The sequence below is a fragment of the Citrobacter sp. wls711 genome (genome assembly GCF_005281055.1).
In the GTDB taxonomy this organism is placed as follows: domain Bacteria; phylum Pseudomonadota; class Gammaproteobacteria; order Enterobacterales; family Enterobacteriaceae; genus Citrobacter; species Citrobacter gillenii.
On the sequence record NZ_SZXC01000079.1, the window covers coordinates 1 to 57,671 of the forward strand.

Annotated in this window: 54 protein-coding genes and 1 other annotated feature (1 of these 55 running past the window's edge); of the genes, 34 read left to right on the forward strand and 20 right to left on the reverse strand. The window is 52.6% G+C overall.

Annotated elements, in window-relative coordinates; genetic code table 11:
* The first annotated feature begins 132 nt into the window (after positions 1-132).
* On the forward strand, positions 133-837 hold the full coding sequence (locus FDW98_RS21575) for a FadR/GntR family transcriptional regulator (protein ID WP_096758963.1): 705 nt from the start codon (positions 133-135) through the stop codon (positions 835-837).
* 1 nt (position 838) lies between these two features.
* Positions 839-2,266, forward strand: a complete 1,428-nt coding sequence (mdtD, locus tag FDW98_RS21580) for a multidrug transporter subunit MdtD (protein ID WP_096758964.1) — start codon at positions 839-841, stop codon at positions 2,264-2,266.
* On the opposite strand, the gene rbsR is transcribed toward mdtD, so the two are convergent.
* The 7 genes from rbsR to kup form a co-directional block, all read right to left on the reverse strand.
* Positions 2,232-3,224, reverse strand: a complete 993-nt coding sequence (rbsR, locus tag FDW98_RS21585; protein ID WP_096758965.1) for a ribose operon transcriptional repressor RbsR — start codon at positions 3,222-3,224, stop codon at positions 2,232-2,234. The two genes, mdtD and rbsR, sit on opposite strands and share 35 nt — an antisense overlap.
* Positions 3,225-3,227: 3 nt before the next feature.
* Positions 3,228-4,157, reverse strand: coding sequence for a ribokinase (gene rbsK / locus FDW98_RS21590; protein ID WP_096758966.1), 930 nt, complete (start codon positions 4,155-4,157; stop codon positions 3,228-3,230).
* Between the two features lie 137 nt (positions 4,158-4,294).
* Positions 4,295-5,185 carry a ribose ABC transporter substrate-binding protein RbsB gene (gene rbsB, locus FDW98_RS21595; protein WP_096758967.1) on the reverse strand — a complete coding sequence of 297 codons (891 nt, stop codon included), beginning with the start codon at positions 5,183-5,185 and terminating at the stop codon, positions 4,295-4,297.
* A 24-nt stretch (positions 5,186-5,209) separates the two neighbouring features.
* A complete protein-coding gene (rbsC, locus tag FDW98_RS21600; protein WP_096758968.1) occupies positions 5,210-6,175 on the reverse strand; it encodes a ribose ABC transporter permease in 966 nt (321 codons plus the stop codon).
* A 5-nt stretch (positions 6,176-6,180) separates the two neighbouring features.
* Entirely contained in the window at positions 6,181-7,686 is a 1,506-nt protein-coding gene (rbsA, locus tag FDW98_RS21605; protein ID WP_096758969.1) for a ribose ABC transporter ATP-binding protein RbsA, read from the reverse strand.
* A 7-nt stretch (positions 7,687-7,693) separates the two neighbouring features.
* Positions 7,694-8,113: a D-ribose pyranase gene (rbsD, locus tag FDW98_RS21610; protein ID WP_061075803.1), complete on the reverse strand. Its 420-nt coding sequence runs from the start codon at positions 8,111-8,113 to the stop codon at positions 7,694-7,696.
* A gap of 191 nt (positions 8,114-8,304) precedes the next feature.
* Positions 8,305-10,173, reverse strand: a complete 1,869-nt coding sequence (gene kup, locus FDW98_RS21615) for a low affinity potassium transporter Kup (protein ID WP_096758970.1) — start codon at positions 10,171-10,173, stop codon at positions 8,305-8,307.
* A gap of 328 nt (positions 10,174-10,501) precedes the next feature.
* On the opposite strand from kup, the gene ravA reads away from it, so the two are divergent.
* Positions 10,502-11,998, forward strand: coding sequence for an ATPase RavA (gene ravA / locus FDW98_RS21620; protein ID WP_096758971.1), 1,497 nt, complete (start codon positions 10,502-10,504; stop codon positions 11,996-11,998).
* The gene (gene viaA / locus FDW98_RS21625; protein ID WP_096758972.1) at positions 11,992-13,443 is read left to right on the forward strand and encodes an ATPase RavA stimulator ViaA; all 1,452 of its coding nucleotides are present in this window, start codon (positions 11,992-11,994) and stop codon (positions 13,441-13,443) included. Before ravA ends, viaA begins: the two co-directional genes overlap by 7 nt.
* Before the next feature lie 3 nt (positions 13,444-13,446).
* Here the strand turns inward: viaA and asnA are convergent, their stop codons facing one another.
* Positions 13,447-14,439 carry an aspartate--ammonia ligase gene (asnA, locus tag FDW98_RS21630; RefSeq protein WP_096758973.1) on the reverse strand — a complete coding sequence of 331 codons (993 nt, stop codon included), beginning with the start codon at positions 14,437-14,439 and terminating at the stop codon, positions 13,447-13,449.
* 151 nt (positions 14,440-14,590) lie between these two features.
* On the opposite strand from asnA, the gene asnC reads away from it, so the two are divergent.
* The 20 genes from asnC to phoU all read left to right on the forward strand — a co-directional run bounded on the left by asnC (position 14,591) and on the right by phoU (position 35,291).
* The gene (gene asnC / locus FDW98_RS21635) at positions 14,591-15,049 is read left to right on the forward strand and encodes a transcriptional regulator AsnC (RefSeq protein ID WP_045449013.1); all 459 of its coding nucleotides are present in this window, start codon (positions 14,591-14,593) and stop codon (positions 15,047-15,049) included.
* An 88-nt stretch (positions 15,050-15,137) separates the two neighbouring features.
* Entirely contained in the window at positions 15,138-15,587 is a 450-nt protein-coding gene (mioC, locus tag FDW98_RS21640; RefSeq protein ID WP_096758974.1) for an FMN-binding protein MioC, read from the forward strand.
* A gap of 372 nt (positions 15,588-15,959) precedes the next feature.
* Complete coding sequence (gene mnmG, locus FDW98_RS21645; RefSeq protein WP_096758975.1) at positions 15,960-17,849, forward strand: tRNA uridine-5-carboxymethylaminomethyl(34) synthesis enzyme MnmG; 1,890 nt, start codon at positions 15,960-15,962, stop codon at positions 17,847-17,849.
* A gap of 105 nt (positions 17,850-17,954) precedes the next feature.
* Positions 17,955-18,578 carry a 16S rRNA (guanine(527)-N(7))-methyltransferase RsmG gene (rsmG, locus tag FDW98_RS21650; protein WP_096758976.1) on the forward strand — a complete coding sequence of 208 codons (624 nt, stop codon included), beginning with the start codon at positions 17,955-17,957 and terminating at the stop codon, positions 18,576-18,578.
* 616 nt (positions 18,579-19,194) lie between these two features.
* Complete coding sequence (gene atpI, locus FDW98_RS21655) at positions 19,195-19,575, forward strand: F0F1 ATP synthase subunit I (protein WP_096758977.1); 381 nt, start codon at positions 19,195-19,197, stop codon at positions 19,573-19,575.
* A gap of 7 nt (positions 19,576-19,582) precedes the next feature.
* Positions 19,583-20,398, forward strand: a complete 816-nt coding sequence (gene atpB, locus FDW98_RS21660; RefSeq protein ID WP_096758978.1) for a F0F1 ATP synthase subunit A — start codon at positions 19,583-19,585, stop codon at positions 20,396-20,398.
* A 46-nt stretch (positions 20,399-20,444) separates the two neighbouring features.
* Positions 20,445-20,684 carry a F0F1 ATP synthase subunit C gene (gene atpE / locus FDW98_RS21665; protein ID WP_000429386.1) on the forward strand — a complete coding sequence of 80 codons (240 nt, stop codon included), beginning with the start codon at positions 20,445-20,447 and terminating at the stop codon, positions 20,682-20,684.
* A gap of 59 nt (positions 20,685-20,743) precedes the next feature.
* The gene (atpF, locus tag FDW98_RS21670; RefSeq protein WP_003827022.1) at positions 20,744-21,214 is read left to right on the forward strand and encodes a F0F1 ATP synthase subunit B; all 471 of its coding nucleotides are present in this window, start codon (positions 20,744-20,746) and stop codon (positions 21,212-21,214) included.
* 14 nt (positions 21,215-21,228) lie between these two features.
* The gene (atpH, locus tag FDW98_RS21675) at positions 21,229-21,762 is read left to right on the forward strand and encodes a F0F1 ATP synthase subunit delta (protein ID WP_096758979.1); all 534 of its coding nucleotides are present in this window, start codon (positions 21,229-21,231) and stop codon (positions 21,760-21,762) included.
* Positions 21,763-21,774: 12 nt separating this feature from the next.
* Positions 21,775-23,316, forward strand: a complete 1,542-nt coding sequence (atpA, locus tag FDW98_RS21680) for a F0F1 ATP synthase subunit alpha (protein WP_003827026.1) — start codon at positions 21,775-21,777, stop codon at positions 23,314-23,316.
* Between the two features lie 50 nt (positions 23,317-23,366).
* Complete coding sequence (atpG, locus tag FDW98_RS21685) at positions 23,367-24,230, forward strand: F0F1 ATP synthase subunit gamma (RefSeq protein ID WP_096758980.1); 864 nt, start codon at positions 23,367-23,369, stop codon at positions 24,228-24,230.
* A gap of 26 nt (positions 24,231-24,256) precedes the next feature.
* Positions 24,257-25,639, forward strand: coding sequence for a F0F1 ATP synthase subunit beta (gene atpD, locus FDW98_RS21690; RefSeq protein WP_096758981.1), 1,383 nt, complete (start codon positions 24,257-24,259; stop codon positions 25,637-25,639).
* Between the two features lie 20 nt (positions 25,640-25,659).
* Positions 25,660-26,079 carry a F0F1 ATP synthase subunit epsilon gene (locus FDW98_RS21695; protein ID WP_005121460.1) on the forward strand — a complete coding sequence of 140 codons (420 nt, stop codon included), beginning with the start codon at positions 25,660-25,662 and terminating at the stop codon, positions 26,077-26,079.
* A 655-nt stretch (positions 26,080-26,734) separates the two neighbouring features.
* Complete coding sequence (gene glmU, locus FDW98_RS21700; RefSeq protein WP_096758982.1) at positions 26,735-28,105, forward strand: bifunctional UDP-N-acetylglucosamine diphosphorylase/glucosamine-1-phosphate N-acetyltransferase GlmU; 1,371 nt, start codon at positions 26,735-26,737, stop codon at positions 28,103-28,105.
* A 367-nt stretch (positions 28,106-28,472) separates the two neighbouring features.
* Entirely contained in the window at positions 28,473-30,302 is a 1,830-nt protein-coding gene (gene glmS / locus FDW98_RS21705; RefSeq protein ID WP_096758983.1) for a glutamine--fructose-6-phosphate transaminase (isomerizing), read from the forward strand.
* 333 nt (positions 30,303-30,635) lie between these two features.
* Entirely contained in the window at positions 30,636-31,676 is a 1,041-nt protein-coding gene (gene pstS / locus FDW98_RS21710; protein WP_096758984.1) for a phosphate ABC transporter substrate-binding protein PstS, read from the forward strand.
* A 144-nt stretch (positions 31,677-31,820) separates the two neighbouring features.
* Positions 31,821-32,780: a phosphate ABC transporter permease PstC gene (gene pstC, locus FDW98_RS21715; protein ID WP_096758985.1), complete on the forward strand. Its 960-nt coding sequence runs from the start codon at positions 31,821-31,823 to the stop codon at positions 32,778-32,780.
* A complete protein-coding gene (pstA, locus tag FDW98_RS21720) occupies positions 32,780-33,670 on the forward strand; it encodes a phosphate ABC transporter permease PstA (RefSeq protein WP_096758986.1) in 891 nt (296 codons plus the stop codon). Before pstC ends, pstA begins: the two co-directional genes overlap by 1 nt.
* Positions 33,671-33,777: 107 nt before the next feature.
* Entirely contained in the window at positions 33,778-34,551 is a 774-nt protein-coding gene (pstB, locus tag FDW98_RS21725; RefSeq protein WP_003023821.1) for a phosphate ABC transporter ATP-binding protein PstB, read from the forward strand.
* 14 nt (positions 34,552-34,565) lie between these two features.
* A complete protein-coding gene (gene phoU, locus FDW98_RS21730) occupies positions 34,566-35,291 on the forward strand; it encodes a phosphate signaling complex protein PhoU (protein WP_096758987.1) in 726 nt (241 codons plus the stop codon).
* 120 nt (positions 35,292-35,411) lie between these two features.
* On the opposite strand, the gene yieH is transcribed toward phoU, so the two are convergent.
* Positions 35,412-36,077 carry a 6-phosphogluconate phosphatase gene (gene yieH, locus FDW98_RS21735; protein WP_096758988.1) on the reverse strand — a complete coding sequence of 222 codons (666 nt, stop codon included), beginning with the start codon at positions 36,075-36,077 and terminating at the stop codon, positions 35,412-35,414.
* Positions 36,078-36,244: 167 nt separating this feature from the next.
* Between yieH and adeP the strand changes: the two genes are divergently transcribed.
* Complete coding sequence (gene adeP, locus FDW98_RS21740) at positions 36,245-37,582, forward strand: adenine permease AdeP (RefSeq protein WP_138140552.1); 1,338 nt, start codon at positions 36,245-36,247, stop codon at positions 37,580-37,582.
* Between the two features lie 54 nt (positions 37,583-37,636).
* On the opposite strand, the gene FDW98_RS21745 is transcribed toward adeP, so the two are convergent.
* The 9 genes from FDW98_RS21745 to rpmH all read right to left on the reverse strand — a co-directional run bounded on the left by FDW98_RS21745 (position 37,637) and on the right by rpmH (position 45,300).
* Entirely contained in the window at positions 37,637-38,203 is a 567-nt protein-coding gene (locus tag FDW98_RS21745; protein ID WP_096758989.1) for an NADPH-dependent FMN reductase, read from the reverse strand.
* Positions 38,204-38,233: 30 nt separating this feature from the next.
* The gene (locus FDW98_RS21750; protein ID WP_096758990.1) at positions 38,234-38,983 is read right to left on the reverse strand and encodes a 4'-phosphopantetheinyl transferase superfamily protein; all 750 of its coding nucleotides are present in this window, start codon (positions 38,981-38,983) and stop codon (positions 38,234-38,236) included.
* Positions 38,984-39,149: 166 nt separating this feature from the next.
* Entirely contained in the window at positions 39,150-40,109 is a 960-nt protein-coding gene (gene yidZ, locus FDW98_RS21755; protein ID WP_096758991.1) for an HTH-type transcriptional regulator YidZ, read from the reverse strand.
* The gene (locus FDW98_RS21760; protein ID WP_096758992.1) at positions 40,078-41,259 is read right to left on the reverse strand and encodes an MFS transporter; all 1,182 of its coding nucleotides are present in this window, start codon (positions 41,257-41,259) and stop codon (positions 40,078-40,080) included. The genes yidZ and FDW98_RS21760 overlap by 32 nt, the downstream gene beginning before the upstream one ends.
* A 180-nt stretch (positions 41,260-41,439) precedes the next feature.
* Entirely contained in the window at positions 41,440-42,804 is a 1,365-nt protein-coding gene (gene mnmE / locus FDW98_RS21765; protein ID WP_096758993.1) for a tRNA uridine-5-carboxymethylaminomethyl(34) synthesis GTPase MnmE, read from the reverse strand.
* A 108-nt stretch (positions 42,805-42,912) separates the two neighbouring features.
* On the reverse strand, positions 42,913-44,559 hold the full coding sequence (gene yidC, locus FDW98_RS21770; protein ID WP_096758994.1) for a membrane protein insertase YidC: 1,647 nt from the start codon (positions 44,557-44,559) through the stop codon (positions 42,913-42,915).
* Positions 44,560-44,561: 2 nt separating this feature from the next.
* The gene (gene yidD / locus FDW98_RS21775) at positions 44,562-44,819 is read right to left on the reverse strand and encodes a membrane protein insertion efficiency factor YidD (protein ID WP_003023846.1); all 258 of its coding nucleotides are present in this window, start codon (positions 44,817-44,819) and stop codon (positions 44,562-44,564) included.
* Positions 44,783-45,142, reverse strand: coding sequence for a ribonuclease P protein component (gene rnpA / locus FDW98_RS21780; protein WP_096758995.1), 360 nt, complete (start codon positions 45,140-45,142; stop codon positions 44,783-44,785). Before rnpA ends, yidD begins: the two co-directional genes overlap by 37 nt.
* Before the next feature lie 17 nt (positions 45,143-45,159).
* A complete protein-coding gene (gene rpmH / locus FDW98_RS21785; protein WP_003023858.1) occupies positions 45,160-45,300 on the reverse strand; it encodes a 50S ribosomal protein L34 in 141 nt (46 codons plus the stop codon).
* Positions 45,301-45,906: 606 nt separating this feature from the next.
* On the opposite strand from rpmH, the gene dnaA reads away from it, so the two are divergent.
* The 5 genes from dnaA to yidA all read left to right on the forward strand — a co-directional run bounded on the left by dnaA (position 45,907) and on the right by yidA (position 53,102).
* On the forward strand, positions 45,907-47,310 hold the full coding sequence (dnaA, locus tag FDW98_RS21790; protein WP_096758996.1) for a chromosomal replication initiator protein DnaA: 1,404 nt from the start codon (positions 45,907-45,909) through the stop codon (positions 47,308-47,310).
* 4 nt (positions 47,311-47,314) lie between these two features.
* Entirely contained in the window at positions 47,315-48,415 is a 1,101-nt protein-coding gene (gene dnaN / locus FDW98_RS21795; protein ID WP_096758997.1) for a DNA polymerase III subunit beta, read from the forward strand.
* 148 nt (positions 48,416-48,563) lie between these two features.
* Positions 48,564-49,637 carry a DNA replication/repair protein RecF gene (gene recF, locus FDW98_RS21800; RefSeq protein ID WP_096758998.1) on the forward strand — a complete coding sequence of 358 codons (1,074 nt, stop codon included), beginning with the start codon at positions 48,564-48,566 and terminating at the stop codon, positions 49,635-49,637.
* Between the two features lie 28 nt (positions 49,638-49,665).
* Positions 49,666-52,080, forward strand: coding sequence for a DNA topoisomerase (ATP-hydrolyzing) subunit B (gene gyrB / locus FDW98_RS21805; RefSeq protein WP_096758999.1), 2,415 nt, complete (start codon positions 49,666-49,668; stop codon positions 52,078-52,080).
* A gap of 209 nt (positions 52,081-52,289) precedes the next feature.
* On the forward strand, positions 52,290-53,102 hold the full coding sequence (gene yidA, locus FDW98_RS21810; protein ID WP_096759000.1) for a sugar-phosphatase: 813 nt from the start codon (positions 52,290-52,292) through the stop codon (positions 53,100-53,102).
* 5 nt (positions 53,103-53,107) lie between these two features.
* On the opposite strand, the gene cbrA is transcribed toward yidA, so the two are convergent.
* Positions 53,108-54,235 carry a colicin M resistance lipid reductase CbrA gene (cbrA, locus tag FDW98_RS21815; RefSeq protein WP_096759001.1) on the reverse strand — a complete coding sequence of 376 codons (1,128 nt, stop codon included), beginning with the start codon at positions 54,233-54,235 and terminating at the stop codon, positions 53,108-53,110.
* Positions 54,236-54,334: 99 nt separating this feature from the next.
* On the opposite strand from cbrA, the gene FDW98_RS21820 reads away from it, so the two are divergent.
* A complete protein-coding gene (locus tag FDW98_RS21820) occupies positions 54,335-55,561 on the forward strand; it encodes a DUF3748 domain-containing protein (protein WP_096759002.1) in 1,227 nt (408 codons plus the stop codon).
* A gap of 1 nt (position 55,562) precedes the next feature.
* On the opposite strand, the gene FDW98_RS21825 is transcribed toward FDW98_RS21820, so the two are convergent.
* A complete protein-coding gene (locus FDW98_RS21825; RefSeq protein ID WP_096759493.1) occupies positions 55,563-55,895 on the reverse strand; it encodes a YceK/YidQ family lipoprotein in 333 nt (110 codons plus the stop codon).
* Between the two features lie 240 nt (positions 55,896-56,135).
* Positions 56,136-56,208, forward strand: a sequence feature (ROSE (Repression Of Heat Shock gene Expression) occurs in the 5'-region of heat shock genes and acts as an RNA thermometer to modulate expression.).
* Here FDW98_RS21825 and ibpA point away from each other — a divergent pair.
* The 3 genes from ibpA to FDW98_RS21840 all read left to right on the forward strand — a co-directional run.
* Entirely contained in the window at positions 56,202-56,615 is a 414-nt protein-coding gene (ibpA, locus tag FDW98_RS21830; protein ID WP_045448945.1) for a small heat shock chaperone IbpA, read from the forward strand. (Overlaps the previous feature by 7 nt.)
* Positions 56,616-56,709: 94 nt before the next feature.
* Positions 56,710-57,138 carry a small heat shock chaperone IbpB gene (ibpB, locus tag FDW98_RS21835; RefSeq protein ID WP_096759003.1) on the forward strand — a complete coding sequence of 143 codons (429 nt, stop codon included), beginning with the start codon at positions 56,710-56,712 and terminating at the stop codon, positions 57,136-57,138.
* Positions 57,139-57,262: 124 nt separating this feature from the next.
* On the forward strand, positions 57,263-57,671 hold the beginning of the coding sequence (locus FDW98_RS21840) for a putative transporter (protein ID WP_096759004.1). 1,253 nt of this gene lie beyond the right edge of the window; the window shows 409 of its 1,662 coding nt (coding positions 1-409); the start codon lies at positions 57,263-57,265; its stop codon lies beyond the right edge, outside the window.

Here is a 57,671-nt window from a genome sequence, read left to right on the forward strand (position 1 = left end):
TCCGAGTGCGTATTATTTCACCAAAACTGTCTTTAACATGCCATAAAATAAGCAATCTGCCGTTTTTGCAACCGCAATCACACTTCCTGATGGCATACTAATGAATAAGAGAAAGAGTAAGGAAGAACATTCATGCCTTTAAATGCCCAACAGCTAGCCGCACAGAAAAACCTTTCCTATGTTCTGGCCGAAAAGCTGGCTCAGCGAATATTAAAAGGTGAGTACGCGCCAGGCGCCATCCTACCAGGTGAAATAGAACTGGGCAGCCAGTTCGGTGTGAGCCGTACAGCGGTAAGGGAAGCGGTAAAGACATTAACGGCAAAAGGTATGGTATTACCGCGCCCGCGTATTGGTACTCGCGTTATGCCACAAGCAAACTGGAACTTTCTCGATCAGGAACTGCTCACCTGGTGGATGACGGAAGATAATTTCCCTCAGGTCATCAAACATTTTCTGGTGATGCGCATTAGCCTGGAGCCTCAAGCCTGTTTACTGGCGGCGACTATCGGCACAGCAGAACAAAAAGCACATCTGACTACGTTAATGGAAGAGATGGTCGAGCTGAAAAGGAACTTTAAGCGCGAGCGCTGGATTGAGGTTGATATCGCCTGGCATGAGCACATCTATGAAATGAGCGCGAATCCATTTCTGATCTCCTTTGCCTCGTTATTCCATTCCGTTTATCAGACCTATTTTACCTCTATTACCTATAACGACGTGGTAAAGCTGGATTTGCATCAGGCTATTGTCGATGCCATAGAGGAGAGCGATGGCGATCGCGCCTTCACCGCCTGTCAGGCATTGCTGATAGCTCCTAACGATCTCCCGGATAAATAACATGCCTGAAAAAAAATCGCGCAGTATGGCCGGACTGCCATGGATCGCAGCCATGGCCTTTTTTATGCAGGCATTAGACGCCACCATCCTTAATACTGCGTTACCCGCCATCGCGCACAGCCTCAACCGCTCCCCACTCGCCATGCAGTCTGCCATTATCAGCTACACCCTGACGGTAGCGATGTTGATCCCGGTAAGTGGCTGGCTGGCTGACCGCTTCGGCACCCGACGTATCTTTATGATTGCCGTGAGTCTGTTTACCCTGGGTTCACTTGCCTGCGCACTCTCCGGCTCTTTAACCCAACTGGTTATTTTCCGCGTGATACAAGGCATTGGTGGCGCAATGATGATGCCGGTTGCCCGCCTGGCGCTATTACGCGCCTACCCGCGCAGTGAGCTGCTCCCGGTCCTTAACTTCGTGACTATGCCGGGACTGGTGGGACCCATTTTAGGTCCGGTCCTGGGCGGAGTACTGGTCACGTGGGCCAGCTGGCATTGGATCTTCTTGATTAATATTCCGATTGGCATCGCCGGCATCTTCTACGCCCGCAAATATATGCCTAACTTCACGACTCCGCGCCGCCGTTTTGATATGACTGGCTTCTTTCTCTTTGGTCTGAGTCTGGTACTGTTCTCCAGCGGCGTGGAGTTGTTCGGTGAAAAGCTTGTCGCCAGTTGGGTCGCCCTCAGCATTATTCTTGGTAGCATTTTGCTACTGCTCGCTTACATCCGCCACGCGCGCCGCCATCCCACACCGTTAATTTCTCTGCCAATCTTTAAGACCCGCACCTTCTCGGTCGGTATCGCAGGAAACCTTGCCACACGTCTGGGAACGGGGTGTGTCCCTTTCTTAATGCCGCTGATGTTGCAGGTAGGCTTTGGCTACCCGGCGCTAATAGCCGGTTGCATGATGGCGCCGACGGCGCTGGGATCTATTCTGGCGAAATCGATGGTGACGCAGGTTCTGCGTCGTCTTGGCTACCGCACCACGCTGGTCGGCGTCACGGTATTTATCGGCCTGATGATTGCGCAGTTCTCTTTGCAATCTCCCGCGATGCCAGTCTGGATGCTGATCCTGCCGCTGTTCATTTTAGGTATGGGAATGTCCACCCAGTTTACTTCAATGAATACCATTACCCTTGCGGATCTAACCGATGATAATGCCAGTAGCGGCAACAGCGTGTTAGCCGTCACGCAGCAGCTGTCGATCAGCTTAGGGGTGGCGATTAGCGCCGCCGTACTGCGTGTCTATGAAGGCATGGAAGGAACCAATACGGTAGAACAGTTCCACTATACCTTTATTACGATGGGCGCGATTACGGTGATATCAGCGCTGATGTTCATGCTGCTAAAAGCCAAAGATGGCCGCAACCTGATCAATGATCGGCATAAGTCTAAACCGACCCCCGCACCATCAGAACAGGAGTAAGCTGCAGGCGCTGTTGCTGTAAAGCGGGCTGCGCCATGCGGTGGATTAATACGTCGATGGCCAGCTCACCCAGTTCATCTTTCGGTTGGTGGATAGTGGTGAGCGGTGGCGTCATGTAGCGCGCCAGTTCGATATCATCATAGCCCACGACCGCCATATCCTGCGGAATGCGCAATCCTGACTGATACAGAGCCTGATACGCCCCCACAGCCATTGCATCATTGCCCGCAAAAACGGCCTGTGGTCGCTGGTTATGTGACAACAGCGTTTGCATGGCTTCAAACCCACCGCCGAACTCAAAATCACCGGTGATCTCATAGCCCTGAGGAATATCCAGCCCTGCACGCTTCATCGCTTCCCGGTATCCCTCCAGCCGCAAACGTGCCGGCGTTTTATCCAGTGGACCGGTAATACAAGCTATGCGCGTAAAGCCCTTATCAATGAGATGCTGAGTTGCCAGATCGCCACCCAGCAGGGAATTGTCCTGAATCAGGTCACTTTCCCCTTCAAAGGGTGACCAGTCCATCATCACGGTGGGAATAGAAGGGTAGCGCTGCATGATCTCCATGGAAGGCTGATGGGTTTCGGTGCAGAGCAGCAGTAAGCCGTCCACCCGCTTTTGCATCAGCGTCTCCAGATTACGATTCATGCGCTGTTCATCGCCTTCGGTGTTGCACAACACCAGACTGTAGCCGCGCTCAAAACAGCTGCGCTCAACGCCGCGCACCAGTTCTGAATAGAAGGGGTTGGTACTGGCTGTGATTAACATGCCAATGGTGCGAGTCTGATTCAACTTGAGGCTACGCGCCAGCGCGGAAGGCGCATAGTTAAGCTCTTTAATCGCAGCGTCAACTTTGCCGGTGATAGCCTCGCTGACAAAGCGATCTTTATTAATGACGTGAGAAACCGTCGACGTGGAAACACCCGCCAGGCGGGCAACGTCCTTCATTGTAGCCAAGCGTTACCTCTGCTGACCTAAAAACGCCTCAATTTCTTCGCGCCACGGAACGGAAGGTTGTGCACCTTTACGCGTTACCGCAATCGCCGCGGCCGCATGCGCAAAGCGAATCGCCTCAGGCAACGGTGTCTCTTCCAGTAACGCGGTAATTAACGCACCGTTAAAGGTATCACCGGCAGCGATGGTATCAACGGCGTCCACTTTAAAACCAGGAACACGATGACCTTCACCGTTTACGCTAGCCCACACACCACGACTTCCTAAGGTAATCAGTACGGTGTGAATTCCCTTTGTGTGCAGCGCCAGCGCTGCTTTAGCGGCATCTTCATCGTTTTCTACCCGGATCCCGGTCAGCTTTTCAGCTTCCGTTTCATTCGGGGTAATGATATCCACCAGCGACAGCAGTTCGTCAGGGAGTTCACGAGCCGGAGCCGGATTAAGCGCGACCGTCGTATTATGTCGACGCGCAATTTTTGCCGCAGCCAGTACGCTTTCAATGGGCGACTCTAACTGCATCAGTAAGGCCGAGGCCTGCGCAATACGGTCATGTTGAGCTTCCACTAACGCAGGAGAAAGTGCGGCATTCGCCCCGGCATGAATAGCGATAACGTTCTCGCCTTCCGCGTTAACAAAAATCAGCGCCACGCCGGTCGCTTCGCCAGAAATCACGCTAACAGGCGCAATATCGATGTTATCGCTGGCTAATTGTTTACGTACACGCTCACCAATATCGTCATCTCCTGTACAGGCAATGAAGGCGATATTCGCACCACTACGACCCGCAGCAACCGCCTGGTTCGCGCCTTTTCCGCCAAATGCAACCTGATAGTGGCTACCGGTTACGGTTTCGCCAGGTGTCGGAAAAGAGTTAAGGTTAAGGATGTGATCGGCATTAATGCTGCCAAGTACAACGAGGTTGCCTGCGGTTTTCATGTTCAGAATTCCAAGTCAAAGTGCGCCACCGGGTTAGGGTGGCGCGTGCCCTGCTTTTCTTTTTACGCTTTCATCTTCAACACTCTGAGGATGGCGTATTTATGTCGCCATCAGGTCGCGAGCGGCCTGAATCGCTATTACTGCTTGATGACCAGCTTCAGGTCAACTGGATATTTAGCCTGAACCTTCTCGCCCTTCAGTACCTTATCCGCAATATCAACGCCTTTCGCGCCAATCTGATCCGGTAACTGAGCGATGGTCGCAGCCAGTTTGCCATCATTTACCGCTTTTTCGCCATCAGGCGTGCCGTCAAATCCAACCACCATCACATCAGATTTACCCGCCGTTTGCAGAGCACGCAGCGCGCCCAGTGCCATTTCATCGTTCTGAGCAAATACGGCCTGCACATCAGGATGCGCGGTCAGCAGGTTCTGCATAACGTTCAGACCTTTGGTACGGTCGAAATCTGCCGGCTGGCTGGCCAGCACGTTAAATTTGTGTGCCGCAACGGCCTGCTGGAAACCTTCACCACGCTCACGCGCCGCCGATGTTCCGGCAATACCCTGCAGTTCGATAACTTTCGCACCTTCGCCTGCTTTCTTCGCGATGTAGTCACCGGCAATTTTACCGCCCAGCACGTTATCAGACGCAATATGGCTGACAACGTCCCCTTTGGTTGCCTGACGGTCCAGGGTGATCACCGGAATTTTCGCCTGGTTAGCCATCTTCACGGCATTACCCACGGCATCGGAGTCGGTTGGGTTAATCAGCAGAATTTTGGTTCCACGCACGGTTAAGTCCTGAACGTTCGCCAACTCTTTCGCCGGGTTGTTCTGCGAGTCCAGAATCACCAGGTTATAACCTAGCTTATCTGCTTCTTTTTGCGCCCCATCCTTCAGAGAGACAAAGAACGGGTTGTTAAGGGTAGAGACCACCAGCGCAATGGTATCTTTTGCCATCGCATTCGCGCTCACGGTGGCACTCAGCGCAACAGCAGAAACCAGGGTAGCCAGTTTTTTCATGTTCATATTTAAGATGTCCTGTAGTCGTTGTTACTGCTTTTTGTTGTCTACCAGTACCGCCAGCAAAATGACCACTGCTTTAACGATCATCTGGTAATAGGAGGAAACACCTAACAAATTCAAACCATTATTGAGGAAACCGAGAATCAGTGCGCCGATCAGCGTACCAACAATACGTCCTTTACCGCCAGCCAGGCTGGTGCCGCCTAATACCACCGCCGCGATAGCATCCAGTTCATAGCCGGTACCCGCCGTCGGTTGCGCTGAGGAGAGGCGCGCCACTTCGATGATGCCCGCCAGAGAAGCCAGCAGTCCACAGAGTGAATAAACGATAATTTTGATCTTATTGACGCTGATACCGGACAGACGCGTTGCCGCTTCGTTACCACCCAGCGCATAAATATATCGGCCCAGACGGGTATGGTGCAGCATGTACCACGCGGCCAGGAAGACAATCCCCATGATCCATACTGGCGTTGGGACGCCTAACGGACGACCAATACCAAACCAGCCAAACAGATCGGCATTATCGGTAAAGCCGGTGTTTACCGGACTGCCGTTGGTGTACACCATGGTGACACCGCGCAGCAGCAACATCATCACCAGCGTGGCGATAAACGCCTGCACGCGGCCTTTTGCCACAATAACGCCAGTCACGGCACCAACCGCCGCACCTAACGCCAGCGCAGCGGCAACGGCCACCAACGCGTTGACTTCAAGACCCACAATCGAAGCAGCAACGGCACCGGTAAGCGCCAGTAGCGAACCCACAGACAGATCGATACCCGACGTCAGAATAACCAGCGTCATACCAACGGCCATGATGGCGTTAACCGACGTTTGCTGGAGAATGTTGAACAGGTTATTAACGGTAAAAAAGTTGGGGCTCATGGTGGAAACAATCGCGATCAGCACTAACAGAGCGATGAGCGACTTTTGCTCCAGAAGCCATGCTTTAGTGAAATAACGGCGACCAGAAACAGCCTGGGTAGTCATCTTTTTTACTCCTGATTCACGCGATTAAGCTTGCCCACAGCGGCAGCCATTAATACTTCCTGAGTGGCCTGCTCGCGAGTGAATTCACCGCCGAGATGCCCTTCATGCATGACGATAATGCGATCGCTCATGCCCAATACTTCTGGCATCTCCGAAGAGACCAGAATGATGCTCAGCCCATCAGCCTTAAACTGGTTGATTAGCTGGTAAATCTCTTTTTTAGCCCCAACGTCCACGCCGCGCGTAGGTTCATCGAGGATCAGCACTTTGGGACGGGTCATCAAACCACGCGCAATCGCCACTTTTTGCTGATTGCCACCGGAGAGCAGGCCGATTGCCTGTTCCATCGAGGGCGTTTTCACATTGAACAGACGGATAAAATCACCCACCGCCTGCTGCTCATCTTTGTGTTTCAGACTGCCGCCCGCACGGCTGAAGTAACGCAATGCGGTCAACGACATGTTCTCTTTCACCGACATGCCCAGCACTAAGCCGTCGCGTTTGCGGTCTTCAGAAATATAGACGATGCCGTTGGCCAGCCCATCCTGTTCAGAACGCGTAACCACTTCATGCCCGTCAAGCGTGACGTAACCACTGGTGCGCGGCAGCGCGCCGTATAGCACTTTCATCAATTCAGTACGTCCGGCACCCATCAGACCCGACACGCCAAGGATCTCACCTTTACGCAACGTGAATGACACATCATGCACTCCAGGGCCGCACAGGTTATCGACCTTCAGGCGCACATCGCCAGGCGCTTTATCCAGCCGCGGGTACTGATCTTCCAGCTTACGTCCCACCATCATTTCAATGAGTGAATCTTCGGTCAGTGAGGCCACTTCACGTTCGGCAATAAACTGTCCATCGCGGAACACCGTCACATCATCACAAATTTCGAAAATCTCTTTCATGCGGTGAGAAATATAGACAATGCCGCGTCCCTGAGATTTCAGTTCACGGATCACGCGGAACAGGGATTCGGTTTCGGTATCCGTCAACGCATCCGTCGGTTCATCCATAATGATGACCCGGGATTCAAAGCTCAGCACTTTGGCGATTTCAACCATCTGCTGATCGCCAATCGATAGCTCACCGACCAGCTTGTCGCTTTTAAAACGCAGATTAAGTTTAGCCAGCAACTGGTCTGCTTCGGCATACATCTTCTTCCAGTCTATTTTGCCAAAGCGATTCACAAACTCACGGCCGAGGAAAATGTTCTCGGCGATGGTGAGTTGCGGGATCAGGTTCAGTTCCTGGTGAATGATGCCGATCCCTGCTTCCTGAGAGGATTTAGGACCGTTAAAGGTGGTTTCTTTCCCCAGCCATAATAACGAACCGGCATCACGAGTGTAGATACCGGTCAGGACTTTCATCATGGTGGATTTGCCCGCGCCGTTTTCGCCCACCAGCGCCATAACGCGGCCGGAGTAAACATTCAACGCGGCGCCGGATAGCGCCTTAACGCCCGGGAACGCTTTATCGATCCCTTTGAGTTGCAGTAGTGCGTTCATGATGGCCTCAGAACGTGACGCCAGCACAAAGAATGATATTCGCATACGGAGAACATTCTCCGCTGCGAATTACCGCCTGACTGTCTGCGGTTTGTTTTTTGAATTGTTCATGCGTGGTGTAACGAATTTCTATGGTATTTCCCTGGTGTTGTTGCAGTTGCTCAATGTGGCTGAGCAACGTTTCGTGGAGTTGCGGATTATGTTGTTTGATTTCCGTCGCGAGAATGGCCGACTCGACCTGCATTTCACGCGTGACCACATCCAGTACCTGCATAAAAGAAGGTACGCCCTGGGTTAATGCCATATCGATACGCGTAGTACTATTTGGGATGGGTAAACCCGCATCACACACCACCAGCGTATCGGTATGCCCCAGACGGGAGATCACCGATGAAATTTCAGAGTTGAGTACCGTGCCTTTCTTCATTTTCTTTCCCCACTAGCGAAACGTTTCGCTGGTGATAAGTTTAGTCTGAAGAATGCACATAAAACCACCATGACGTTACGAAAATGTGATCGTCATCGAAACGTTTCGCAAGCCGTATCATCAGAAGAAAGGAAAATGTGAGGGGGAAAACAAAACGCCCCCTTTCATGAAGAAAGAGGGCGTCGGTAACGTTAAATCTCGACCTGCGTCCCGAGTTCAATCACCCGGTTAGGTGGGATCTCAAACTGGTCCGGTGCACGTAGCGCATTGCGCTGCAACAGCAGATACAATTTGCCGCGCAGGCGTAAATACCACGGACGTTTGCCGACAATCAGCGACTCGTGCGACATGAAGAACGAGGTTTCCATCATCCGACAGCTTAGGCCTTCCAGCCCGCAGCGATGGAACACTTCCTCTACGTTTGGTGTTTCGCGCCAGCCGTAGCTGGCCACCACGCGCCAGAAGGTCGGCGACAGCTGCTCAATTTGCACCCTACGCACATTATGAACATACGGCGCATCTTCTGTACGCAGCGTCAGCAGGATCACGCGTTCATGCAGCACCTTGTTATGTTTGAGGTTATGCAGAAGCGCAAACGGGATGACATTCATGGCACGGGACATATACACCGCTGTGCCAGGCACGCGTACCGGCGGCGATTTCTCCAGAGAAGCAATCATCGCCTCCAGAGAATTACCGTGTTCATGCATACGACGCAGCAGACGGAAGCGCTCGCTTTTCCAGGTGGTCATGATGGTGAACATCACCAGACCCAGCGTCAGCGGCAGCCAACCACCAGAAATCAGCTTATCAAGGTTCGCGGAGAACAGCGGGATATCAATGCACAGGAAGGCCACCAGAATCAGGAACACAAAGTATTTATTCCAGTGCCAGTTTTTGCGCGCCACGGTTGTCGACAGAATAGACGTCAGCACCATCGTCCCCGTTACCGCAATACCGTACGCGGCAGCCAGGTTACTGGAGTGCTCAAAGCTGACGATCACAATCACCACCGCGATGTACAGCATCCAGTTGACGAACGGAATATAGATTTGCCCTGACTCCATCTCTGAAGTGTGGATGATACGCATCGGCGACAGATATCCCAGACGTACCGCCTGCCGCGTCAATGAGAATACACCAGAGATCACCGCCTGCGAGGCAATAACCGTGGCCAGCGCGGCAAGGATCAACAGGGGAATCAACGCCCAGTCCGGTGCCAGCAGGAAGAACGGGTTTTTGATCGCTTCCGGATGTTTTAACAGCAATGCACCCTGGCCAAAATAGTTCAGCACCAGCGAAGGTAACACTACAGAGAACCACGCCAGGCGAATGGGGAACTTACCAAAGTGGCCCATATCCGCGTACAGCGCTTCAACGCCGGTGATCGACAGCACCACCGCGCCCAGCGCAATAAACGACAGCGTTTTATATTCGAGGAAGAAATGCACCGCCCACATTGGGTTTAACGCCTGCAGCACTTCCGGGTTAGCAATAATACTACGTACGCCCAACACCGCCAGCACCAGGAACCAAACCAGCATAATAGGTGCAAAAAGCTTACCCACGGTGCCAGTACCGTGCTTTTGAATCATAAACAGCAGTGTCAGGACAATAATAGAGAGCGGAACAATCCAGGTATCCAGTTGCGGTGCCACGATCTCCAGACCTTCGATCGCCGACATCACCGAAATAGCCGGCGTAATCACCACCTCACCATAGAAGAAGCTGCCGCCTATCAACCCCATAATGACCAGCATTGAGGTTGTTCGCGCCGACGTATTACGCCCGGCCAGTGACATTAGCGTCAGGATCCCGCCTTCTCCGGCGTTATCCGCACGCATGACAAACGTCAGGTACTTGATGGAGACAACAAAGATCAGCAGCCAGAAAATCAGCGAAAGAAAACCAAACACGGCATCACGTTCAACGCCAAAACCGAACTGCCCAGACAAACATTCACGGAGTGTATAAAGTGGGCTGGTACCAATATCACCGTAGACAACCCCAATAGCTGCAAGGGTAATCGCAGACAATGATTGCTTATTATCAGTGCTCATAGACTCGTCTTTCGTTTATACACGTCATTCTTCAGGCCGCTTCCATTGGCTTCACGCGTTATTCCGCCCATCCCAGGAGATAACTCATTTACCGTCTTCGTGCAGCTTGATTGATTTGGTGTATATATAAGAAATGTGTGCGTAGTCCCTTGGCCCACAAAAAGGCGCACAGTATGCACGATTAATCGCAAAATCGTACCCCTAAATGAGACCAGATTAATCTGGCTCAAAGAAAAATAAGCGCACCTTCAGTCTATTACTGCACTGGTGTGAAGCATTTATACTCGCAGTTTACGCAGTACATTTGGCGAAAGGACGCCACTTCATTATGGCTCACCCACATTTATTAGCGGAAAGAATTTCCCGTCTGAGCAATGCGCTGGAAAAGGGACTCTATGAACGTAGCCACGCCATTCGTCTGTGCCTGCTGGCGGCGCTTAGCGGTGAGAGTGTGTTCTTACTCGGCCCGCCAGGGATCGCAAAAAGCTTAATTGCACGTCGGCTGAAGTTTGCGTTTAAAAATGCGCGCGCTTTCGAATATTTGATGACGCGCTTCTCCACGCCAGAAGAAGTCTTCGGCCCGCTATCTATTCAGGCCCTGAAAGATGAAGGGCGCTATGAGCGCTTAACGGCGGGTTATCTTCCCGAAGCTGAAATCGTTTTTCTGGATGAAATCTGGAAGGCGGGCCCGGCCATCCTCAACACCCTGCTGACCGCCATTAACGAACGCCACTTCCGCAACGGCGCGTTTGAGGAAAAAATCCCGATGCGTCTGCTGGTGGCGGCCTCCAACGAACTGCCTGAAGCAGACAGCAGCCTGGAAGCACTGTACGACCGTATGCTAATTCGCCTGTGGCTGGACAAGGTGCAGGACAAGGCCAACTTCCGCTCCATGTTGTTAAGCCAGCAGGATGAAAGCGACAACCCTGTTCCGGCAACGTTACAGGTGACCGATGAAGAGTATTACCAGTGGCAAAAAGATATCGGCACCATCACGCTTCCCGATCGCGTCTTTGAGTTGGTCTATACGCTGCGCCAGCAGTTGGATGCACTACCGAACGCTCCTTACGTCTCTGACCGCCGCTGGAAAAAAGCGATCCGCCTGTTGCAGGCCAGCGCCTTCTTTAGCGGACGCGATGCGGTTGCACCTATCGATCTTATCCTGTTGAAAGACTGCCTGTGGTACGACGCACAAAGCCTGAATCTGATGCAGCAGCAGATTGAAATATTGATGACCGGACACGCCTGGCAGCAGCAGTCAATGCTAACGCGCCTCGGCGCGATTGTGCAGCGCCGCCTCCAGTTACAGCAGCAACAGAGCGATAAAACCGCCTTTACCGTTATTCGCCAGGGTGGGATGTTCAGCCGTCGTCCACATTATGATCTACCTGCAGACGTTAATACGGCGGTAGTGACGTTGCTGCTACAAAAGCCTTTAAAACTGCATGATATGGACGTTATCCATATTGCGTTTGAGCGTAGCGCGCTGGAGCAGTGGCTGACCAAAGGCAGTGAAATCCGCGGCAAGCTAAACGGCATAGGCTTTGCCCAGACGCTGAATATGGAAGTCGACAGCGACCAGCACCTGGTCGTGCGCGACGTCAGCTTACAAGGCTCCCGCCTGGCACTTCCGGGTTCATCGAAAGAGAATATGCCCAGCGAGATAAAAGAGCAGCTTGAGGCGCTTGATACCGAGTGGCACCAGCAGCACCGCGGGTTTAGCGAACAGCAAAAATGTCTGTTTATCCATAGCGACTGGTTAGGCCGGATTGAAGCCAGCCTGCAGGACGTTGGCGAGCAGATCCGCCAGGCACAGCAATGCTGACGCTTGATACGCTGAATATTATGCTGGCGGTAAGCGAAGAGGGGATGATCGAAGAGATGATCCTCGCGCTGCTGGCCTCCCCACAGCTGGCGGTTTTTTTTGAAAAATTCCCCCGGCTAAAAAAGGCGATAGCCAACGATCTTCCCCGCTGGCGCGAGGCATTACGCAACCGTCTGAAAGATACCCGCGTACCGCCGGAACTGACGGAAGAAGTGATGTGCTACCAGCAAAGTCAGCTCCTTTCCTCCCCGCAGTTTATCGTCCAGTTACCGCAAATATTAACGCTACTGCACCGGTTACATTCCCCCTATGCCGGGCAAGCCCAACAATTGGTTGATGGCAATAGTACATTCACTCCCGCGCTGCACACGCTGTTTTTACAACGCTGGCGTTTAAGCCTGGTGATTCAAACCACCACGCTGAATCACCAGTTGCTGGAAGAAGAACGCGAACAGTTGCTCAGTGAAGTTCAGGAACGTATGACGCTGAGCGGACAGCTGGATCCGGTGCTGGCGGAAAACGACACCGCCGCAGGCCGTTTATGGGACATGAGCGCAGGTCAAATCAAGCGCGGCGATTACCAGTTAATCGTGAAGTACGGTGATTTCCTGACGCAGCAGCCCGAACTCCAACGCTTAGCCGAACAGTTGGGACGCTCCCGGGAAGCCAAATCGGTTCCGCGGAAAGATGCGCCAATGGAAACCTTTCGCACGCTGGTACGCGAACCCGCCACCGTCCCGGAGCAGGTTGATGGTATCCAACAAAGCGACGATATTCTGCGTTTACTCCCTCCGGAGCTGGCGACCCTTGGCATCACCGAACTGGAATATGAGTTCTATCGGCGGCTGGTGGAAAAACAGCTGCTGACATACCGCCTGCATGGCGAAGCCTGGCGTGAAAAAGTCACCGAGCGCCCGGTCGTGCATCAGGATTTTGACGAGCAGCCTCGCGGACCATTTATTGTCTGCGTGGATACGTCGGGTTCAATGGGAGGATTTAATGAGCAGTGCGCGAAAGCCTTTTGTCTGGCGCTAATGCGCGTGGCCCTTGCCGATAACCGCCGCTGCTACATCATGTTATTTTCGACTGAAGTTGTGCGCTACGAACTGTCTGGTCCACAGGGCATTGAGCAGGCGATCCGTTTCTTAAGCCAGCGTTTTCGCGGCGGTACGGATATTGCCAGCTGTTTTCGCGCCATTATTGAAAGGATGCAGGGACGGGAGTGGTTTGATGCCGACGCGGTCGTGATTTCGGATTTTATCGCTCAGCGGTTACCTGATGAAGTAGTGAGTAAAGTTGGGGAGTTACAGCGGGTGCATCAACACCGTTTTCATGCGGTTGCGATGTCAGCCCACGGCAAACCCGGCATCATGCGCATTTTCGATCATATCTGGCGCTTTGATACCGGGATGCGAAGCCGCCTGCTCAGACGCTGGCAGCGTTAATACTTACAGCAGGGAGTCGACGCTTTCACGGACCTGCGCCGGCCATACGCCGCACTGTACCTGACCAATATGCGGCAACTGCAGCAACAACATGGTCAAACGTGACTGACCAATACCGCCGCCAATGGTCTGCGGCATTTCGCCACGCAGCAGCGCCTGGTGCCATTCCAGACTCAGGCGATCTTCGTCGCCCGTCAGGGAAAGCTGGTGTTTCAACGCATCGGCATCCACACGGATCCCCATGGAAGACAGTTCAAACGCATCTTCAAGAACCGGGTTCCAGACCAAAATATCGCCGTTCAGACCAGCGTAACCCAGCTCGGAAGCCGAACTCCAGTCATCATAATCCGGCGCACGTACGTCATGACGATGACCATCGCTGAGCTTGCCGCCGATCCCCACCAGGAATACCGCACCCAGATCTTTCGCGATGGCGCGTTCACGCCCTTTGGCATCAAGATCCGGATAACGCGCTAACAGCTCCTGGCTGTGAACAAAATGGATCTGCTCTGGCAGGAACGGTGCCAGACCAAATTCTTTGCTTACCGCCGCTTCGGTCGCCTTAATTCCCGCCCAGATAGCCTCTACCGTGCTTTTCAGGGTGGAGAATTGACGCTCACCATCGCCCATAACGCGCTCCCAGTCCCACTGGTCCACATAGACCGAGTGAAGCGGAGAGAGACGGTCTTCATCCGGGCGCAGGGCTTTCATGTGCGTGTACAGCCCCTCACCCGCGCTGAAGTCATGTTGTCCCAGCGTTTGACGCTTCCACTTCGCCAGTGAATGCACCACTTCGAACTGGGCGTCTGGCAAAGCTTTCACTTTCACCTGCACCGCTTTTTCACAGCCCGACAAGTTATCCTGCGTGCCATCTCCTACACGGCTCAGGATCGGTGCCTGGACTTCAATCAGCCCCAGACGCTCTTCCAGTTGGCGAGAAAAGTGAGATTTCACGAAGCTAATTTGACGTTGTTTGGCAATGTAAGCGGTTTTCATTATGTTTACTCCTGTGTCCTGTTGCCTATGATTAAGCAACAGAATGCGGTCAATATTCAATAATCAACAAACAAAAAGCCTCATTAGATTTTAATTCGTTAAAATAAACCGCTAAAATAGAGCGAATCATCAATTTACATAAGAAAAACCTATGGAAAATTATCAGATCGACAATCTGGACCGCGGCATTCTCGACGCCCTAATGGAAAATGCCCGTACAGCCTACGCTGAACTGGCTAAACAGTTTGGTGTCAGCCCGGGGACGATCCACGTGCGCGTAGAGAAGATGAAACAGGCTGGGATCATTACCGGGGCGCGCATTGACGTCAGCCCCAAACAGTTGGGCTATGACGTTGGCTGTTTTATCGGCATCATCCTGAAAAGCGCGAAAGACTATCCGTCCGCACTGGCCAGACTGGAAAGCCTTGATGAAGTAACCGAAGCGTATTACACCACCGGGCACTACAGCATCTTTATTAAGGTCATGTGCCGATCCATCGACGCCTTACAGCAGGTACTTATCAACAAGATCCAAACAATCGATGAAATTCAGTCCACTGAAACCTTGATCGTCCTGCAGAACCCGATTATGCGTACTATTCGTCCATAATCGTTTTTTTTAATCCCCTATTTTTCCACAGGTAGATCCCAGCTCGCTCACAGCGTACAATACGCACTCTTTATAGAGGTGGGCGAGCATGGCAGACATTACTCTTATCAGCGGCAGTACCCTTGGCGGTGCTGAATACGTTGCAGAACATCTGGCTGAAAAGCTGGAGGATGCAGGTTTTTCAACCGAAACCTTGCACGGCCCGCAGGTCGAGGAGCTTTCAAGCTCTGGCATTTGGCTGGTGATCAGCTCAACGCACGGTGCGGGAGACATTCCGGACAACCTGCTTCCCTTCTATAACGATCTTCAGTCTCAGAAACCCGACCTTTCCCAGGTTCGTTTTGGTGCAATTGGCATTGGCAGTCGCGAATATGACACCTTCTGTGGCGCGATCGATAAATTACAGACTGAACTGACCGCGTCTGGTGCAAAACAGATAGGCGAAACACTCAAGATCAACGTCCTCGAACACGACATTCCGGAAGATCCAGCAGAAGTTTGGCTCGGATCCTGGATTAATTTACTCAAAAACGTGTAAAGATCGTGCGATCAAGTGTGGATAACTCTGGTAGTAAGCTTGGATTAACCGGTAGTTATCCAAAGAACAACCGTTGTTCAGTTTTTGAGTTGTGTATAACCCTTCATTTTGATCCCAGCTTATACGGACCAGGATCACCGATCATTCACAGTTAATGATCCTCAGCAACGTGTTGATCTTATTCAGAGGATCGCCCTTATCCACAGAACATCGCGATCCTAATAAGAGATCACAATAAAACAGATCTCTAAATAAAAAGATCTTCTTTTTAATACCCAGGATCCAAGGTCTTTCTCGATCGACTAAAGTTGAGTAGAATCCACGGCCCGGGCTTCAATCCATTTTCACACCGCGTTATGCGAGGCAATTACCATGTTTTATCAGGATCCTTTTGACGTCATCATCATTGGCGGGGGTCATGCAGGCACCGAGGCCGCGATGGCCGCGGCGCGAATGGGTCAACAGACCCTGCTGTTGACACACAATATCGACACTCTGGGACAGATGAGCTGCAACCCGGCGATCGGCGGTATTGGGAAAGGACACCTGGTAAAAGAAGTGGATGCGCTCGGTGGGCTGATGGCCAAAGCGATCGACCATGCAGGCATTCAGTTTAGGATACTAAACGCGAGCAAAGGACCGGCGGTGCGCGCCACCCGTGCTCAGGCAGACCGCGTGCTGTATCGCCAGGCCGTTCGTACTGCTCTGGAGAATCAGCCAAACCTGATGATCTTCCAGCAGGCGGTTGAAGATCTGATTGTGGAAAACGATCGTGTTGTCGGGGCAGTGACCCAAATGGGACTGAAGTTCCGTGCCAAAGCCGTGGTCTTAACGGTCGGAACCTTCCTCGACGGTAAAATTCATATCGGTCTGGACAACTACAGCGGTGGCCGTGCAGGCGATCCGCCGTCTATTCCGCTGTCACGCCGCCTGCGCGAACTGCCGCTACGCGTCAGCCGCCTGAAAACAGGTACACCACCGCGAATTGATGCGCGTACTATCGATTTCAGCGTGCTGGGTCAGCAGAACAGCGATAACCCCATGCCGGTCTTCTCGTTCCTTGGCGACGTCTCTCAACACCCGCGCCAGATGCCGTGTTATATCACGTATACCAACGAGAAAACCCATGACGTGATCCGCAATAACCTCGATCGTAGCCCGATGTATGCTGGCGTGATCGAAGGGATCGGCCCACGCTACTGCCCGTCGATCGAAGACAAAGTGATGCGCTTTGCCGACAGGAACCAGCATCAGATTTTCCTCGAGCCGGAAGGACTGACGTCCAACGAAATTTACCCGAACGGTATCTCCACCAGCCTACCGTTTGATGTGCAAATGCAAATTGTGCGCTCAATGCAGGGGATGGAAAACGCCCGAATCGTCCGCCCTGGCTACGCGATTGAGTATGATTTCTTCGATCCGCGCGACCTAAAACCGACTCTGGAAAGCAAATTTATTCAGGGCCTGTTCTTTGCCGGACAAATCAACGGTACAACGGGTTACGAAGAAGCCGCTGCGCAAGGTTTACTTGCGGGCCTCAACGCTGCTCGCCTGTCAGCCGACAAAGAAGGCTGGGCGCCTGCGCGTTCTCAGGCCTATCTCGGCGTGCTGGTGGACGATCTCTGCACGCTGGGTACCAAAGAACCGTACCGCATGTTTACCTCACGAGCGGAATACCGTTTGATGCTGCGTGAGGACAATGCCGATCTCCGTCTGACCGAAAAAGGACGCGAGCTGGGTCTGGTGGATGATGCACGCTGGGCGCGCTTCAATGAAAAACTGGAGCGCATTGAACAAGAACGTCAGCGTCTGAAATCGACCTGGGTGAACCCATTAGCCGAGACTGCTGCAGAAGTGAACGCTTACCTGGCGACCCCGTTGTCACGTGAGGCCAGCGGTGAAGATCTTCTGCGTCGCCCGGACGTGACCTACGCGCAACTGACGTCGTTGTCAGCGTTTGCACCAGGCCTTGACGATGCTCAGGCCGCTGAACAGGTTGAGATTCAAGTTAAGTACGAAGGCTATATCGCTCGCCAGCAGGACGAGATCGAAAGACACCAGCGTAATGAAAACACCCTGTTGCCTGCGACCCTGGATTATCGCCAGGTATCCGGCTTGTCGAATGAAGTCATTGCCAAGCTGAACGATCACAAACCGGTGTCCATCGGTCAGGCATCGCGCATATCTGGCGTTACGCCTGCCGCCATCTCCATTTTGCTGGTATGGCTGAAAAAACAAGGTATGCTGCGCCGCAGCGCTTAATGACACACTATTTTGGCGGGGGCGCTTTGCTTGCCCGCCCTACAAATTTGTAGGCCCGGTCAGCGTTAGTGCCATCGGGCAAATTATCATCAACAGGTAACGACCGTGCTCAACAAACTCTCTCGTCTGCTGGCCGATGCCGGTATATCTCTTACCGATCACCAGAAAAATCAGCTGATAGCGTATGTCGATATGCTGCATAAATGGAACAAAGCGTACAACCTGACGTCGGTGCGTGATCCCAACGACATGCTGGTACGTCATATTCTGGACAGCATTGTCGTTGCGCCACACCTGCAGGGAGAACGTTTTATTGACGTTGGTACGGGTCCTGGACTGCCGGGTATTCCGCTCTCCATTGTACGTCCAGAGGCGCATTTCACTCTGTTAGACAGTTTGGGGAAACGCGTACGCTTCTTGCGTCAGGTGCAGCATGAACTCAAGCTGGAAAACATCACCCCGGTACAAAGTCGGGTTGAGGATTTTCCTTCGGAACCGCCTTTTGATGGCGTGATCAGCCGTGCTTTCGCCTCGCTGAACGATATGGTGACCTGGTGCCATCATTTACCGGGTCAAAACGGACGCTTTTACGCGTTGAAGGGGCAGTTGCCTGAGGATGAAATTGCCTCTTTGCCTGCTGAGTTCTGCGTCGAGTCGGTTGAAAAATTACGCGTTCCACAACTGGATGGCGAACGTCATCTGGTGGTGATTAAGCCAAACAAAATTTAATATTTGTCAAAAAAAATAGAAATAAAACGGTGCGTCAGGCGTTAAAAAATAGGGGTGATCGTGTGGTTAAATGTTGTTACATTTCACCGGTGACTTACTGTTTTGCATCATAACTATAACGTACCGTTTTTTGTTAAAAGTGAAACAAGTCAACTGTGAAAATATCAGGCTGCTAAAAATAGAACCCAACAATCATCGGTGTTGTGTTAATTTTTTATTATAAATGTCAATAAGTGGTGTTTTTGTTGTTAGGCGCTATTTTTAAAAGAGTGATGATTTTTAGGCTTAAATATCAAAAAGATGAAAAGGCATCATTTGCCACGCAATTTAATTATGCGAAGGTGAATATGTTCAATATGTGATCTGTCGCACGCTTTGCAGCCAGTGTTTACGCGGTATTTGCAGTTTTGCATGATCGTTCACAGTTTGCCAAAAAGTAATAAATGTGGCCCAGAGAAAAATATTTAAACATTTATTCACTTTTTAGCTACTTATTGTTTGAAATCACGAAGGCGCACCGTATAATTTGTCCGCTTTTTGATGCTTGACTCTAAGCCATAAAGAACGTTTTATACGACACGCGGCGTACCTCGAAGGGAGCAGGAGTAAAAACGTGATGTCTATGTCGCTCTTGAGTCGAAACGTTGCACGTAAGCTTTTGCTCACACAGCTTCTGGTGGTAATGGCAAGTGGATTGCTGTTTAGCCTCAAAGACCCTTTCTGGGGCATCTCCGCATTGTGCGGTGGATTGGCAGTGTTACTGCCTAATATGTTGTTTATGATATTTGCCTGGCGTCACCAGGCACATACACCAGCAAGAGGTCGAGTGGCCTGGTCGTTCGCCTTCGGCGAAGCCTTCAAGGTGTTAGCGATGCTGGTTTTGCTGGTGGTGGCGTTGGCGGTTTTGAAGGCGGTATTTACGCCGCTGATCGTTACGTGGGTTTTGGTGCTGGTGGTTCAGATACTGGCACCGGCTGTAATTAACAACAAAGGGTAAAGGCATCATGGCTTCAGAAAATATGACGCCGCAGGATTACATAGGACACCATCTGAATAACCTTCAGTTGGACCTACGTACATTCTCGCTGGTGGATCCGCACAACCCCCCAGCCACCTTCTGGACGCTCAATATTGACTCCATGTTTTTCTCGGTGGTTCTGGGTCTGTTGTTCCTGCTTGTGTTCCGTAGCGTGGCCAAAAAGGCAACCAGCGGCGTACCGGGTAAATTTCAGACCGCGATTGAGCTGGTAATCGGCTTTGTACATGGTAGCGTGAAAGACATGTACCATGGCAAAAGCAAGCTGATTGCTCCGCTGGCCCTGACGATTTTCGTCTGGGTATTCCTGATGAACCTGATGGATTTACTGCCTATCGACCTGCTGCCGTACATCGGTGAGCATATCTTTGGCCTGCCGGCTCTGCGTGTGGTTCCGTCTGCTGACGTGAACATCACCCTGTCGATGGCACTGGGCGTATTTATCCTCATTCTGTTCTACAGCATCAAAATGAAAGGCATCGGTGGCTTCACGAAAGAGTTGACGCTGCAGCCGTTCAATCACTGGGCGTTCATTCCTGTCAACTTAATCCTTGAAGGGGTAAGCCTGCTGTCCAAACCAATCTCTCTTGGTTTACGACTGTTCGGTAACATGTATGCCGGTGAGCTGATTTTCATTCTGATTGCTGGTCTGTTGCCGTGGTGGTCACAGTGGATCCTGAATGTGCCATGGGCCATTTTCCACATACTGATTATCACGCTGCAAGCCTTCATCTTCATGGTTCTGACGATTGTCTATCTGTCGATGGCGTCTGAAGAGCATTAATTTACCAACACTACTACGTTTTAACTGAAACAAACTGGAGACTGTCATGGAAAACCTGAATATGGATCTGCTGTACATGGCTGCCGCTGTGATGATGGGTCTGGCGGCAATCGGTGCTGCGATCGGTATCGGCATCCTCGGGGGGAAATTCCTGGAAGGCGCAGCGCGTCAACCTGATCTGATTCCTCTGCTGCGTACTCAGTTCTTTATCGTTATGGGTCTGGTGGATGCTATCCCGATGATCGCTGTAGGTCTGGGTCTGTACGTGATGTTCGCTGTCGCGTAGTAAGCGTTGCTTGAATTAAGAGCAATATCAGAACGTTAACTAGATAGAGGCATTGTGCTGTGAATCTTAACGCAACAATCCTCGGCCAGGCCATCGCGTTTGTCCTGTTCGTTCTGTTCTGCATGAAGTACGTATGGCCGCCATTAATGGCAGCCATCGAAAAACGTCAGAAAGAAATTGCTGACGGTCTTGCTTCTGCGGAACGAGCACATAAGGATCTTGACCTTGCAAAGGCCAGCGCGACCGACCAGCTGAAAAAAGCGAAGGCGGAAGCTCAGGTAATTATTGAGCAGGCGAACAAACGTCGCGCTCAGATCCTGGACGAAGCCAAAACTGAAGCAGAGCAGGAACGTACTAAAATCGTGGCACAAGCGCAGGCGGAAATTGACGCTGAACGTAAACGTGCTCGCGAAGAACTGCGTAAGCAAGTCGCTATCCTGGCTGTTGCTGGCGCCGAGAAGATCATCGAACGTTCCGTGGATGAAGCTGCTAACAGCGACATCGTGGACAAACTTGTCGCTGAACTGTAAGGAGGGAGGGGCTGATGTCTGAATTTATTACGGTAGCTCGCCCCTACGCCAAAGCAGCTTTTGACTTTGCCGTTGAGCACCAGAGCGTTGACCGTTGGCAGGATATGCTGACGTTCGCCGCTGAGGTGACGAAGAACGAACAAATGGCAGAGCTTCTCTCTGGCGCGCTGGCGCCGGAAACGCTCGCTGAGTCGTTTATCGCAGTCTGCGGTGAGCAGCTGGACGAAAGCGGCCAAAACCTGATTAAGGTAATGGCTGAAAATAACCGTCTGAATGCGCTCCCGGATGTTCTTGAGCAGTTTATTCACCTGCGTGCAGCCAGTGAGGCTATCTCTGAGGTAGAAGTCACTTCTGCCAATGCACTGAGTGATGAGCAGCTTGCGAAGATCAGCGCCGCGATGGAAAAACGTCTGTCACGCAAAGTTAAGCTGAATTGCAAAATCGATAAGTCTGTAATGGCGGGCGTAATCATCCGTGCGGGTGATATGGTCATTGATGGCAGCGTACGCGGCCGTCTTGAGCGCCTTGCAGACGTCTTGCAGTCTTAAGGGGACTGGAGCATGCAACTGAATTCCACCGAAATCAGCGAACTGATCAAGCAGCGCATTGCTCAGTTCAGTGTTGTGAGCGAAGCTCATAACGAAGGTACTATTGTTTCTGTAAGTGACGGTGTTATCCGCATCCACGGCCTTGCCGATTGTATGCAGGGTGAGATGATTTCCCTGCCGGGTAACCGTTACGCTATCGCACTGAACCTGGAGCGCGACTCCGTAGGTGCAGTTGTGATGGGTCCATACGCTGACCTCGCCGAAGGCATGAAGGTTAAGTGTACGGGTCGTATCCTTGAAGTTCCGGTAGGCCGTGGCCTGCTGGGTCGTGTGGTGAACACTCTGGGTTCCCCAATCGACGGTAAAGGTCCGGTTGATAACGATGGCTTCTCGCCAATCGAAGTTATCGCACCGGGCGTAATCGAACGTCAGTCCGTCGATCAGCCGGTACAGACCGGTTATAAATCCGTTGATGCCATGATCCCAATCGGACGTGGTCAGCGTGAGCTGATCATCGGTGACCGTCAGACCGGTAAAACCGCGATGGCGATCGATGCGATCATCAACCAACGTGACTCCGGCATCAAATGTGTGTACGTGGCTATCGGCCAGAAAGCGTCCACCATTTCTAACGTGGTTCGTAAACTGGAAGAGCACGGCGCACTGTCCAACACTATCGTTGTTGTGGCTACCGCGTCTGAATCTGCTGCACTGCAATACCTGGCACCGTATGCGGGTTGCGCAATGGGCGAATACTTCCGTGACCGCGGTGAAGATGCACTGATCGTTTACGATGACCTGTCCAAACAGGCTGTTGCTTACCGTCAGGTTTCCCTGCTGCTGCGTCGTCCGCCAGGACGTGAAGCATTCCCAGGCGACGTATTTTACCTCCACTCCCGTCTGCTGGAGCGCGCATCCCGCGTTAACGCTGAATACGTTGAGAAGTTCACCAATGGTGAAGTTAAAGGTAAAACCGGCTCCCTGACCGCTCTGCCGATTATCGAAACCCAGGCGGGTGACGTTTCTGCGTTCGTTCCGACCAACGTAATCTCGATTACCGATGGTCAGATCTTCCTGGAAACCAACCTGTTTAACTCCGGTATTCGTCCGGCGGTTAACCCGGGTATCTCCGTATCGCGTGTAGGTGGTGCAGCGCAGACCAAGATCATCAAGAAACTGTCCGGTGGTATTCGTACCGCGCTGGCGCAGTATCGTGAACTGGCCGCGTTTTCTCAGTTCGCTTCCGACCTGGATGAAGCTACGCGTAAGCAGCTGAGTCATGGTCAGAAAGTCACTGAACTGCTGAAGCAGAAACAGTATGCCCCAATGTCTGTTGCACAGCAGGGTGTGGTGTTGTTTGCGGCTGAACGCGGTTACCTCGAAGATGTGGAACTGGCGAAGATCGGTAGTTTCGAAGCTGCTCTGCTGGCTTACGTCGACCGTGACCACGCTCCGCTGATGCAAGAGATCAACCAGTCCGGTGGCTATAACGACGAAATCGAGGGCAAGCTGAAAGCTATCCTCGATTCCTTCAAAGCAACCCAGTCCTGGTAACGTCTGGCGGTCTGTCTTAGGACGGACCGCAAGGCATTGAGGAGAAGCTCATGGCCGGCGCAAAAGAGATACGTAGTAAGATCGCAAGCGTCCAGAACACGCAGAAGATCACTAAAGCGATGGAGATGGTCGCCGCTTCCAAAATGCGTAAATCGCAGGATCGCATGGCGGCCAGCCGTCCTTATGCAGAGACCATGCGCAAAGTGATTGGTCACCTTGCGAATGGTAATCTGGAATATAAGCACCCTTACCTGGAAGAACGCGACGTTAAACGCGTGGGCTACCTGGTGGTGTCGACCGACCGTGGTCTGTGCGGCGGCTTGAACATTAACCTGTTCAAAAAGCTGTTGGCGGATATGAAAGCATGGTCCGATAAAGGCGTTCAGTGCGACATCGCAATGATCGGCTCTAAGGGTGTGTCTTTCTTTAACTCCGTTGGCGGTAACGTGGTTGCTCAGGTAACCGGCATGGGGGATAACCCTTCCCTGTCCGAACTGATCGGTCCGGTTAAAGTGATGCTGCAGGCCTACGATGAAGGCCGTCTGGACAGACTGTACGTTGTCAGCAACAAATTTATTAACACCATGTCACAGGTTCCGACCCTCACTCAGATGTTGCCGTTACCGGCATCAGAAGATGAAGAGTTGAAACAAAAAGCCTGGGATTACCTGTATGAACCAGACCCGAAACCGCTGCTGGATACCCTGCTGCGTCGTTACGTTGAATCACAGGTTTATCAGGGCGTGGTAGAAAACCTGGCCAGCGAGCAGGCCGCACGTATGGTGGCGATGAAAGCCGCGACCGACAATGGCGGCAGCCTGATTAAAGAGCTGCAGTTGGTATACAACAAAGCTCGTCAGGCCAGCATTACTCAGGAACTCACCGAGATCGTCGGTGGTGCATCCGCGGTATAACCAGGTTAATTCGTAGAGGATTCAAGATGGCTACTGGAAAAATTGTCCAGGTAATCGGCGCCGTAGTTGACGTCGAATTCCCTCAGGATGCCGTACCGCGTGTGTACGAAGCCCTTGAGGTTCAGAATGGTAATGAAGTTCTGGTGCTGGAAGTTCAGCAGCAGCTCGGTGGCGGTATCGTGCGTACCATCGCCATGGGTTCTTCCGACGGTCTGCGTCGTGGTCTGGAAGTTAAAGATCTCGAGCACCCAATCGAAGTCCCGGTAGGTAAAGCAACACTGGGTCGTATCATGAACGTATTGGGTCACCCGATCGACATGAAAGGCGACATCGGTGAAGAAGAGCGTTGGGCTATCCACCGCGCAGCACCATCCTATGAAGAGCTGTCCAGCTCTCAGGAACTGCTGGAAACCGGCATCAAAGTTATCGACCTGATGTGTCCGTTCGCGAAGGGCGGTAAAGTCGGTCTGTTCGGTGGTGCGGGTGTAGGTAAAACCGTAAACATGATGGAGCTGATCCGTAACATCGCGATCGAGCACTCCGGTTACTCCGTGTTTGCGGGCGTGGGTGAACGTACTCGTGAGGGTAACGACTTCTACCACGAAATGACCGACTCCAACGTTCTGGACAAAGTATCCCTGGTATATGGCCAGATGAACGAGCCGCCGGGAAACCGTCTGCGCGTTGCACTGACCGGTCTGACCATGGCTGAGAAGTTCCGTGACGAAGGCCGTGACGTTCTGCTGTTCGTCGATAACATCTATCGTTATACCCTGGCCGGTACGGAAGTATCCGCTCTGCTGGGCCGTATGCCATCAGCGGTAGGCTATCAGCCGACTCTGGCGGAAGAGATGGGTGTTCTTCAGGAACGTATCACCTCAACTAAAACCGGTTCTATCACCTCCGTTCAGGCGGTATACGTACCTGCGGATGACTTGACTGACCCATCCCCAGCCACCACCTTTGCTCACTTAGATGCAACAGTGGTACTGAGCCGTCAGATCGCATCCCTGGGTATCTACCCGGCCGTTGACCCGCTGGACTCCACCAGCCGTCAGCTGGATCCGCTGGTTGTTGGTCAGGAACACTACGACACTGCGCGTGGCGTACAGTCCCTGCTGCAGCGTTACCAGGAACTGAAAGACATCATCGCCATCCTGGGTATGGATGAACTGTCTGAAGAAGACAAACTGGTGGTAGCACGTGCGCGTAAGATCCAGCGTTTCCTGTCCCAGCCGTTCTTCGTTGCGGAAGTATTCACCGGTTCTCCGGGTAAATACGTATCCCTGAAAGACACCATCCGTGGCTTTAAAGGCATCATGGAAGGCGAATACGACCACCTGCCAGAGCAGGCGTTCTACATGGTCGGTTCTATCGACGAAGCCGTGGAAAAAGCGAAAAAACTTTAACGCCTTAATCGGAGGGTGATATGGCAATGACTTACCACCTGGATGTCGTCAGCGCAGAGCAACAAATGTTCTCTGGTCTGGTCGAAAAAATCCAGGTAACGGGTAGTGAAGGTGAACTGGGTATTTTCCCGGGACACGCACCGCTGCTCACCGCCATTAAGCCTGGTATGATCCGCATCGTTAAACAGTTCGGTCATGAAGAGTTTATCTATCTGTCCGGCGGCATTCTTGAAGTGCAGCCTGGCAATGTGACCGTACTGGCTGATACCGCGATTCGCGGGCAGGATCTCGATGAAGCGAGAGCCCTGGAAGCGAAACGTAAGGCAGAAGAGCACATTAAGAGCTCTCATGGTGACGTGGATTACGCTCAGGCATCTGCGGAACTGGCCAAAGCGATCGCCAAACTGCGCGTTATCGAGTTGACCAAAAAAGCGATGTAACACCGGCTTGAAACACAAAAACCAGTCTGATTTCAGGCTGGTTTTTTTATGCCTGTGTTTTAGTTAATTTGAAACTGAAAAGGTATTTTAAATTTTATGTGATATTAATCACATAAATATTGATCGATTAAAAAATGAAGCGTAGACTCTTTTTTGTGATGAGTGTCACATAATTAACTCAGATAAAAACGGGATACCAACATGAAACTGATCAACAAAATCATCGCCCTTTTCAGCAGCATGAACGTCTCTTTCGGCACGTTCAACCTGTAATACCTGCTTTAATGTGGCGCGATGCTTTGCGTAATTTATAAGCTAGCGCCATCTGTTCTCCTGTCGTTTTCGCACTATCCCCCGCCTCGATCCACTCCTTCTATTACCCCCTGAATTCGATAAATAAAATTGAGTCCGGACACTGAATTCTTTATTCATGGGGCAAAAAAATAGCAAAAACATTAACCTAAGGCTTTAATAAGAGCAGTCTCCTGTTTTTGGGAAGACAAAAGGCGTAGATATCGACGAAAATAGTGGGCTAAACGATAGGTATTTTCCCCTATTGAACGGTTTATCTTCGGCCCATTTCACGATGAAAAAAATGTAGTATTTTCAATGTGAAACGGTATAAATTCGTTCTTAAATTACAGTCAGGACGTGTATGTTGAATAGTGCTATGAGCGTCGTGATCCTTGCCGCAGGCAAAGGTACACGTATGTATTCCGATCTTCCTAAAGTGCTGCATACCCTCGCGGGTAAATCGATGGTCCAGCATGTCATTGATGCTGCTAATGAATTAGGCGCAACTCGCGTACACCTTGTCTACGGACACGGTGGCGATCTGCTTAAACAAACGCTGAAAGATGACAACCTGAACTGGGTTCTGCAAGCAGAGCAGTTGGGTACCGGTCATGCTATGCAGCAGGCGGCGCCATTCTTTGGTGATGACGAAGACATTTTGATGCTTTATGGCGATGTTCCGCTCATCTCCACCGACACCTTACAGCGTCTGCGCGATGCAAAACCGCAGGGGGGCATCGGCCTGTTAACGGTGAAACTGGATGACCCAACCGGCTACGGGCGTATTACGCGTGAAAACGGCGTGGTTACTGGCATCGTTGAGCATAAAGATGCCACCGACGAGCAGCGTCAGATTCAGGAAATCAATACCGGTATTCTGGTGGCTAACGGTGCAGACATGAAGCGCTGGCTGGCAAAACTCACCAACAACAATGCGCAGGGTGAATACTACATCACCGATATCATTGCGATGGCCTATCATGAAGGACGTGAGATTGCCGCGGTACATCCGGCGCGTATTAGCGAAACGGAAGGCGTCAATAACCGTCTGCAGCTTTCCCTACTGGAGCGTGTTTATCAGTCCGAGCAGGCAGAAAAACTGCTGCTGGCTGGCGTGATGCTGCGCGATCCGGCGCGTTTTGATCTACGCGGTACGCTTATTCACGGGCGCGATGTTGAAATTGATACTAACGTTATCATTGAAGGTCACGTGACCCTCGGCGATCGCGTCAAGATTGGCGCAGGTTGCGTCATCAAGAACAGCGTGATTGGTGATGACTGTGAGCTTAGCCCATACAGCGTTGTGGAAGATGCACGCCTCGATGCGGCATGTACTATCGGTCCGTTTGCACGTTTACGTCCCGGCGCTGAGCTGCAGGAAGGCGCACACGTGGGTAACTTCGTCGAAATGAAAAAAGCGCGTCTGGGTAAAGGCTCCAAAGCCGGTCATCTGACGTATCTGGGCGATGCAGAAATTGGCGATAACGTGAACATCGGCGCAGGGACTATTACCTGCAACTACGATGGTGCCAATAAGTTTAAAACCATTATTGGCGACGATGTGTTTGTTGGTTCTGATACTCAGCTGGTGGCGCCTGTCTCCGTGGGTAAAGGCGCGACTATTGCCGCCGGGACCACCGTAACGCGTGATGTCGCGGATAACGAACTGGTTATCAGCCGGGTACCTCAGGTCCATAAACAAGGCTGGAAGCGTCCGGAGAAGAAGAAGTAATTAATTTTTGCTGGATGGCGACTTTGCCTTATCCGGCCTACGTGCGGTGACGTTCAGTAGGCCTGATAAACGTGATTGCCATCAGGCAGACAAGAGATGAGGGGATAATATAATCCTCCGCTCAACACGCAGTACCATAAAAATAACCCCACTCTCTACAAGGCTCGGGGCGCCCGTAAATACGGGTTTTATCCAAAGATTTCGCGTTGTGGTAAGGCGGCAAGCGCGTGAGACCATGGGAGCTTACAATCAGTAAGTGACCATGGCGAAAGCGTGCAGACAACACAGCCACAGCGTGAAAGGTGAAGGATAAATACAGGTTGACCGACAACGACAGGCATAATGCCTAAATTCGGAATCTAAAAATATGTGTGGAATTGTTGGCGCTATCGCGCAGCGTGATGTTGCTGAAATCCTTCTCGAAGGTTTACGTCGTCTGGAATATCGTGGTTATGACTCTGCTGGTCTGGCAGTTGTCGATGCTGAAGGCAAAATGACCCGTCTGCGTCGTCTGGGCAAAGTACAGATGCTTACCGCGGCTGCGGAAGATCATCCGTTACATGGCGGCACCGGTATTGCTCACACGCGTTGGGCAACGCATGGCGAACCTTCAGAAGCGAACGCGCATCCGCATGTTTCTGATCACATTGTGGTGGTGCATAACGGCATCATCGAAAACCATGAACCGCTGCGTGAAATGCTGAAAACACGTGGCTACACTTTTGTGTCAGAAACCGACACCGAAGTGATTGCTCACCTGGTGCACTGGGAGCTGGAGCAGGGTGGTACTCTGCGTGAGGCCGTACTGCGGACTATCCCGCAGCTGCGCGGTGCATACGGTACGGTGATCATGGATACCCGTAACCCTGAAATCCTGCTGGCGGCGCGTTCTGGTAGCCCACTGGTAATTGGTTTGGGCATGGGTGAGAACTTTATCGCTTCCGATCAGCTGGCGCTGCTGCCGGTAACCCGTCGCTTTATCTTCCTGGAAGAAGGCGATATTGCGGAAGTGACTCGTCGTTCAGTGACCATTTTCGACAAGTCTGGCGCGGAAGTTAAACGTCAGGACATTGAATCCAGTCTGCAATATGACGCGGGCGAAAAAGGTATCTATCGCCACTACATGCAGAAAGAGATCTACGAACAGCCGAATGCGATCAAAAATACGCTGACCGGGCGCATCAGCCACGGTGAGGTGGATTTAAGCGAGCTGGGTCCGCATGCCAACGAGATGCTGTCTCAGGTGGAGCATATTCAGATCATCGCCTGTGGTACGTCGTACAACTCAGGTATGGTGTCCCGCTACTGGTTTGAGTCGCTGGCGGGTATTCCGTGTGATGTGGAAATCGCCTCTGAATTCCGTTACCGCAAATCAGCCGTGCGTCGCAACAGCCTGATGATCACCCTGTCCCAGTCTGGTGAAACGGCGGATACCCTGGCGGGTCTGCGCTTATCAAAAGAATTGGGTTATCTGGGATCGCTGGCGATTTGTAACGTACCGGGGTCTTCACTGGTGCGTGAATCCGACCTGGCGATGATGACCAACGCCGGTACCGAAATCGGCGTGGCCTCCACGAAAGCATTTACCACCCAACTGACGGTACTGCTGATGCTGGTGGCGAAACTGTCTCGTCTGAAAGGCCTGGATGCGTCTATTGAGCATGACATCGTTCACGGTCTGCAGGCGCTGCCGAACCGTATTGAGCAGATGCTGTCTCAGGACAAACGCATTGCTGCCCTGGCGGAAGATTTCTCTGACAAACACCATGCGCTGTTCCTCGGCCGTGGCGATCAGTATCCGATTGCGCTGGAAGGCGCGCTGAAGCTGAAAGAGATCTCTTATATTCACGCGGAAGCCTACGCAGCTGGCGAGCTGAAACACGGCCCGCTGGCGCTGATTGATGCGGATATGCCGGTTATCGTCGTGGCACCGAACAACGAACTGTTGGAAAAACTGAAATCCAACATTGAAGAAGTTCGTGCCCGTGGCGGCCAACTGTACGTCTTCGCCGATCAAGATGCGGGCTTTACCAGCAACGAAAACATGCACATCATTGAGATGCCGCATGTGGAAGAGGTGATTGCTCCGATCTTCTATACCGTTCCGCTGCAACTGCTGGCGTATCACGTGGCGCTGATTAAAGGCACCGATGTCGATCAGCCGCGCAACCTGGCGAAGTCGGTTACCGTGGAATAAGCGATACCTCGCTGAACTGAAAATGCCCTGCTCAAAGCGGGGCATTTTTTTAAATGTGTTCTGTTTTTAATCAATTATCCCGCCTGTTTTATGTGACAAACCGTCATCTTCAGCTACTGTTTTCAGTGTCATAAAAAGAAAATTTTGCCGAACTATGATTGTCACATAATCGATTAACTTACTGTTTTTATACTGTTTCTAAATGTTCCTCGCGCATTATTTTTCATTGTCATAAAACTGTCATATTTCGTACATTTAACTGTCACCTGTTTGTCCTATTTTGCTTATCGTAGCCACTAAACAATGATTTACGAAAATCTTGCAGGAGACATTATGAAAGTTATGCGTACCACTGTCGCAACTGTTGTCGCCGCGACCTTATCCATGAGCGCGTTCTCTGTATTTGCCGCAGCGAGCCTGACAGGTGCAGGTGCAACTTTTCCTGCGCCAGTGTATGCCAAATGGGCTGATACTTATCAGAAAGAGACCGGTAGTAAAGTCAACTACCAGGGTATCGGTTCCTCCGGTGGTGTAAAACAAATTACGGCAAATACCGTTGATTTCGGCGCTTCTGATGCACCGTTGTCCGATGAGAAACTGGCACAGGAAGGCCTGTTCCAGTTCCCGACCGTGATCGGCGGTGTCGTGCTGGCTGTAAATATTCCAGGCCTGAAATCCGGCGAACTGGTGCTGGACGGTAAGACCCTGGGTGATATCTACCTCGGCAAAATCAAGAAGTGGGATGATGAAGCCATCACCAAACTGAACCCAGGGCTGAAACTGCCTTCGCAGAACATCGCCGTTGTGCGTCGTGCTGATGGTTCCGGTACCTCTTTCGTGTTCACCAGCTATTTGGCAAAAGTGAACGAAGAGTGGAAATCTAAAATTGGTGCAGGCTCTACCGTTAACTGGCCAACCGGTCTGGGCGGTAAAGGTAACGACGGTATCGCCGCGTTCGTACAGCGTCTGCCAGGCTCCATTGGTTACGTTGAATATGCTTACGCTAAGCAGAACAACCTGGCCTATACCAAACTGATTTCTGCTGACGGTAAACCGGTAAGCCCGACCGAAGAAAACTTTGCAAATGCGGCAAAAGGCGCTGACTGGAGCAAAACCTTCGCCCAGGATCTGACTAACCAGAAAGGTGATGAGGCATGGCCGATTACGTCCACCACATTCATCCTGGTTCACAAAGAGCAGAAGAAACCTGAGCAGGGCGTTGAAGTGCTGAAGTTCTTTGACTGGGCGTACAAAAATGGCGGTAAACAGGCTAATGACCTGGATTACGCCAGCCTGCCGGATAACGTGGTTGAGCAGATTCGTGCTGCATGGAAGACCAACGTGAAAGACAGCAGCGGTAAAGCACTGTACTAATAGAATATCTTTGACGAATTGGCGGATGGCGCTACGCTTATCCGCCCTACGGTTTCTACCGTAGGCCCAGAGTGTAGGCCGGATAAGCGTAGCGCCATCCGGCATGGGCAACTGAGTAAATGAGTTTAACTTAAAGAGTGATTTATGGCTGCAACCAAGCCTGCTTTTAACCCACCGGGTAAAAAGGGTGACATGATATTCAGCGTGCTGGTAAAACTGGCTGCGCTGATTGTGCTATTGATGTTGGGTGGCATTATTGTCTCTCTGATCATCTCCTCCTGGCCAAGCATTCAAAAATTTGGTTTCTCATTTTTGTGGACCAAAGAGTGGGATGCGCCAAACGACATCTACGGTGCGCTGGTACCGATTTACGGTACGCTGGTGACCTCGTTTATCGCCTTGCTGATCGCCGTTCCGGTGAGCTTCGGCATCGCTTTATTTTTGACTGAGTTAGCACCTAACTGGTTACGTCGCCCGCTGGGCATTGCAATTGAACTGCTGGCGGCGATCCCGAGTATTGTTTACGGCATGTGGGGCCTGTTTATTTTTGCCCCGCTGTTTGCAACCTACTTCCAGGAGCCGGTGGGTAACATCCTTTCCAACATTCCGTTTGTGGGTGCCCTGTTTGCGGGTCCGGCCTTTGGTATCGGTATTCTGGCAGCCGGTGTGATCCTGGCCATTATGATCATCCCGTACATTGCGGCGGTCATGCGCGATGTGTTCGAACAAACGCCGGTACTGATGAAAGAGTCAGCCTACGGCATCGGCTGTACGACCTGGGAAGTTATCTGGCGCATCGTCCTTCCGTTCACCAAAAATGGGGTGATTGGCGGCGTGATGTTGGGTCTTGGCCGCGCGCTGGGTGAAACCATGGCGGTGACCTTTATCATCGGTAACACCTACCAGCTCGACAGTGCATCGCTGTTTATGCCGGGTAACAGTATTACCTCTGCGTTGGCGAATGAATTTGCCGAAGCGGAATCTGGCCTGCATGTGGCTGCGTTGATGGAACTGGGGCTGATCCTGTTTGTGATCACCTTCATCGTGCTGGCAGCGTCTAAGTTCATGATCATGCGCCTTGCGAAGAACGAGGGGGCACGCTAATGGCTACGCTTGATATGCAAAACACCGCCGCGCTGGCGGAGTCTCGTCGTAAGATGCAGGCGCGTCGCCGCTTGAAAAACCGCATCGCACTGACGCTCTCAATGGGGACGATGGCGTTCGGTCTGTTCTGGTTGGTGTGGATCCTGTTCTCAACGGTGGTTCGCGGTATCGATGGTATGTCGCTGGCGCTGTTCACTGAAATGACGCCGCCGCCGAATACGGCGGGTGGCGGTCTGGCGAATGCCCTGGCGGGCAGCGGGCTGTTGATCCTGTGGGCGACCGTGTTGGGTACGCCGCTCGGTATTATGGCGGGCATCTATCTGGCCGAGTACGGGCGTAAGTCCTGGCTGGCTGAGATTATCCGCTTTATCAACGACATCCTGCTGTCTGCGCCGTCGATTGTTGTGGGTCTGTTCGTTTACACCGTGGTCGTCGCGAAAATGGAGCACTTCTCTGGCTGGGCGGGCGTGATTGCGCTGGCGCTGCTGCAGGTGCCAATCGTGATTCGTACCACCGAAAACATGCTCAAACTGGTGCCGGATAGCCTGCGTGAAGCGGCCTATGCGCTGGGTACGCCGAAGTGGAAGATGATTTCAGCGATCACCCTGAAGGCGTCTGTCTCCGGCATTATCACCGGTGTTTTGCTGGCGATTGCGCGTATTGCCGGTGAAACCGCTCCGCTGCTGTTTACATCGCTCTCCAATCAGTTCTGGAGCACCGACATGATGCAGCCGATAGCCAACCTGCCGGTGACCATCTTTAAGTTTGCGATGAGCCCATTTGTGGAATGGCAGCAACTGGCCTGGGCCGGGGTGCTGATTATTACCCTGTGCGTACTGCTGCTGAACATTCTGGCGCGCGTTATTTTCGCGAAGAAGAAACACGGTTAAGACGAATTGCCGGATGGCGGCGTAAACGCCTTATCCGGCCTACGGTCGAACATATTTGTAGGCCTGATAAGCTGCGCGCCATCAGGCATGATAAGGAATAGATTGAAATGAGTATGGTTGATACTGCCCCAGGTAAGATTCAGGTTCGTGATTTGAACTTCTACTACGGCAAATTCCATGCCCTGAAGAACATCAACCTGGATATCGCTAAAAACCAGGTCACGGCGTTTATCGGGCCATCAGGCTGTGGTAAATCAACGCTTCTGCGTACCTTCAACAAAATGTTTGAACTGTATCCAGAACAGCGTGCGGAAGGTGAAATCCTGCTGGATGGCGACAATATTCTCACCAATACCCAGGATATCGCGCTGCTGCGTGCCAAAGTAGGGATGGTGTTCCAGAAGCCGACGCCGTTCCCGATGTCCATCTACGACAACATCGCGTTTGGTGTCCGTCTGTTTGAAAAACTCTCGCGTGCAGACATGGATGAGCGCGTGCAGTGGGCCTTGACCAAGGCCGCATTATGGAATGAAACCAAAGATAAACTACACCAGAGCGGGTACTCTCTCTCCGGTGGTCAGCAGCAGCGTTTGTGCATTGCGCGTGGTATTGCCATTCGCCCTGAAGTGTTGCTGCTGGATGAGCCGTGTTCGGCGCTCGACCCGATCTCTACCGGGCGTATTGAAGAGCTGATCACCGAGCTGAAAGAGGATTACACCGTCGTTATCGTGACCCACAATATGCAGCAGGCTGCACGTTGTTCCGACCACACGGCATTTATGTACCTGGGCGAGTTGATTGAATTCAGCAACACGGACGATCTGTTCACCAAGCCCGCGAAGAAACAAACAGAAGATTATATCACCGGCCGTTACGGTTGATTCAGGAGCGCGTTATGGACAGTCTGAACCTTAATAAACATATTTCCGGCCAGTTCAACGCAGAACTGGAAAGCATCCGCACCCAGGTGATGACCATGGGCGGCATGGTGGAGCAGCAGCTTTCTGATGCCATTACCGCGATGCACAACCAGGACAGCGAGCTGGCGAAGCGCGTCATTGATGGTGACAAGAACGTCAACATGATGGAAGTGGCGATTGATGAAGCCTGCGTGCGTATCATCGCGAAACGTCAGCCGACGGCGAGCGACCTGCGCCTGGTGATGGCAATCATCAAAACCATCGCCGAACTGGAACGTATTGGTGACGTCGCGGACAAAATCTGCCGTACCGCGCTGGAGAAATTCTCCCAGCAGCATCAGCCGCTGTTGGTCAGCCTGGAATCACTGGGTCGCCATACGGTGCAAATGCTACACGATGTGCTGGATGCGTTTGCGCGCATGGATCTGGACGAAGCGGTGCGCATTTATCGTGAAGACAAGAAAGTTGACCAGGAATATGAGGGCATCGTGCGCCAACTGATGACCTATATGATGGAAGACCCGCGCACCATTCCGAGCGTGCTGACCGCACTGTTCTGCGCCCGTTCTATCGAGCGTATCGGTGACCGTTGCCAGAATATTTGCGAATACATCTTCTACTTCGTGAAGGGACAAGATTTCCGTCACGTCGGCGGCGATGAGCTGGATAAGCTGCTGGCGGGTAAAGACCCGAAGGAATAAGCGGCTTGTTGCGTTCGCCGGGATCCCCGGCGTCGCTATTGTAGGCCGGATAAGGCGTTACGCCGCATCCGGCATTCTGCGCCATCCGCTTGATGGCGCTTTGCTTATCAGGCCTACTGTTTAATCGACGATATTCCAACCCCGCGCCTTCCACAATGCCGGCAACTGTGCCAGATCGGTAAAGGTCGTCACTTTAGGATGATCGATCGGTTTGTTGTGCGAATCGGCGCAGAAGTAGAACACCTCCATCCCGGCATCAATCCCTGACTGCGCACCCGCTGCAGAATCATCCACCAGAATGCAGTTTTGCGGATTGACGTTCATGGCTTTTGCCGCATGGAACATCAGCGCCGGATCGGGTTTCCAGCGTTGGATATCATAGCCGCTGAACAGTAAATCCGGGAAATGATGCAGCATGCCTAGCTTGCCTAACGAATGCTGCATTTTGCTGACCGGACCGTTCGACACCACGCACATCGGCACTGCCATGCTATCCAGCAGCGCGTTGGCACCTGCAATCACCTCCAGTTCCGTATCGAACAGGCGTGCGACCTCGGCGCGGTAAATCGGTTCTAGTTCGGCTTTTGCCAGTTCGACACCGTGCTCGTCGTTGATAATGTCGATGATCTCGTAGAGCTTTACCCCCTTGAAGCGTTTAAACGTCTCTTCAAGATCGAGCGTAATGCCAAACGCCTGGAACATGCTGACATACGCGCGAGAACAAATGACTTCACTGTCGACGAGGGTTCCGTCACAGTCAAAAAATACAGCTTCTATCTGGGACATGTCATTTCCGTTTTAACAAGTTTAACGTTTACGTACAGCATTATTGGGCGACGCAATCGTTGCCGTATAAGCAAAATCAATGGAAAAAAATCGCTCATAACCCACCCTATTGTCGCATTTTGGTATAGGATAGCGACGAATTTTCCCTCCTTGTTCGGAAATTGATAATGAGTCAACAACACACAACCCAGGCTTCTGGCCGGGGCATACTGGAACGCGTGTTTAAACTGCGCGAACATGGCACGACGGCACGGACCGAAGTGATCGCCGGTTTCACTACTTTCCTGACGATGGTCTACATCGTTTTCGTCAACCCGCAAATTCTGGGCGTAGCCGGAATGGACACCAGTGCCGTCTTCGTGACCACCTGTCTGATTGCGGCGTTGGGCAGTATCCTGATGGGCGTATTTGCTAACCTGCCGGTGGCGCTGGCGCCAGCGATGGGGCTGAACGCCTTCTTCGCGTTCGTCGTGGTACAGGCAATGGGCCTGCCGTGGCAGGTAGGTATGGGCGCTATCTTCTGGGGTGCGGTGGGTCTGCTGCTGCTGACTATCTTCCGCGTGCGTTACTGGATGATTGCCAACATCCCGGTCAGTCTGCGCGTGGGGATCACCAGCGGTATCGGTCTGTTTATCGGCATGATGGGGCTGAAAAATGCCGGCGTTATCGTGGCGAACAAGGATACGCTGGTTTCCATTGGTAACCTGACTTCTCACAGCGTGCTGCTGGGGGTCTTGGGCTTCTTCATTATCGCTATTCTGGCGTCCCGCAACATTCATGCGGCGGTGCTGGTTTCGATTATCGTCACCACCCTGCTGGGCTGGATGCTGGGCGATGTGCACTATAACGGTATCGTTTCTGCACCACCGAGCATCACCACCGTTGTGGGCCATGTTGACCTTGCCGGGTCGTTCAACCTGGGGCTGGCGGGGGTGATCTTCTCCTTCATGCTGGTTAACCTGTTCGACTCCTCCGGTACGCTTATCGGTGTGACGGACAAAGCGGGTCTGGCCGATGAAAAAGGTAAGTTTCCGCGCATGAAGCAGGCGCTGTTTGTGGATAGCGTCTCCTCGGTTGCCGGGTCCTTTATCGGTACTTCTTCGGTGACTGCGTATATCGAGTCGTCTTCCGGGGTTTCAGTTGGCGGGCGTACTGGCCTGACGGCTGTCGTGGTGGGGATCCTGTTCCTGCTGGTGATTTTCCTGTCGCCGCTGGCGGGAATGGTGCCGCCCTATGCGGCAGCAGGTGCGCTGATTTATGTCGGTGTGCTGATGACCTCCAGCCTGTCACGCGTGAAGTGGGATGACCTGACCGAAGCGGTCCCGGCGTTTATTACCGCCGTGATGATGCCGTTTAGCTTCTCGATTACCGAAGGTATCGCGCTGGGCTTTATTTCCTACTGTGTAATGAAAATCGGTACCGGACGCTTCCGCGACCTCAGCCCATGCGTGATCGTTGTGGCGCTGCTGTTTGTGCTGAAGATTGTGTTTATCGACGCACACTAAAATATCGGTATTCTCTACAGCCCGCCCGGCATTACTGCTGGCGGGCTTTTTCTTTTATGCTTTTACGCGCTGAATATAATCCCCGAAGGCGGCCAACTGGCCCGTCAGGTGATCCAGCGTGCTTTGATCAATCACTTCGCCGGTTTGTGTATCCACTTTATTCTGAATGACACCGCCCATAAACTCCGGTTTATTCATGACCATGGCGTCAAGGAACACCAGAATCTGGCGCAGATGGTACTGACAGCGGGCACCGCCAATCGCGCCCATTGAGCTGGTCTGGATCAGCACCGGTTTGCCTGCCAGAGGCTGATCGGGCAGACGGGACAGCCAGTCGATGGCGTTCTTCAGTCCACCTGGTACCGAATAGTTATATTCTGGTGTGACAATCACCACGCCATCCGCTTTTCTGATCTGCTCCGCCAGCGCTTCTACGCTTGCCGGAAAACCTTCTTCCTGCTGGAGATCGGCATCGTACAGTGGAATATCGCCAATCGACGGTAATGCGTTGACGTCCATCCCTGCCGGGGCAATTTTTGGCAGCGTACGGGCAACCATTCCATTAAATGAGCCTTTGCGCAGGCTCCCCAGTAACGTAACAACATTCAATGTTTCAGACATGGTTACTCCTGTTTCATCATGAAGGTTAAATCAGTTAAGCGTATAGCTCTTCGCTGCGGATAATTGAGAGAAGCGGATCAGGCGGCCCGTTGGCGCATTGGCGCGAGTCTGGATATCGGGCAAACTTTTCCAATCCTGCTTACCATCAAACTCCCAAACCTTGAGTTTTTCAATGGCTGGCGTCACCGCGACCGACCACACCAGCACATCTTCCGCATCGCAAATGGCTTCGATCTGCGCCATATGGGCGCATTTCAGGCGTCCGGCGCCGGGTAACAACTGGAGTTCGCGCGGATCGTCATTGCTCATATCACCGGTAAGTTTGAGTACGCTCTGGCGCAGGGTAATGAGCTGTGCGCGTGCTTCATTCGGATCGCTTTGGTTGTTGATCCACAGGTTTTCGTTGCTGGAAAAGCGCCTGGTGTCCGTCGAATGTGGATAGTTAAACCCACGGATTGCTCGCTGAAGTTCCATATCCAGGCCGCAGCTGCCTTCTGTCGTCAGCGCCACGCCGACGATATTTCCGGCGTAGGAAATGGAAAATCCGGGCAGATTTTTATCGCGAAAGACCGGTTTGCCTTTGGCATGTTGCACGATTTCGGGCAGCGAGCTGGTGCCGTAAAGCATAAACATCAGTTCAGCGAGGAGGCTTCTGGAGGCCAGAAAGCGTGTTCGGCGGTGAGTTGGGAGGCTGTTTGCTTCGATATGGCATGGAGAAGGGAGGCGAACTGAAATCAGGTGTCCCTCCGTAAGAATCCCTCTGGCAAAATGTGTCGCCATTTTTCGCTCCGTGATTAATGGTCCGTGATTATTACCAGAGTAACATTTACACGGCGTCCAGGCAGGCTTTACTGCCTAAAAATCAGGCGAAAACGGGATACATTACGCGACATTTACATTTCTGACACTATCATGGTTAATTTAGCAACAATTTTGGCGCGCAGTGTCAGGACATATCACGATAGAGCGTCTTGATCGTGTCTTTCAGCCAGACGATCTTTGGATTGTGGCTGTTACGTTTATGCCAGAGCAGGGTGAACGGTACGCGCATTTTTTCCAGCTGTGCGGTATCAAAGGGCAGCGGGCGTGCCACCAGTGGAAGCTGGTGGAGTTGATTATAACGCTGACAGTAGACTGGGGCGGTGGCTATCAACGCGTGATCCGGTTGGGCGGCCATAAACAGCGACTGCTCAAACCCTGGTAGGCTCAGGGCGATAGTGCGTTTGCGTCCCATCTCCTGCAGCACATCGTCCAGCGCCCAGGTATCGCTTTGTTCCCAACTGATGCTGATATGCGGATAGCGCAGGAAGGTCTCCAGGTTCCACTCTTCTCGTAACGCCGGATGATCTTCGCGCAGCCAGACGCAGGGGAGATCGGAAAACAGCACCTCATGGTCGATAGATAACGGCAGCAGGCTCAGCAACTCGCGTGAGCGCGGGTGGCTTTCGCGCCCGGTAAACCCGATATCCACCTCACCGCGAATAATGGCGTCCAGCGAATCGTAATCCCAGTTGCGCACTTTGATGGACGCTTGCGGATAGCGTTGATAAATCTGCTGCGAGAGCGCGTTGAACATGATCATCACCAGCGGCGTCTCGGCCACCAGATCAAACTTCAACCCGCGCGGTGCTTCGTGATGCGGCTTATCGAGCAACTGATTGCCCATCTGCATCCACTCCGCCAGGCTCTGTTCCATACTGACCATCAACGGCGTCGGCGTCAGCCCCAGCGGGGTGTTTACAAACAGCGGATCGTCAAACCAGGATCTCAGCTTCGCCAACGATTTACTGACCGCCGACGGCGTGACGTTCATCCGTTTGGCGGTTTTGGTGACGCTGCGCTCCTGCATCAGGAGCTGCAGGCAGAGCAGTAAATTAAGATCGAGACTGCTGAGGGATTTCTTCATGAGTAGGCGCGGACCGGTTAGGAGCAACAGTGATAATCAGCATGATGCTCACTATGCTACAGCCAATCAGAATCCCGATCAGCATATTCAACGCGTCAAGTCCGAGGACAGCCGCCAGCCAAATCCACAGTGATGAGCCGCAAACCTGGGCGATGCCTAGCGTTGAGCTGGCGACGCCCGCTCGCAGCGAGAACGGTCCCAGCGCCTGGCTCATGGCAATGCCGAAACCGACCGAGAATCCGGCACAGATTAACGTCAGGCCAAACAGTGTAACTGCATGCGAGCTGGCAAGGGTTAGAACCACGCCTGCGCTCAGGAACAGCACCTGTGAGGCCAGCATCAGGGTGCGGGGCTTAAACAGGCTCAGGGCAAACGGTGTGGAGAAAGAGACCGCCATACTGACCCCTGCGGTCATCGCCATGGTCGTGGCGTATTCACCGCGGTCAAAACCCATTACCTCCATCAGTAGCACCGGTGAGGTGTTGACGAAGGTAAGGATCACCGACACGCTGAGCGTGGTAATCGCCAGTCGGCTGAGGAAAAAGCGGTTTACCAGCGATTCGGTGCGCTGCTCAACACCCGCAGACCTTGAGAGCGTCGCTGGGCGCGATTCTCGCAGGATAAACACCGACAGCAGGCAAACTGCCACGCCCATACCAATCATCGTGTAGAACAGGCTCTGCCACGGGTATTTGAGCATAATCAGATGCCCCATTACCGGGGCCAGAACCGGCACGATACAGGTGATACCGTTCAACAGCGACAACACCTTCGCCCGGCGGCGATCGTCGAGCGTATCGCGCAAAATCGCAAAGGCCACTACATAACAGCAGCCTGCGCCAATTCCCTGAATAAAACGGCCCACCAGGAACGGCGTACCGCTCTCGGCGAATGAACACAGGGCGGAAGCAAAAATAAAGATCAGGGCGCCGACAATCGCGACCGGTTTACGACCCGACTGGTCGGCAATCTTACCGGCGAACAGCATCGCCGCGGCCATTCCGGCCAGATACACCGAAAATGCGATATGTAGCTGTGCTTCGCTGGCGTTAAGGTCGGCGGCAATACGCGGTAACCCCACCAGATACATATCAATACCGGCAGGATAAAGCAGAACCAGAGCAAAACTGCAGATTAAAAAGCGTGTCATAGCGACCTCATGAGGAATGTGGCGCTAAGAATACGGGGAGAGCGTCAGTAGCACGAGTTGCCATTCGGACAACAGTGATTTCCTCACAGGAAATCACTGTTGTCCGAATGGCGACTTTGCCTTATCGGGCCTACGGGTCCTGTAGGCCCGGCAAGCATCGCGCCACCGGGCAACACAACGTTACTTACCGATACAGAAACTGGAGAAAATCCGTCCCAGCAGATCGTCGGAGGTAAACTCCCCAGTGATCTCACTGAGATTCTGCTGTGCAAGGCGCAGCTCTTCTGCCAGCAATTCTCCGGCCCTGGCGCCCAACAGTTGAGCTTTGCCCTGCTCGAGATGCTCTGCCGCTTCTGCCAGTGCCTGCAGGTGACGACGGCGCGCCAGGAAACCGCCTTCCATATTGGTTTCGAAGCCCATACTCTGCTTGAGATGGTTACGCAGCACGTCCACGCCTTCGCCGGTACGCGCAGAGAGGCGAACCAGTGAGTGGCCATTTACTTCGCTAAGGCCCAGCGTTTCTCCAGTGATATCCGCTTTGTTGCGTACCACGGTGATGGGTAACTTCGTCGGCAAACGTGCGATAAAATCAGGCCAGATATCGGCCGGGTCGACGGCATCGGTGGTGGTGCCATCCACCATAAACAGCACGCGGTCGGCCTGTTCGATTTCCTGCCAGGCGCGTTCGATACCAATGCGTTCGACTTCGTCACTGGCGTCACGCAGACCGGCGGTGTCGATGATATGCAGCGGCATACCGTCGATATGAATATGTTCGCGCAGCACGTCGCGGGTGGTGCCAGCAATGTCGGTGACAATCGCCGCCTCACGGCCCGCTAAGGCGTTCAGCAGGCTTGATTTCCCGGCGTTAGGACGTCCGGCGATCACCACCTTCATCCCTTCACGCAGCAGGCTACCCTGACGCGCTTCGGCCCGTACGGCATCGAGATCGGCGATGACGTTATTAAGCAGGCCTTCAATTTTACCGTCAGAGAGGAAGTCGATTTCCTCATCCGGAAAATCAATCGCCGCTTCCACGTAGATACGCAGGTGAGTGAGTGCTTCCACAAGGTGATTTACGCGGGCGGAGAACGCACCCTGCAAGGAGTTCAGCGCGGAACGTGCGGCTTGTTCTGAACTGGCATCGATCAGGTCGGCAATGGCTTCTGCCTGGGCTAAATCGAGTTTATCGTTCAGGAACGCGCGCTCCGAGAACTCACCGGGTCTGGCAATACGCAGGCCGGGAATAGTCAGAATACGTTTTAACAGCAGGTCGAGAATGACCGGGCCGCCGTGGCCCTGCAATTCTAAAACGTCTTCACCGGTAAAGGAGTTTGGACCGGGGAACCACAGGGCAATGCCCTGATCCAGCGTGCTACCATCGGCATCTTTAAACGGCAGGTAGTCGGCATAACGTGGTTTTGGCAGTTTGCCCAGTACGGATTCTGCAACCTCGCGGGCTTTCAGGCCGGAGATGCGCAGAATACCCACACCACCACGTCCCGGTGGGGTGGCCTGAGCGACGATGGTGTCGTTATGGCTCATGATATGTCTCTTAAATACCAATAATAAAAAAGGCGGTCAATCGACCGCCCTTTAATTTATGTTCCGTTTGCCGGATGGCGGCTTCGCCTTATCCGGCCTACAACCGAATCAGGAGTTTTTCTTCTCGCGGCTATGCAGGCCACGCTTCTCCAGACCACGGTAAATCAGCTGCTGCTGAATAATGGTTACCAGGTTGCTGACGATATAGTACAGCACCAGACCTGACGGGAACCACAGGAAGAACACGGTGAAGATGACCGGCATAAAGGTCATGATCTTCTGCTGCATCGGGTCGGTCACGGTGGTCGGCGACATCTTCTGAATGAAGAACATCGTTACGCCCATCAGGATCGGCAGGATGTAGTACGGGTCCTGTGCAGACAGGTCATGGATCCACAGTGCGAACGGCGCATGGCGCAGTTCAATGGAGCCCATCAGCATGTAGTACAGCGCCAGGAAGATTGGCATCTGGATGATCAGCGGGAAGCAGCCGCCCAGAGGGTTAACCTTCTCAGCTTTGTACAGGGCCATCATTTCCTGGCTCTGACGCTGTTTGTCATCGCCCAGACGCTCACGCATTGCCTGAATCTTCGGCTGCAGCATACGCATCTTCGCCATGGAGGTGTACTGCGCTTTAGTCAGCGGGTACATGATGCCACGAACGATAAAGGTGATAACGATGATAGAGAAGCCCCAGTTACCCAGGAAGCTATGGATCCACTTCAGCAGTTTGAACAGCGGCTGAGAGATGAACCACAACCAACCGTAGTCGACGGTCAGATCCAGGTGCGGTGCAACGGCCGCCATTTTATCCTGAATTTCCGGGCCAACCCACAGGGTGCTGGTCATCGCGCTTGTCTGGCCCGGTTGAACCAGTACCGGCTGAGATTTATAGCCGATAGCGGCAATGCCGTTACCCAGATTTGCGGTATAGAAGTTATTGGTGCCGTCGTTACGCGGAACCCATGCCGTGGCGAAATACTGCTGCAGCATTGCGACCCAGCCGTCTTTAGCGTTGACGTTCAGGTTTTCGTTTTCAGCAATGGTGTCGAACTTGTATTTCTCATACTTCTCATCAGGCGTGGAGTAAGCCGCGCCACGGAAGGTATGCAGCGCAAAGTTGCTGCTACCGGTGTCGAGATGAGAGGGCAGATTGATGGATTGCTTCAGCTGACCAAAGGTGGAGATTTCCAGCGGCTTCTCGCTGGCGTTCTGCACGCTGTAGTTAACGCTTACCGCATACTCACCGCGCTTGAGAACAAACGTTTTGGTAAACGTGTTGCCAGCGGCGTCTGTATAGGTCATCGGGATCTGCAGTTCATTTTGACCGTCAGCCAGTACAAAAGAGTCTTTGTCGACGTTGTACAGCGGACGCGGGCCGTTAGCCGGGTTATCCGGGCCGTCACGACCTGTCAGGCCACTCTGTGCCTGATAGATGAACTGTGGTGTGGTATCCAGTAACTGGAACGGTTCGGTAGAACCGAGTTCTTTCGGGTAAGCTGGCAGTGAAGCCTGTTCCACATCACCACCACGGGTGTTGATGGTCAGATCAAGCACGTCAGTCTTAACCGTAATCAGTTTCCCCTGGCCACTGGCCGGTACGCCCTGGTCGGCGGCGCTACCCGCTGCGGTGGTCGTTGTCTGCGTGGTCTGTTGAGCCTGAGGTTGCGGATTTTTATCCTGCTCCCAGGCTTGCCAGATCATGAAAGACACGAACAGCAAAGCGATGACTAAAAGATTGCGTTGCGAATCCATCGTTAGTGTTCTCTGGTATCAAATGGTCCGGGTGGGACGGGATCGTCACCACCAGGGTGTAAAGGGTGGCATTTTAATACGCGTTTCACCGTCAACCAACTGCCTTTTATCACTCCAAACCTGCGCAATGCCTCAATTCCGTAGCTCGAACAGGTTGGAGTGAAACGGCAATGCGGCCCAAGCAGCGGACTGATCAGGCGTTGATAGACCCGAATGAGGGCTATCAGGACCCGCGAGCCAGGCGACAATGGCGACGCCATAATTTTTCCAACGCTTCCGAGAGAGCACGGTTATCGAGGTCGGCAACCCCTTTTTTAGCCACCACTACGAAATCCATTGCTGGAAGTTCGTGCTGACGTAAACGGAAGCTTTCACGCGTCAGGCGTTTAATCCTGTTGCGTTCATGCGCACGTTTAACATTTTTCTTGGCGACCGTTAGACCGATGCGGGGATGCCCCAGCGAATTTTGGCGGCCGAGAATGGTGATTTGCGGCGTGCCAGCCCGTTGTGGCTGCTGGAAGACGAATGTGAAATGAGTGGGAGTTAACAAACGTAACTCCCTGGGAAATGCGAGCTTAACCACTCAGGGGCTAGCTTTTATTACTTAGAAACGGTCAGACGAGAACGGCCTTTAGCACGACGACGTGCCAAAACCTGACGACCATTTTTATTAGCCATACGAGCACGGAAGCCGTGAGAACGGTTGCGCTTCAGTACAGACGGTTGAAAAGTGCGTTTCATGGCGATTTCTACCTAAACTTGAATAAATTCACTGACTTTTGCGTATACCCGAACGAACTTCGAACGACTTACGCCACAGTGTGGGTGATTAAAGAGGCCGGATTGTAATAATTGTACACTCCGGAGTCAATTCTCTTTCCTTAATTCCCGCTTTTTTCCGCATGGTTTCGCGTAAAAAACAGGCAGCGTTGACGCCGTGAGGCGACCTTTACTCGCTGGGGGTAAGAATTATACGGGCTGGTGGATAAAGCGCAAGGATCGCACGGGATCTTTATTAGATCGTTTTCGCAGTAAAGCATCTTTACTCATTAATTTTTTCAATATGCGCGCGAAAACCTGCAGCACTTCTCCAGGATCGTTTACACTTAGCCGATTCTGGATCATCCTGTGGATAAATCGGGAAGAATCTGTGAGAAACAGAAGATCTCTCGCTCAGTTTAGGCTATGATCCGCGGTCCTGATCGTTTCAACGGATCCTGATCAGGCATATAACCGCAGACAGCGGTTCGCACGTCACCCTCACGCAGGGTCTTTTCGACGTGCGCCAACAATCATGAATGTTTCAGCCTTTGTCATTTATCGACTTTTGTTCGAGTGGAGTCCGCCGTGTCACTTTCGCTTTGGCAGCAGTGTCTTGCCCGATTGCAGGATGAGTTACCAGCCACAGAATTCAGTATGTGGATACGCCCGTTGCAGGCGGAACTGAGCGATAACACGCTGGCTTTGTATGCGCCAAACCGTTTTGTGCTCGATTGGGTAAGGGACAAATACCTTAATAATATTAATGGATTGCTGAATAACTTCTGCGGAGCAGATGCCCCACAGCTACGCTTTGAAGTCGGTACCAAACCCGTCACGCAAACGCTGAAGACGCCAGTTAATCACGTTGTCGCACCTGCGTATGTAGCGCAACAAGTTCAGCCGCAACGAGCTGCACCTGCAGCACGTTCGGGTTGGGATAACGTCCCGGCCCCGGCAGAACCAACCTATCGCTCTAACGTCAACGTCAAACACACGTTTGATAACTTCGTTGAAGGTAAATCTAACCAACTGGCGCGCGCGGCGGCTCGTCAGGTGGCGGACAATCCTGGCGGCGCCTACAATCCTCTATTCCTTTATGGCGGTACTGGTCTGGGTAAAACCCACCTGTTGCATGCTGTGGGTAACGGGATTATGGCGCGCAAGCCGAATGCAAAAGTGGTGTATATGCACTCCGAGCGTTTTGTACAGGACATGGTTAAAGCCCTACAAAACAATGCGATCGAAGAGTTTAAACGCTACTACCGTTCGGTTGATGCGTTGCTTATTGACGATATTCAATTCTTTGCTAATAAAGAACGATCCCAGGAAGAGTTTTTCCACACCTTCAATGCCCTGCTGGAAGGTAATCAGCAGATCATCCTGACGTCGGATCGCTATCCGAAGGAGATCAATGGCGTTGAAGATCGTCTGAAATCCCGCTTTGGCTGGGGACTGACCGTCGCGATCGAACCACCTGAACTGGAAACGCGCGTTGCGATCCTGATGAAAAAAGCTGACGAAAACGATATTCGTCTGCCAGGCGAGGTGGCGTTCTTTATTGCCAAGCGTTTACGCTCTAACGTGCGTGAACTGGAAGGCGCACTGAACCGCGTGATTGCTAACGCCAACTTTACTGGCCGGGCGATTACTATCGATTTTGTGCGTGAGGCGCTGCGCGACCTGCTGGCATTACAGGAAAAACTGGTCACCATCGACAATATTCAAAAGACGGTGGCTGAGTATTACAAAATCAAAATTGCGGATCTGCTTTCTAAGCGTCGATCTCGCTCGGTAGCGCGTCCGCGTCAGATGGCGATGGCGCTGGCAAAAGAGCTTACCAACCACAGTTTGCCGGAAATTGGCGACGCCTTTGGTGGGCGTGACCATACTACCGTGCTTCATGCCTGTCGCAAGATTGAACAGTTGCGTGAAGAAAGCCATGATATTAAAGAAGATTTCTCCAATTTAATCAGAACATTATCTTCGTGACGCTATGAAATTTACCGTTGAACGTGAACATTTATTAAAACCGCTTCAGCAGGTCAGCGGCCCGCTGGGTGGTCGTCCTACGCTGCCGATCCTCGGAAACCTGTTACTACAGGTTGCGGATGGAACGCTTTCTCTGACCGGTACCGATCTCGAGATGGAGATGGTGGCACGCGTTGCGCTGATCCAGCCGCATGAACCCGGTGCGACCACTGTCCCGGCGCGTAAATTCTTCGACATTTGTCGTGGTCTGCCGGAAGGTGCGGAAATTGCTGTCCAGTTGGAAGGTGACCGCATGCTGGTGCGTTCTGGCCGCAGCCGTTTCTCGCTGTCCACGCTGCCTGCCGCCGACTTCCCGAATCTGGATGACTGGCAGAGTGAAGTTGAATTCACGCTGCCGCAGGCGACGATGAAGCGTCTGATTGAAGCCACGCAGTTTTCGATGGCTCATCAGGATGTGCGCTATTACTTAAACGGCATGCTGTTTGAAACCGAAGGTGAAGAACTGCGTACCGTGGCGACCGACGGTCACCGCCTGGCGGTGTGCTCTATGCCGGTGGGTCAATCGCTGCCCAGTCATTCGGTGATCGTGCCGCGTAAAGGCGTGATTGAACTGATGCGTATGCTCGACGGCGGCGACAACCCGCTGCGCGTGCAGATTGGCAGCAACAACATTCGTGCGCATGTTGGCGACTTCATCTTTACCTCCAAGCTGGTGGATGGACGTTTCCCGGATTACCGTCGCGTACTGCCGAAGAATCCAGACAAACATCTGGAGGCGGGCTGCGATATCCTCAAGCAGGCGTTTGCTCGTGCGGCCATACTCTCCAATGAGAAATTCCGCGGTGTGCGTCTGTACGTCAGCGAAAACCAGCTCAAAATTACGGCCAACAACCCGGAGCAGGAAGAAGCGGAAGAGATCCTCGATGTCACCTATCCTGGGACTGAAATGGAAATCGGCTTCAATGTTAGCTACGTGCTGGACGTACTGAACGCGCTGAAGTGCGAAAACGTCCGTATTATGCTGACCGATTCCGTATCGAGCGTACAGATTGAAGATGCAGCGTCACAATCCGCAGCCTACGTCGTCATGCCTATGAGATTGTAGAATCTGCAAAGGGGCTGGTTTACTTGCCATTTCGCCTTCCGGCAGTGCTCGAAATGCTCACGTACTTCGTGTACGCTCCGCTTTCTGCGCGCTGGCGGTAGACGAACTGGCTGCGACACCCACGCCCCTTGAATGATGACGAGTTGATATGTCGCTATCCCGACTTCTGATTAAAGATTTTCGCAATATTGAAAATGCGGATCTCACTTTATCTCCCGGCTTTAACTTCCTGGTCGGCGCTAACGGCAGCGGTAAAACTAGCGTGCTGGAAGCTATTTATACGCTCGGTCACGGTCGGGCGTTTCGCAGTGTGCAGATTGGCCGCGTCATTCGCCACGAGCAGGAGTCGTTTGTACTCCACGGGCGTTTGCAGGGCGCCGAGCGTGAAACCTCGATTGGCCTGACCAAAGACAAGCTGGGTGACAGCAAAGTGCGCATTGACGGCACTGACGGTCATAAGGTTGCCGAACTGGCGCACCTGATGCCGATGCAGCTGATAACGCCTGAGGGGTTTACTTTACTCAACGGCGGCCCCAAATACAGAAGAGCATTCCTTGACTGGGGATGCTTTCACAATGAAGCCGGATTCTTTACCGCCTGGAGCAACCTTAAGCGATTGCTCAAGCAGCGCAATGCGGCGCTGCGCCAGGTGAGTCGTTATGAGCAACTGCGCCCGTGGGATCGAGAGTTGATCCCGCTGGCGGAACAAATCAGCACCTGGCGCGCGGAGTACAGCGCCGGTATCGCGCAGGATATGGCGGATACCTGCCAGCAGTTTCTTCCCGAGTTTTCACTCTCTTTCTCTTTCCAGCGTGGCTGGGAGAAAGAGACCGACTACGCTGAGGTGCTGGAACGCAGTTTTGAACGCGATCGCATGTTGACCTACACCGCGCACGGCCCGCACAAAGCGGATTTCCGCATACGTGCCGACGGTGCACCGGTGGAAGATACGTTGTCGCGTGGGCAGTTAAAACTGCTGATGTGCGCCTTACGTCTGGCGCAAGGGGAGTTCCTGACTCGCGAAAGCGGACGGCGCTGCCTGTACCTGATAGATGATTTTGCCTCTGAACTGGATGATGCGCGTCGCGGACTGCTAGCCAGCCGCTTAAAAGCCACGCAATCTCAAGTCTTTGTCAGCGCAATTAGCGCTGAACACGTTATGGACATGTCGGACAAAAATTCGAAGATGTTCACCGTGGAAAAGGGTAAAATAACGGATTAACCCAAGATAAAATGAGCGAGAAACGTTGATGTCGAATTCTTATGACTCCTCCAGTATCAAAGTCCTGAAAGGACTGGATGCGGTGCGTAAGCGCCCGGGTATGTATATCGGCGACACGGATGACGGCACCGGTCTACACCACATGGTATTCGAGGTGGTAGATAACGCTATCGACGAAGCGCTCGCGGGTCACTGTAAAGATATCGTGGTGACAATCCACGCTGACAACTCCGTGTCCGTTACCGATGATGGTCGTGGTATCCCAACCGGTATCCACCCGGAAGAGGGCGTTTCGGCGGCCGAAGTGATCATGACCGTCCTGCACGCAGGCGGTAAATTCGATGATAACTCCTATAAAGTCTCCGGCGGTCTGCACGGCGTGGGTGTTTCCGTGGTTAACGCCCTGTCGCAGAAACTGGAGCTGGTGATTCGCCGCGAAGGTAAAGTGCACCAGCAAACTTACGTGCACGGCGTACCGCAGGCACCACTGGCCGTGACTGGCGAGACTGAAGCGACCGGTACCCAGGTACGTTTCTGGCCAAGCCATGAAACCTTTACCAATGTCGTTGAGTTTGAATATGAGATTCTGGCGAAACGCCTGCGCGAGCTGTCATTCCTGAACTCCGGCGTATCCATCCGCCTGCGCGACAAGCGCGACGGTAAAGAAGATCATTTCCACTACGAAGGTGGCATCAGGGCGTTTGTTGAATACCTCAACAAAAACAAAACGCCGATCCACCCGAATATCTTCTACTTCTCCACCGAAAAAGACGGTATTGGCGTCGAAGTTGCGCTGCAGTGGAACGATGGTTTCCAGGAAAACATCTACTGCTTCACCAACAACATTCCGCAGCGTGATGGCGGTACTCACCTTGCAGGCTTCCGTGCGGCGATGACCCGTACCCTGAACGCCTACATGGACAAAGAAGGCTACAGCAAAAAAGCGAAAGTCAGCGCCACCGGTGACGATGCCCGTGAAGGCCTGATTGCTGTCGTTTCCGTGAAAGTACCGGATCCGAAATTCTCCTCCCAGACCAAAGACAAGCTGGTCTCCTCCGAGGTGAAAACCGCAGTAGAACAGCAGATGAACGAACTGCTGAGCGAATACCTGCTGGAAAACCCGTCTGACGCGAAAATCGTCGTCGGTAAAATTATTGATGCGGCACGTGCCCGTGAAGCAGCACGTCGTGCACGTGAAATGACCCGTCGTAAGGGTGCGCTGGACTTAGCTGGTCTGCCGGGCAAACTGGCGGACTGTCAGGAACGCGACCCGGCCCACTCTGAACTGTACCTGGTGGAAGGGGACTCAGCGGGCGGCTCTGCGAAGCAGGGGCGTAACCGTAAGAACCAGGCGATTCTGCCGCTGAAGGGTAAAATCCTTAACGTTGAGAAGGCGCGCTTCGACAAGATGCTCTCTTCTCAGGAAGTGGCAACGCTGATTACCGCGCTCGGCTGCGGTATCGGTCGCGACGAATACAACCCGGATAAACTGCGTTATCACAGCATCATCATCATGACCGATGCGGACGTCGACGGCTCGCACATTCGTACGTTGCTGTTGACCTTCTTCTATCGTCAGATGCCGGAAATCGTTGAACGCGGCCACGTCTACATTGCACAGCCACCGCTGTACAAAGTGAAGAAAGGCAAGCAGGAACAGTACATCAAAGACGATGAAGCGATGGATCAGTACCAGATCTCTATTGCTCTTGATGGCGCCACGCTGCACACCAATGCCCACGCTCCGGCGCTGGCGGGGGAAGCGCTGGAAAAACTGGTGTCTGAATACAATGCCACGCAGAAAATGATTGGTCGTATGGAGCGCCGCTTCCCGCGCTCGTTGCTGAAAGAACTGGTTTATCAACCGACGCTGGCCGAAGCCGATTTGGCTGATGAAGAGAAAGTCACGGCCTGGGTTTCCCAGCTGGTGAACGTGCTGAATGAAAACGAAATGCACGGTAGCACCTGGAATAGCTTTGTACGTAAAGACGCCGAGCTGAACCTGTTTGAACCGGTTATCCGCGTGCGTACCCACGGGGTCGATACCGACTATCCTCTGGAGCATGAGTTTGTGACCGGCGGTGAATACCGTCGTCTCTGCACGCTGGGTGAGAAACTGCGTGGCCTGATTGAAGACGATGCGTTTATCGAACGTGGTGAGCGTCGTCAGCCGGTTACCAGCTTCGAGCAGGCGCTGGACTGGCTGGTGAAAGAGTCCCGCCGTGGTCTGTCTATTCAGCGTTATAAAGGCCTGGGCGAAATGAACCCGGATCAGCTGTGGGAAACCACCATGGATCCGGAAAGCCGTCGTATGCTGCGTGTGACGGTGAAAGACGCGATTGCTGCCGACCAGTTGTTCACTACGCTGATGGGCGACGCCGTTGAACCGCGTCGTGCGTTTATCGAAGAGAACGCCCTGAAAGCGGCAAATATCGATATTTAAGTCAATCTGTAGGCCGGATAAGGCGGTTTACGCCGCCATCCGGCAAGACGTTGTATTGTGCCTGATGGCGCGTTGCTTATCAGGCCTACAAACGACAACCGATCGTCAAAAGGGGGATCCCGGTTCCCCTTCCTGTCCCCCTTTTCGTAGCTGTTTTTTGAGCGGAATCGCGTTAGCATGAGGATGGACTCATTTAATCCGGGGAACTCATGGCTATCAAACTTATTGCTATCGACATGGATGGCACACTTCTGCTGCCCGATCACACCATTTCACCTGCGGTCAAAAATGCAATTGCTGCGGCGCGCGCGCGCGGGATAAACGTGGTGCTGACCACTGGCCGTCCGTATGCCGGCGTCCACAGCTACTTGAAAGAACTTCATATGGAACAACCCGGCGACTACTGCATTACCTACAACGGGGCGCTGGTGCAGAAAGCAGGGGATGGCAGCACCGTTGCCCAAACGGCGTTGAGCTATGACGATTATCGTTACCTGGAACAACTCTCCCGGGAAGTCGGTTCACACTTCCACGCCCTCGATCGCAACACGCTGTATACCGCTAACCGAGATATCAGTTACTACACGGTGCATGAATCGTTTATCGCGACCATTCCGCTGGTGTTCTGCGAAGCCGAGAAGATGGACCCGGCGACTCAGTTCCTGAAAGTGATGATGATTGATGAACCAGAAATCCTCGATAAAGCCATCTCACGCATTCCGGCAGAGGTGAAAGAGAAATATACAGTGCTGAAAAGTGCGCCGTACTTCCTCGAAATCCTGGATAAACGCGTCAATAAAGGCACCGGTGTGAAATCGCTGGCCGATGCGCTGAGCATTAAAGCCGAAGAGGTTATGGCGATTGGCGATCAGGAAAACGACATCGCGATGATCGAATATGCCGGTATGGGCGTAGCCATGGATAACGCAATTCCCTCGGTAAAAGAAATCGCCAATTTCGTCACCAAATCTAATCTTGAAGACGGCGTTGCGTATGCCATTGAGAAATTTGCGCTGAATTAAGTCCGCTATGGGCAAATGCCTTGCCGCATTTGCCCAACGTCTTTTTCATCTGTTGTCGTTTTTGATTCAGGGTATTCGGCCTGCGGAATATGCGCCACGCCGCTGCGCATTATCCATTTACGGGAAAATGCGGACGTTAGCGCCCGGCTCTTGAGGATTTTTCCATACAGCTTGATACGCAGCTTGCGGGTTGCTTTACGATAGGCTTTATTTTTGTCTACCACGTCCTGCAACAGTACGGATTTAAGGATTTCCGCGCTGTCCAGCGCATAGCTAATACCTTCCAGTGAACTGGCACTAATAAATCCGGCGGCTTCGCCAATCAGAAAGGCGTTCTTCTCGCCGCAGACGAAATCCTTCCAGCGTGACGGGAACAGGACTGTACATTTTTCGCTTTTCACCGGTTTGCCAAACTGGAAATGGAACGCTTCCATCCTGGTTTTCAGCATGTCAAAACGTGCCTGACCGTCCTTCATTGGGTAAGCGCCCCCGAAGATAAAAAAGCCGTCTTTGCTGATACTCCAGGAATAACAGTCCGTAGCATCGTTATCAAAAATACACGAGTAGAATGGGACTGGGTGTTGTTCCGTAAACCACTGTTGGATAGCAACATATTTGCGGATCTGGTGTTGTGGATAGAGATGACGGCGCACCAGCGAATTCGCCCCGTCGGCACCGATTAGATAACGAGCCGTAATCTGCTGTTCCCAGCCGTCTGCACGGAATATCACATGCCATTTATCGCCCTCGCGCCAGACTTTACGACACAAGCTGTCATGGTAAACCTGCACATCGTCAGGGATGAGTGATTTCATCCATAAATCAAAAGCATGGCGGTCGATATTGATATAACTACGCTGGTAGTTTCGGGTCAGAGAGGCGGCCACATCGACCGTTTTAACGCTGAATATCTGCGGATTGGCAATAACATCAACGGGGAGCGTGATCCCGTCGCGGATAAATGAACGTTGGGCGTCAGGAGCCAGTAGACCTCCGCAGGGTTTGGTGAACCCTTCAGTCCCGCACTGGCGCTTTTTATCCAGAGCAATCACGCGCATTTTTCCGCTCAACTGCCGCGCCAGCGCCGCACCTGCCGGGCCTAAACCGATAATCGCCACGTCAAAATGTTCCATCTTTCTGCCCGTAATAAGTGAGATGGATATACGCTAAAGCCTGAAAGTGAAGTCCCTGTGAAGTATGATTACTGAAATTGTCTCGTATCAGGGCATCCTATGAAGCAAGTCACCTTTACGCCGCGTCATCACCAACTGACCAATATCAATACCTGGACCCCGGACAGCCAGTGGCTGGTTTTTGATGTGCGTCCCTCCGGCGCGTCGTTTACCGGTGAGACCATTGAACGCGTCAATATCCACACTGGCGAGGTGGCGGTGATTTATCGCGCGACGCAGAAGGCACACGTCGGCGTGGTGACCGTTCATCCGAAGTCTGAAAAATATGTGTTCATCCATGGCCCTGAAAACCCAGATGAAACATGGTATTACGATTTTCACCATCGTCGTGGAGTCATTGCTGGTCAGGATGGCGTGACGAATCTGGACGCGATGGATATTACTGTCCCGTTTACCCCTGGCGCACTGCGCGGCGGCAGCCATGTACATGTTTTTAGCCCGAACGGCGAGTTTATCAGCTTCACCTATAACGACCATGTGTTGCGTGAGCGTTCCCCGACGCTGGATTTACGTAACGTTGGCGTGGCTTCGCCGTACGGTCCGGTGACGGTTTCCGTTCAGCATCCGCGCGAGTACAGCGGAAGTCACTGGTGCGTACTGGTAAGCCAGACTACGCCTGCGCCACAGCCGGGTAGCGATGAGATTAACCGTGCCTATGAAGAGGGCTGGGTGGGGAACCACGCGCTGGCGTTTATCGGTGATACGTTGTCAGTCAATGGTGAGAAAGTACCTGAACTGTTTATTGTCGATTTACCGCAGGATGAAAGTGGCTGGAAGCAACCGGGCGATGCACCGCTTGAAGGCAGCGAATCAACCATGCCAGCCCCGCCGGCTGGCGTGGTTCAGCGCCGCCTGACGTTTACTCACGACCGCGCTTTCCCTGGACTGGTGAATCAGCCGCGTCACTGGGTGCGCAGTCATCCCCAGGCATCAGAGATTGCGTTTTTGATGCGTGATGATCATGGCGTGGTGCAGCTCTGGTTGATTTCACCTCAGGGCGGTGCACCGCGCCAGTTAACTCACTGTTCGAGTGATATTCAGTCCGCCTTTAACTGGCATCCGTCGGGGCAATGGTTGGGATTCGTGCTGGAAAATAGAATTGCCTGCTGTGATGCACAGACGGGAGAGATTGATTTTTTAACGAAAAGTCACGAAGCCCCACCGTCTGCTGATGCGATCGTTTTCTCGCCTGATGGGCAGCAGGTTGCATGGATGGAGAACGTCGAGGGTTTCCGCCAGCTATGGGTGACAGAAACCGGGCGTTAACTTAAGGGGCTGGCATTGTTGCCGGGGGGATCACGTCGTTAATGGCTTGCGTGCTCTCCTCGCTTCTTTCAACGCGCGATCTTACCGAGCTATCGGTACGGAAGAAATCCCACGGGAGCAGTAGCGTATCCAGCACGGCGGTAAATGGCATATCAAGAATCGCCAGTGACTTGGTTCCCCAGTTCGTATCACTCTCGCTAATCATCGTGGCGCTGGCACGCGTGCCAGGATACGTTCCCTCTTTGCCACCGGTGTGCGACATGACGCTGGAGCACCCGCTCACAACAACCATTCCGCTGCACATCATCAGTGTTAACAACATTTTTCTAATCATCATTTTTTCATCTGTTAAACATCGGTGTTTGCATGGTGAGTTATAGCGATCCGTTGCGAAAAATAACATCACCATTCTGTCGCACTGTGGTGGCTATCGCACTCTAACGATAACAACTGTTCCCCCAGTGTATGCAATAGACAACAAACTGCAAAAAAAGTCGGATGAATACGCTTGAAAAGTTTGTATCAAGACCCATTTTTAGGATGTAGGCAAATGAAGGGCACGCCTGATGGGTGTTCTGGCTACCTGACCTGTCCATGATGGAAGGTCTAACATTCTCGCTGATTTCAGGAGCTATTGATTATGCGTAACTTTGACTTATCCCCGTTATACCGTTCTGCAATTGGTTTTGATCGTCTGTTTAACCTGCTGGAAAGCAATCAGAGCCAGAGTAATGGCGGCTACCCTCCGTATAACGTCGAGCTGGTAGACGAAAACCATTACCGTATTGCGATTGCCGTTGCGGGCTTTGCTGAAAGCGAGCTGGAAATTACCGCCCAGGACAATTTGCTGGTGGTGAAAGGCGCTCATGCAGACGAGCAAAAAGAACGTACTTACCTGTATCAGGGTATTGCCGAGCGCAACTTTGAACGCAAGTTCCAGTTGGCGGAGAACATTCATGTTCGTGGCGCAAACCTGGTGAATGGTCTGCTGTATATCGAGCTTGAGCGCGTGATTCCGGAAGCGAACAAACCGCGCCGTATCGAAATCAACTAATTCAGTGGGCCGCGTCAGGCGGCCCTGCTAAGCAATCAGCTTGCCGTCAGGGAGCTGAAAGGTATTTACTCGCTTCTTAGAAGGAGAAATGAATATGCGTAACTACGATTTATCCCCGCTGCTGCGTCAATGGATCGGTTTTGACAAACTGGCCAATGCACTGCAAAACACCGGCGAAAGCCAGAGCTTCCCACCCTATAACATCGAAAAGAGCGACGATAACCACTATCGCATTACGCTTGCGTTAGCCGGTTTCCGTCAGGAAGATCTGGATATTCAGCTGGAAGGCACGCGTCTGACCGTGAAAGGTACGCCTGAGCAGCCGGAAAAAGAGACTAAGTGGCTGCATCAGGGGCTGGTGACACAATCCTTCAGCCTGAGCTTTACCCTGGCTGAAAATATGGAAGTCTCCGGCGCGAGCTTCACCAATGGTTTGCTGCACATCGATTTAATTCGCAACGAACCTGAAACGGTCCCACCGCAGCGGATCACCATCAGCGAACGTCCTGCATTAAATAGCTAATTAGCTCCTTGCCTTTGCCCCGCCAGAAATGACGGGGCTTTTTTGTGCTTTACCACCCATACATTGCGACTGTACTCTGCCAGAATCCATCTACTTAATGATGTTATTCACAGGGAACAGAAGAATGAGTGATATAGCATTGACGGTCAGCGTTCTGGCATTGGTGGCGGTTGTCGGGTTATGGATCGGCAACATTAAAGTCCGGGGTGTGGGTTTTGGCATCGGAGGCGTGCTGTTTGGCGGTATTATCGTCGGACATTTTGTCGATCAGGCAGGGATGACCCTGAGCGGCGATATGCTGCATTTTATTCAGGAATTCGGCCTGATACTCTTCGTGTACACCATCGGTATCCAGGTGGGGCCGGGATTCTTTGCTTCGCTGCGCGTTTCGGGCCTGCGCCTGAATTTGTTCGCCGTGCTGATTGTCATTATGGGGGGGCTGGTTACCGCTCTCCTGCATAAAATTTTTGCTATACCTCTTCCCGTGGTGCTGGGCATATTCTCAGGTGCTGTCACTAATACTCCGGCGCTGG

Bases quoted from the DNA above. Each gene is read 5' to 3' on its own strand.
- FDW98_RS21575 (WP_096758963.1), top strand. From the start codon at position 133: ATGCCTTTAAATGCCCAACAGCTAGCCGCACAGAAAAACCTTTCCTAT.
- mdtD (WP_096758964.1), top strand. From the start codon at position 839: ATGCCTGAAAAAAAATCGCGCAGTATGGCCGGACTGCCATGGATCGCA.
- rbsK (WP_096758966.1), bottom strand. From the start codon at position 4,157: ATGAAAACCGCAGGCAACCTCGTTGTACTTGGCAGCATTAATGCCGAT.
- rbsB (WP_096758967.1), bottom strand. From the start codon at position 5,185: ATGAACATGAAAAAACTGGCTACCCTGGTTTCTGCTGTTGCGCTGAGT.
- rbsC (WP_096758968.1), bottom strand. From the start codon at position 6,175: ATGACTACCCAGGCTGTTTCTGGTCGCCGTTATTTCACTAAAGCATGG.
- rbsA (WP_096758969.1), bottom strand. From the start codon at position 7,686: ATGAACGCACTACTGCAACTCAAAGGGATCGATAAAGCGTTCCCGGGC.
- rbsD (WP_061075803.1), bottom strand. From the start codon at position 8,113: ATGAAGAAAGGCACGGTACTCAACTCTGAAATTTCATCGGTGATCTCC.
- kup (WP_096758970.1), bottom strand. From the start codon at position 10,173: ATGAGCACTGATAATAAGCAATCATTGTCTGCGATTACCCTTGCAGCT.
- ravA (WP_096758971.1), top strand. From the start codon at position 10,502: ATGGCTCACCCACATTTATTAGCGGAAAGAATTTCCCGTCTGAGCAAT.
- viaA (WP_096758972.1), top strand. From the start codon at position 11,992: ATGCTGACGCTTGATACGCTGAATATTATGCTGGCGGTAAGCGAAGAG.
- asnA (WP_096758973.1), bottom strand. From the start codon at position 14,439: ATGAAAACCGCTTACATTGCCAAACAACGTCAAATTAGCTTCGTGAAA.
- asnC (WP_045449013.1), top strand. From the start codon at position 14,591: ATGGAAAATTATCAGATCGACAATCTGGACCGCGGCATTCTCGACGCC.
- mioC (WP_096758974.1), top strand. From the start codon at position 15,138: ATGGCAGACATTACTCTTATCAGCGGCAGTACCCTTGGCGGTGCTGAA.
- mnmG (WP_096758975.1), top strand. From the start codon at position 15,960: ATGTTTTATCAGGATCCTTTTGACGTCATCATCATTGGCGGGGGTCAT.
- atpI (WP_096758977.1), top strand. From the start codon at position 19,195: ATGTCTATGTCGCTCTTGAGTCGAAACGTTGCACGTAAGCTTTTGCTC.
- atpB (WP_096758978.1), top strand. From the start codon at position 19,583: ATGGCTTCAGAAAATATGACGCCGCAGGATTACATAGGACACCATCTG.
- atpE (WP_000429386.1), top strand. From the start codon at position 20,445: ATGGAAAACCTGAATATGGATCTGCTGTACATGGCTGCCGCTGTGATG.
- atpH (WP_096758979.1), top strand. From the start codon at position 21,229: ATGTCTGAATTTATTACGGTAGCTCGCCCCTACGCCAAAGCAGCTTTT.
- atpA (WP_003827026.1), top strand. From the start codon at position 21,775: ATGCAACTGAATTCCACCGAAATCAGCGAACTGATCAAGCAGCGCATT.
- atpG (WP_096758980.1), top strand. From the start codon at position 23,367: ATGGCCGGCGCAAAAGAGATACGTAGTAAGATCGCAAGCGTCCAGAAC.
- atpD (WP_096758981.1), top strand. From the start codon at position 24,257: ATGGCTACTGGAAAAATTGTCCAGGTAATCGGCGCCGTAGTTGACGTC.
- FDW98_RS21695 (WP_005121460.1), top strand. From the start codon at position 25,660: ATGGCAATGACTTACCACCTGGATGTCGTCAGCGCAGAGCAACAAATG.
- glmU (WP_096758982.1), top strand. From the start codon at position 26,735: ATGTTGAATAGTGCTATGAGCGTCGTGATCCTTGCCGCAGGCAAAGGT.
- glmS (WP_096758983.1), top strand. From the start codon at position 28,473: ATGTGTGGAATTGTTGGCGCTATCGCGCAGCGTGATGTTGCTGAAATC.
- pstS (WP_096758984.1), top strand. From the start codon at position 30,636: ATGAAAGTTATGCGTACCACTGTCGCAACTGTTGTCGCCGCGACCTTA.
- pstC (WP_096758985.1), top strand. From the start codon at position 31,821: ATGGCTGCAACCAAGCCTGCTTTTAACCCACCGGGTAAAAAGGGTGAC.
- pstA (WP_096758986.1), top strand. From the start codon at position 32,780: ATGGCTACGCTTGATATGCAAAACACCGCCGCGCTGGCGGAGTCTCGT.
- pstB (WP_003023821.1), top strand. From the start codon at position 33,778: ATGAGTATGGTTGATACTGCCCCAGGTAAGATTCAGGTTCGTGATTTG.
- phoU (WP_096758987.1), top strand. From the start codon at position 34,566: ATGGACAGTCTGAACCTTAATAAACATATTTCCGGCCAGTTCAACGCA.
- yieH (WP_096758988.1), bottom strand. From the start codon at position 36,077: ATGTCCCAGATAGAAGCTGTATTTTTTGACTGTGACGGAACCCTCGTC.
- adeP (WP_138140552.1), top strand. From the start codon at position 36,245: ATGAGTCAACAACACACAACCCAGGCTTCTGGCCGGGGCATACTGGAA.
- FDW98_RS21745 (WP_096758989.1), bottom strand. From the start codon at position 38,203: ATGTCTGAAACATTGAATGTTGTTACGTTACTGGGGAGCCTGCGCAAA.
- FDW98_RS21750 (WP_096758990.1), bottom strand. From the start codon at position 38,983: ATGGCGACACATTTTGCCAGAGGGATTCTTACGGAGGGACACCTGATT.
- yidZ (WP_096758991.1), bottom strand. From the start codon at position 40,109: ATGAAGAAATCCCTCAGCAGTCTCGATCTTAATTTACTGCTCTGCCTG.
- FDW98_RS21760 (WP_096758992.1), bottom strand. From the start codon at position 41,259: ATGACACGCTTTTTAATCTGCAGTTTTGCTCTGGTTCTGCTTTATCCT.
- mnmE (WP_096758993.1), bottom strand. From the start codon at position 42,804: ATGAGCCATAACGACACCATCGTCGCTCAGGCCACCCCACCGGGACGT.
- yidC (WP_096758994.1), bottom strand. From the start codon at position 44,559: ATGGATTCGCAACGCAATCTTTTAGTCATCGCTTTGCTGTTCGTGTCT.
- yidD (WP_003023846.1), bottom strand. From the start codon at position 44,819: ATGGCGTCGCCATTGTCGCCTGGCTCGCGGGTCCTGATAGCCCTCATT.
- rpmH (WP_003023858.1), bottom strand. From the start codon at position 45,300: ATGAAACGCACTTTTCAACCGTCTGTACTGAAGCGCAACCGTTCTCAC.
- dnaN (WP_096758997.1), top strand. From the start codon at position 47,315: ATGAAATTTACCGTTGAACGTGAACATTTATTAAAACCGCTTCAGCAG.
- recF (WP_096758998.1), top strand. From the start codon at position 48,564: ATGTCGCTATCCCGACTTCTGATTAAAGATTTTCGCAATATTGAAAAT.
- gyrB (WP_096758999.1), top strand. From the start codon at position 49,666: ATGTCGAATTCTTATGACTCCTCCAGTATCAAAGTCCTGAAAGGACTG.
- yidA (WP_096759000.1), top strand. From the start codon at position 52,290: ATGGCTATCAAACTTATTGCTATCGACATGGATGGCACACTTCTGCTG.
- cbrA (WP_096759001.1), bottom strand. From the start codon at position 54,235: ATGGAACATTTTGACGTGGCGATTATCGGTTTAGGCCCGGCAGGTGCG.
- FDW98_RS21820 (WP_096759002.1), top strand. From the start codon at position 54,335: ATGAAGCAAGTCACCTTTACGCCGCGTCATCACCAACTGACCAATATC.
- FDW98_RS21825 (WP_096759493.1), bottom strand. From the start codon at position 55,895: ATGATTAGAAAAATGTTGTTAACACTGATGATGTGCAGCGGAATGGTT.
- ibpA (WP_045448945.1), top strand. From the start codon at position 56,202: ATGCGTAACTTTGACTTATCCCCGTTATACCGTTCTGCAATTGGTTTT.
- ibpB (WP_096759003.1), top strand. From the start codon at position 56,710: ATGCGTAACTACGATTTATCCCCGCTGCTGCGTCAATGGATCGGTTTT.